Origin of the sequence: Natronomonas marina, from assembly GCF_024298905.1 — an archaeon.
Taxonomy (GTDB): Archaea; Halobacteriota; Halobacteria; order Halobacteriales; family Haloarculaceae; genus Natronomonas; species Natronomonas marina.
This window is the reverse complement of record NZ_CP101154.1, coordinates 1,531,727-1,588,521: the sequence shown is the minus strand read 5'-3', so window position 1 is coordinate 1,588,521 and position 56,795 is coordinate 1,531,727. Positions and strand designations below refer to the sequence as shown.

The window sequence follows — 56,795 nt, the reverse complement described above, 5'->3', positions numbered from 1 at the left end:
GCCGTTACGATCGAGGCGGCGCGGCGCGCGGGTCGGGTCACTGCACTCGAACGAAAAGCAGAACGAATCGAAACTACCAGAAAAAATCTCGCTGCCAATGAGGTGACCGGGGGCGTTGACCTTCGGGAAGCCGAAGCTCCCGAGGGGTTACCCGGCGACGCAGACGTCCTGTTCATCGGCGGCAGTCGGAACTACGAGGCAGTCCTCGACCACGCAGTCGAAACCGAGGTTGACCGTATCGTCATGAACGTTTCGCGGCTCGAAGTCGCTGGATCCGCCACCGAGGCGTTCCGTAATCGGGACCTCCTGGAAGAGGTCGTCCAGTTCCAGGTGAGTCACGGGTACGAACTCGCCGGCGCGACGAGTTTCAATTCCGACAACCCGGTGTACATGCTGGTGGGCGGGACCGATGCGGTTGCGGCAGACGGGGGACAGCGATGACTCTCTACGGTATCGGACTCGGCCCCGGCGACGCCGACCTTGTAACCGTACGCGGACGTCGCGTCCTCGAAGCAGCGGACGTCGTCTACTCGCCGGGACGCCTCTCTCGATCGGTTGCGACCGAACACGTCCCCCAAGACCGAATCGGTGACGTCGACTTTCCGATGACTCGCGACGAGGACGAACTCCGGCGAGCGTGGCGCGAGGCCGCTGAAGAGATCGCACCGCGTGCTCGCGACGGAACTGTGGCGTTCGTCACGCTCGGTGATCCGAACGTCTATTCGACGTTCGGGCACTTGCGGCGGACGCTCTCCGCGTTTCACGCTGATGTCGATATCGTGGTCGTTCCCGGGGTGAGTGCCGTAACGGCCTTTACCACGGCTCTTGGCGTCGAGATTTCCTCCGGGGCGAGTCTCGCGCTTCACGAGGCCGCTCGTGGTGCAGCACCTACCGGACCAGATCGGATGCTTCTGTTCAAGGTCACCGATGTCCCGACGACCCACGAACAGCTCGTTGAGGCGGGCTATGACGTGGTGTACGGCCGCCGACTGTACATGGATCAGGGCGAGACGGTCGTGACGGATGATCCCGGAACGCTGACCGAACGCGACTACTATACGCTGGCTTACGCGGAGAAATGCGATCTCGATTCGGAGCCGGCGACTGCGGCCTTCGAAGAGACCGAATCGGAGAGCGACTCTGGCACCGGAGCGAGGGTGAAGACCGATGGCGGGGCGCAGCCTGCCTCAGAGCCCTGGTCCGTGGATGAATTTCGGAGTGATACCGTGTCGATGGAGCGAGCCGAAGGTGAAGCCTGCGGCGACGAAGTCCCGGAGGTCCCGCCGCGATGACCGACCCGCAAGACGCTATCGACGCGGAGGCGGCCACCCGAGCGGCGGAGCGAGACCCTCGGATCGAGGAGCGAACTGCTGGCGAGAGACAGGAGGGCATCCCGTTCATCGGTGCCGGTCCCGGCGATCCAGGGCTCCTCACTGTCACCGGTAGAGAGCTGGTCGAGGCGGCAGATCTCGTCGTCCACGCCGGCTCGCTGGTCAACAGCGAACTTCTCGACGAATACTGTGCGGACGCCGAGCAGGTGTCGAGCATCGGTAAAGACCTGGAGGAGTTGGTGCCGCTGATGCGGGACGCCTACGAGGCGGGGCGGACGGTCGTCCGTCTCCACAGCGGCGACCCGGCAATCTACGGAGCAGCGCTGGAACAGATGGATGCTCTGGAACACGAGGGGGTCCCGACCTACATTATTCCAGGCGTGACCTCGGCGTTCGCAGCCAGTGCGACGCTCCGGACCCAGCTCACGCTGAACGGCGTGGCCAACCACGTCGCCTTCACCCGGCCTCAGGGGAAGACCCTCGACCCCGAGGACGATCACATCGGCGAGTTCGTCGAGATGGGTGATGTGACGACTTGCATCTACCTCGGCACTCACGCGGTCGGCGAGACGATGGACCGCCTCCTCGAAGACGGCCACGACCCGGAGACGCCGGTTACCGTGGTCTATCACGCCTCGTGGCCGGACGAGGAGATCATCGAGGGGACCATCGGAACGATCGGCGAGCGTCTGGAGGCAGCCGGCTACCGTGCGTCCGCGCTCGTCATCATCGGCGATGCGGCGCGAAAAGCGGGATACGAGCGTTCCTACCTGTACGGTGACTGGGCGAACCGCAGTTCCACCGAGAGCGAAGCAGACGACTGAACCATGAGTACCGACACCAACGACGCGGATTCGGACGAATCGAGCGGTCACTGTTCCACACCGGACTCGGACGGCGAGGTGGCCGAGGAGATCGCGATCATCAGCTTCGAACGAAAACTCGACACCGCTCGCGAGATCGAGGCGGGAATCGGCGACGCCTACGAGCGCGTGGATATCATCGAGTACCACGGCGACGTGTTCGCGGAACACTGGGGCGAGTACGATTGCTTCGTCGGGCTGATGGCCTCGGGGATCGCGATGCGCAAGACCGCGCCGCTCCTCGATGACAAGTGGGACGATCCCGCTATCGTCGTCGTCGACGAAGCGCTCACGTGGGCAATCCCGATCACGGGTGGCCACCACGGTGCAAATCAGGTCGCCCACGATCTCTCACAACTGGGCGCAGTCCCGGCGATGACGACCGCGAGCGAGGCTGCGGGCAAGCAGGGCGTCGAGAGCAAGGCGAAGGCGCTGGACACCCACGTCGTCAACGGCGATTCGACGGTCGCGACGAACCTCGCCGTTTTGAACGATGAACTCGGTCCGGTGGCCCGTCTCGACGGCCCCCGAGCGGTCCTCGTCGGCGACGACGTGACCGTGCTCAAGCGCAACGCGGCCGATGGCGTCGTCCTCGGGACCGGCACCGTCTCGGGGGTGAAGAAAGCGCAGGTACTCGATGCCTGGGAGGCTGTCCTCGACGACCTGAATCTGGAGTTTTCGGACGTGGAGTTCATCGCGACTGGCACCCGAAAGGAGGGTGAAGAAGGACTCTACGAGGCAGCCCAGGAGATCGGTGCGGGGGTCGTCCTCTTCGAGAAGGAAACGCTGGAGGGGTTCGAGGGGCCCTCACCCTCGCGGTCGAAGGAACTCATCGGCTGGCCGGGTATCGCTGAAGCGTCGGCTATTGCCGGCGGACGCGAGCACGACCTCGCCCGGAAGAAAGAGCGGTTCGATGACGCCGTGACCGTCGCGGTGGGGCGGTAACATGGATGGCAGAGATGCCACCGCCGACGCGATGGGGACCCTCTTCGTCGTCGGCATCGGCCCTGGACTGCCCCACGCGATGACGCAGCGGGCCAAGGACGTCATCACCACCGCCGATTGCGTCATCGCGTCGAACCTCTACCAGGAGTTCCTCCGTCGCGACGGAACACTCCCCCCAGAAAACGCCGAGGTGGAAGCCGCACCTGACGGGGGAACGGCGGCGGGAGACGAGTCCGGTACCGTCTTCGAACGGCCAGGGGGTACCCGCCAGACCCTCATCCGCTCGACGATGGGGAAGCAGGTCGAACTGGCCCGTGAGGCGTTCCAGCGCGTCCGGGCGGGCGAAGATGTCGCCCACGTTTCTGGCGGCGATCCGAACGTCTACGGCAAGAGCGACCTCCTGTACACGATGGCCGAGGCGGACGAGGCGTACGACGTTCCCATCGAAGTAGTCCCCGGTGTGACGGCGGCGCTCGGTGGCGCGGCGAACCTCGGCGCACCGCTGTCGAACGACTTCTGTACGGTGTCGCTGTCCGACAAGTGGCGCGGATGGGACGAGATCGAAGAGAAGCTCCGAGCCGCAGCGATCAGCGGCTTCGTCATCGTCCTTTACAACTGCTGGCGGGATTATCAACGCGCCATCGACGTGGTTTGCGAGGAGCGAGCCGACGACGTGCCGGTCGGCATCTTCAATGACGCCGGCCGTGGCGACGCAGGTCGAAATCTGGACGACGAGACACACACCATCACCACCCTCGGCGAGGCGAACGACCACGACGACGAGGTCGGCGGGATGGGAACGTCCATTCTGATCGGCAATCACGAGACGACAGTCTGGGAGAACGACTACGGCAAACACCTCGTCACCCCGCGCGGCGGGCGTGACGTCGACGACTTCTGACAATGAGCACTGACGACATCACCACTGAGACGAGCACAGACACCGAAACCAGCTGTGGAGCGAGTGACGATTCGAACGCGGCTGAAACTGCGACTGACACCGAATCCAGTTCGAAATGCGGCGCTTCGACCCCGGACGCCGAGGCCGACGGTGGCGTCACGAGCGCAGCCGGAACGGCGACAGATGCTGGTGAGAGCGCGTCGACGTGTGGCGGGTCCACGACGTCGTCGAGTTCTGGATGCGGCAGTTCGAAGAAGTCGGCGACCGACGAGAAGGTCGGGTCTACTGTCGACGACTTCGAGGCAGATCCCGGACGACTCATCGCAGTTGGATTGGGTCCCGGACAGCCGGAGGGGATGACCCAGCGTGCCCGCGGGGCGCTGCTCGACGCGGAGCATATCGTCGGGTACACCACGTACGTCGAACTCCTGCCAGAAGAGGTCACGGAGTCGGCAGAGGAACTGTACGATACGCCGATGTGTGGAGAAGTGTCTCGCACGGAGGAAGCGATTGATCGCGCGCTCGCAGGTAACGATGTCGCCATCATCGGAAGCGGCGATCCGAACGTCTACGCGCTGGCTGGTCTGGCGCTGGAGATCCTCGAGTCGAAGGGTGCGACCGCGAGCATGGTCGACTTCGAGGTCGTCCCCGGCGTCCCCGCAGCCCAGTCCTGTGGCGCGCGGTTGGGCGCGCCGCTCGTGAACGACACGGTCAGTATCTCCCTGTCGGACCACCTGACGTCGATGCCAACCATCGAGTCACGGCTCCACGCGGCAGCTAAGGAGGGCTTCACCATCGCGATCTACAACCCTTGGAGCCGCAAGCGCCGGGAGAACTTCCAGAAGTGCTGTGAGATCCTCATGGAACACCGTTCACCGGACACGCCTGTCGGGGTCGTCCACGGGGCGGGCCGCGACGACGAGGAGGTTGAGATCGTTGAACTCGGAGAGCTTGAGGACCTCGGCGAGACGGACCTCGTCGACATGACGACGACGATCCTCGTCGGAAACGAGGAGACGTACGTCTGGGACGATCGGATGGTGACGCCGCGGGGGTACGAGTCCAAGTATGACTACTGAGTATCAGGTTCGGCTCGACCGTAGCGCCTGTGATGGCGTGTTCGCTTGTCTCGTCCGAGACGACCGCTTCGTCGAGGCCTCGGACGGGTTGGCGACCATCGACGAGGACGCCGACGGTAGTCATCAGGAGCACGACATGAACGGAGAACAGCTCGTGACGTTCACCGACGAGCGGCTGACGGCCGCCCAACAGGCGGCCCGCGCCTGCCCGGTCGACGCGATCGAGGTGCTGACGGAGGAAGACGATGAGTGACGCGAACCGACAATCCACGACGCCGGACCCGGTCGAGGATCTGCTCACCTCGACACCGGCCACGGCGTACTTCTGGGGACGCGTAGCCGGTGATGGCGAACTGACTCAGGACTGTGTGACCGTTCGGACGGCAGATGAGACGTCGGCCGACGCGCTTGCGGCGATCGCCGGCGCCGGTCGAACGGACCACGACCACCGAATCGCTGCCCGCGAGTCGTCGCACGATGCCTCGATCGTCCGGTTCGAAGACGAGTACAAGTTACAGGTATTCGGGATGCTGGCCGACCGCGCAAGTGCCGCGCTTGGACTCCCCATCGACGGACAGCCTGGTGGATATCGGTTCGACACGTTCTCAGAGTACCGTCCACAGCTCGTTCGTGGATTACTCGAGGCCTGTGGCACCGTCTGTTTCCGTGAGTCCTCGGGGTCGGTCGGTGTCTCGTTCGTCCACGACGACGAAGCCCTACTTCGGACGGTTCAGTCGCTCCTCGACGCCGCTGATCCCCACGTTCCGGCCGACGACCTCTCCGAGACGTCCTCCGGTGGATACTGGTTCGGTCTGGGCGACGATGCGGACACGGCGGCGTTTGCACGATGGGTGTACGCCGGCAGCGACGGGTCGGGACTGTACTCGACGGAGCGGCGGCAGAAACTCCGCCGGAGCGTCGAACGTGCAACGGGTAGTGAGGTGGGCGAGCTCTCCCGATGACCACGAACGCGAAAGCGACCTCGATCGGGCTCGACGACGAAGCGGTGCTGCTGGTCGGACACGGATCTCGCCGCGAGAAGTCGAACGAACAGGTTCTCACGCTTGCCGCCGACCTGGAAGGACGACTCGGCGTCCCGGTTGACGCGGGGTACCTCGAACTCGCGAAACCGTCGATTCCCGACGCCATCGCAGGGCTCGCCTCGAGTGTTTCGCGAATCACCGTCGTCCAGTTGTCGCTCTTCGCCGCCAGTCACGTCAAGAACGACGTGCCACTGGCAGTCCAGAACGCCCGCTCGGAACACCCTGAGATCACAATCCACAACGGTGCACATCTTGGGGTACATCCCGCACTCGTGGACCTCCTTGACGATCGGGCCGCGGCTGTGGAAGCGGAGCTGGGAATCGACCGCGACGACGATGACGTCGCGGTCGTCCTCTGTGCCCGTGGCTCCAGCGACCCGGACGCGAACAGTGACGCACACAAACTCGCTCGGTTACTATACGAGGGGCGCTCCTTCGATCGTGTCGAAACGTCGTTCATCGGTGTTACCGAGCCGCGCCTCGAGGAGACGCTCCACACGGTGGCGAAAAACCGTCCGGACGCCGTGGTGGTACTCCCGTACATGCTCGGGGACGGCGTACTCACCGGACGTATCCGCGACGGTGCCGCCGAGTTCGACGACGAATATCCGTACGTAAACGCTGGGGCCGGCGACCCGCTCGGGACCGACACTCGGCTCCTGGACGTACTCGGAGATCGCTGGCAGGAAGCCCGGACGGACAGCGTGGACATGTCCTGTGACACCTGCAAATACAAGGTGGAACTCGACGGGTACGAGGAGGACGTCGGCGGCGCGAGAGCGATGCTGCGGGCGCTGACACACCAGGAATCCCACGCAGATCGTGACGACGTGGACGCCCAACCCCACGCGCACGACGCACCGGAGAAACACGTCGCGGTCTGTACGAATCAGACCTGTGCCGCCGACGGCTCACCGGCCGTGCTCGAACGGTTGCGACAGGAGGCCCGTGACTCCGACGCCTGTGACGCCCGGATCACGCGTTCGTCGTGTCTCGGCCGCTGTGGCGACGGTCCCATGGTCGCCGTCTATCCCGACGGTGTCTGGTACGGGGATGTCGACCAGACCGACGCGGAGCGAATCGTTTCGTCCCACCTCGATCGGGACCGTATCGTCTCGGATCTCGTCGATCAAACACTGTAACCACAATCATGAGCTGCTACGAAATCGAAGCCCTACGACTCGGACTGATGAACGTGCTCGGTACCGAAGACCGGAGCGCACGCGAACACGCGGAGACCGAACTAGAGGGTCATCTGGATGGCCCCATCGAGGCTCTGGCAAACGCGGAGACCGTTTCGGAGATCGAGCGCCACCTCGACGCGGCGCTCGTCGACCTCGAGGAGGAAATCGCCGCCACCGATTCAGACGACCCGGAGTACGGCTACATGCGTGGCCGACTAGTGGCCGTCCGCGACGCGGAGCGCGCCGTCCATCGACTGACTGACCAAGGCGAGAGCGTCCTTAGCGGGTTGGGTGAGGCACACGACGTCCTCCACGAGACCTTCCCCGTCGATGAGTAACGCCCTGCAACAGCGAGCGGTCGGACTCGGTGACGTACCGCCCGCTCGATCTCGGCACGCGGGCAAACGGTCGGCAGTCACGTTGCTCGAGGAGCTGGTGGTCACTGGAACGGCCACCGGGGACGTGGTCGCTCACGACCGGACGACCCTTGAAGAGCGATGGCGAGGGGGAACGGAAACTGAGATGACGTCCGTCGTAGCAGCGGAGCCATACGGAGACGGCATCGCGGTCGGCGAGCGCAGCTCCGAGGGAACAATCCGATTCTACGACCAGAAGACCGGCGAACTTCGATGGCAGTACGCCACAGCGACGGACCTCGGGGTCCCACAGAAATCGTCTCGGTTCTTCCTTCCCTTCGTCGCAGATATCGAGACAGATGGAGATCGGTTGTACGTTGCGTCCCGTCGCTACGAGCGCGACGCTGACCGTCGTTCGTTCACCAGTGTCGTCTACGCGTTCGACGAGGCAGGCGATGTCGTCTGGACGCACGATACCGATGCATCTCCGATCAGTCTCGATGTCGAAGGTCGCCGCCTAGCCGTTGCGTACAATCGCTGTCCCGGCACCCACCAGCACGGGTTGGTCGTCCTCGATGCTGAAACGGGTGCCGTGCGATACGAGTGGGATCCCGGTACCGACGGCCAGCGACGCGTCGGTGACGTCTCGCTCGTTGAAGACGGCGTCGTGGTCACCAGCCACGGCGACTACTGTGGCTACCGCCTCCGCGACGGGGGTGCCGAACAGTGGTGTGTCGACCTTGGGACACCAACGGAAGTCGACGGTGAAACGTTGTACGCCTATCCGAACCACGTGCACGCGACAGCGCACGGTGCGGTCTTCGTCACGGGGAACACGTATTCGACGGAGGGTCGGGAGACGGCGTCGCTACACCCCCGCGAACATACTGCCCTCGGGTACACGCCGGACGGCGAATGCGTCTGGACGGCCTCGGTCGGTGGCTTCGCGAGCGAACTCGGTGTCGGAGGCGACCTCGTGGCTGTTCCCGGGGCGCAGCACTTTCGCACGCGCAATGCCGAAGTCCACGGTCTTCGAATATTCAGTTCGGAAACTGGCCCCGAAACGGCCCTCGAAACCGATGGCATCGTTACAGCGGTTGCACTGGACGGTGGATCGTTCGCCGCCGTAGAAGAGCCGGTAGTCTATCACGACGAGGGTGAGAACCGAGGCACCTATCGGTTATTATTGGGTGTGGGCCGCTGGTAGGTCCGGACACAACGGGATCACTTGCTAGCGGAGACGTTACCCTCGGCGCTACTCTCCTAATTGCGACGCGTCGGCACCGAATTCGTCTTCAAGCAGCTCCGGCACGTCTTCCGGGAGCACGTCCGAGTACCACCGATTGCGGGGATGGATGGCGATCGCGGTGCCTTCGGCGCTGCACAGACCGAGACAGCTCGTCTCGACGACGTGGACCCGTGACCAGAAGACGTCTCGTTCACGCAGCCACGACTTCACCGCCTCGTACACCTCATCACCGTACGCCTCCGCACAGCAGGCGTACTCCGAGTCTCGCGCGTTCGTACAGACTAATACATGGTCGGAGAACCCGTTCTCAACGACGTCCTCGGTTCGCGGTCTCATCAATTTGCAGTGAGCGTTCCGTCGGTCGGGGAGGTTGCGATATCCGAGGCCCCCGTGTCCATCGACCGGCGGCGAAGTCGGGCGTGAGTGCCTGCGAGGAGCAGCCAGAGCAACGCCTGTCCGAACACGATCATTCCCGTCAGCCCAATCGCCAGCTCGGATGGAAGGGAACTCTCCACCGCGTTCACCGGCGAGAGAGCGGCTGGAATCGCGAGCAGACAGAGAGAAAGCATCGCGACGATGGCCGCGGTCGTTCGTCCGTGTGTGACTCGGAGTCGACCGTACACAATCGCTGCGAACAAACAAACGAGCGAACCGGCCACCATCATTCCGCCGTAGAGTATGATGCGCATCTCCGTCGGGAGCGCTTGTTCGACTCCCGGCGGCTGTGGCGGGAGCACGAGCCACGGTGCCCCAGAAACGGTGATGAAGCCGGCGACGGCCAAGAGATAGCTCTTCGTTCCACCGGTTCCCGGGATTGCGGGTTCGAGGAAGTAGTAGGCGATGCCGAACACGACTCCGCCCAGGAGAATACCCCAGAGAACACCGGAGACGATACTCACGCCGTTTGTCACCGTCATCGAAACGGCGCCCTCGTGCTGTTCTCCACCACTCCCCTCGTGGTGTTCCCCAGTTGCGTGTTCGTGGTGGTCACCGACAGCGTGGCCACCCTCGTGGCCGAGCTCATCGGCGAACGCGACGAGCGGATTAGCGACGAGCGCCATGAGGAGACCGAATACCAGCCCAGCAACCACTCCTGCTTTCACCCCTCGCTTCAGATAGGCAGCGAGCATGGTCAGTGACAGGTGATTCCCGCCGCGTGCCGGAAGTTGTGCATCGAATCGTGCAGCATCGGCTCCTGAACGAACAGGAGGGCGAATCCGAGTGCCGCGACGAGAGCGAGTCCGACGGCCAGCTGCGTCGGCGTTAGTTCCATGCGTGCCTGTTCGACTCTACCGTGAACGGTGTTGTTGGCAGTCGCCATTCTAAACCACACTTGTACAATATCAAGTAAGATTGTAAATCTTCCGGACGAGCCAAACCTAACTTTCGTGTGCGGCAGCGACGGCCGCCTCGATTCGGTCGGCTGACAGTGCGGAGAGCGGGACACGCTCGCCGTCCGTTTCGTCGACGACCAGGTCCGTTACACCGGATTGGTCACCGTCACTCGCGTCGACGACGACCACGTGGGGGTCGAGCTCGCTCAACCGTCTAGCGGCTTCACGCGTCTCACGGACTGGGCTCTCTTTCGCAACGTTCGCCCGCCCATCAGTGACCAGCACAACGACGCTGGCGCTCGGTTCGGCCCGGTCGAGCACGTCGCCAGCCGTTCGGAGACCTGACGGAAGTGGCGTCCGGTCGCCGGTCGGCAGATCCTTGAGATGTCGAGCGGCGAGGGTGACGCTGTTCGTCGGCGGGAGGAGCACGTTTGCTTCCTCGCCGGCGAACGCGACGAACGCGACTTCGTCGCGTTTTTGATACGCGTCCTTCAGGAGTTCGAGGACGGTTCCCTTCGCCGCACGCATCGCCGGTAACATCGACGCACTCGCGTCCACGACGAACACCACCAGCGCGGAGGACTCGCTCTGGCGGACAGATTGACGTAGGTCACGCGACTCAACGGACGAAGCGCCGCGGGCGGATGCCGCTCGAACCGACGCCGCGACGTCGATGCGTCGGGTCGAATCCGCTTGCCGACTTCGTACCCGTGCTCCCTCGGTGTCGACGTGTGGCTGCGTCCGCGACCGGGATCCGCTACCTGCTCTCCCGCTCTCGACGGCTTCGGGCGCGGTCAGTTCGGGAGCGCGTCCCGCCCCGATGTCAGCACGCGACTCTCCAGGGACGATCGGTGTCCCTTCCGTCACGTCGTCGTTTTCGTCCGCCTTCTTGTTCTCGTCCGTCGCCTCTGCTTCGACATCATCGGTCCCTCCCTCGTCACTCCGTTCCGGGGACGACGTGCCGGACTCGGCCCCGTCGCACGTGCCGTTTTTTTCGGACGACCTGGGATCGGTCGAGTCCGACGCGTCCGTCTCCTCAGCGTCTCCGGTGTCGTCCGTTCCGTCCGGAGGATTCTCGTCGGCGTCGGAGGGCTCCTCGTCGGGGCGGTCGTTTCGGTCCTCTTGCCCGCCGTCGTTACCCTCACCATCGAAGTGGTCGTCGATGAGTTCACTCGGATCGGGCGCGTCTTCGAACGGCTGTGATCGAAGCCGGTGAGGGAGCGCGAGTTCTGCCGCCCGCTGCACGTCGGTTTCGATGACCTTCGAGCGCCCGTCGAGAGCGGCGAACGTCCTGGCTGCCCGCGCTGTCGCGATGTCTCCGCGGTGTCCGTCAACACCCGAGTTCCGACATAGTTCTGCGATGTCCCGGGCGAACTGGGTTGAGAGATCGACTTCGGAGAGCCGTTTGCGGGCTTGCCACAACTGGTCCCGGAAGTCCCTGTCCTCTACACGTTTGTTGGTCGATTGCTCCGTTCCATCTCCATCCATTCGTCCGATCGCTCGGTCGATGATACTGACCCGTTGATCCACGTCTTCACAGGCGGTGACCGTCGCTTGGAGTGCGAAACGGTCGCGAAGCTGCGGTCTGAGATCTCCCTCTTCGGGATTCATCGTCCCCACGAGCGTGAACCTGGCTGGGTGAGAGACACTCATACCGTCACGTTCGATTCTGTTGACCCCACTCGCCGCCGCATCGAGTAACACGTCGACGAGGTGATCGTCGAGGAGATTTACCTCGTCAACATAGAGGATACCGCGGTTCGCGCGGGCGAGCAGTCCGGGGTCGAACTCGTAGTCGCCGCCGAGAGCATCCGCCACGGAGAGCGTCCCGACGACCCGCTCGCGGGTCGCCCCCAGCGGAAGCGTCACGAGAGGAACCGACCGTTCGATCGTCGGGGGGTCGGTCCGCTCACGACAGCTCTCGCACTGATATTTGGGTACGTTCGGCGGGCAGCCGTACGGACAGTCCTCGATAGCATCCTGTGTCGGAAGAAGGTCAGTTAGCGCCCGCACCGCCGTGGACTTCGCCGTTCCTTTCTCACCCTGTATGAGAAGGCCATCCAGGCCGTCGTTCGTTGCGATGGCCAGTAAAGCTCTCTTGAGTTCCTCCTGACCGACGATCTCCGAAAAGGACAGCGACGTCCCCCGACCGTGCGAAGCTTTTTTGCCTCCGCCGTAATCAACCATACTTGTATTAGCGCAATGGAGGTTTAACAACGTTATGCCAACAATCGGCCTATACACCGCGACCGAGAACGAACTCGGAGCCGTCCAGCAGGCGGCGGCGCGAACTGACGTCGACTTGGCCGTTCGCTCGGAGAGCGATCTCGACGATCAGACAGACGTCGACGCGTTCCTCGACGAGCTCGAAGATGCGGCGGCGGCGATCTTCTGGCTGCACGGCGCCGAGGAGAGTATGCCAGGGTACGACCACGCCGTCGGTCGTCTGGCGGAGGCTGGCGTCCCGCTGGTCGTCAAATCGACCGGTGACGCCTACGCACTCGAGGACACGTCCGTCATTGCGACAGACCGCGATCGAGTCTACGAGTACCTGGAGAAGGGTGGAACCAGCAACGTCGCGAACTGCGTTCGGTTCCTCGTCGACGAGTACGGGGCCGTCGAGTGTGACTACGATGAACCGGTGACGCTTCCAACGGAGGGAGTCTACCATCCGGACCATCCGGGGGCATCGTACGAGGAGCTGATAGGAACGTTAAATCCAGACACACCGACTGTCGCCATCTGGTTCTACGAATCTCATTGGACCCACGAGAACACGCGGTACGTCGACGGCCAGGTACGTGCCGTCGAGGCCCAGGGTGCGGATGCACTCCCTATTTTCTGTAATCCCGCGACGGACAGCGACGAACAGTGGGACGCTGAACGCGTAACGGAGGAGTGGCTTCTGGACGATGGAAAGCCTATCGTCGACGCCGTGCTCTCGTCGTTCATGTTCTCGCTGTCGATGGACGAGCGAGGGCGGGCGGCCGATGATGAGGGGAATGCTGCGGAGGATGTCTTCCTCGACCGGCTCGGCGTGCCCGTCATCCAGACCGTGACGACGATGCGGTCTCGCTCGCGGTACGAGAAAAGCGACACGGGCGTCATGGGCTTCGAACTCGCGCTGTCGGTCGCACTCCCGGAGTTCGACGGCAACGTCATCACTCATCCGATTAGCGGCAAGGAACGGACCGACGACGAGGCGGGCATCGGAAGCGCGCCGAAACAGCACTTCCCCATCGACGACCGGGTGGATCACGCCGCACGGCTCGCGGTTAACTGGGCGACGCTTCGGCATACTTCGAACGAAGAAAAGAACGTCGCGGTCGTCCTACACAACTACCCGCCGAGCGACGATGGCATCGGCACTGCCTTCGGACTCGACAGTCCCGAGAGCACCGTCAATCTTCTCCAGGAACTTCGGGAGCGCGGCTACGACCTCGGCGGACGGACACCGACGAACGGTCAGGCCTTGATAGACCAGTTGACCGCGCAGCTGACGCTCGACGACCGCTGGGTCGCCCCAGCGGACGTGCGCGACCTGAGCGTCGACATCGTCCCCACCGAGCAGTATCGCGAGTGGTTCGCGGCCACGGACGAACGCTTCCAGTCGAACATCGTGGACGAGTGGGGCGAAGTCCCCGACCGTCCGTTCGCTATCCCTGGCGTCGAGTTCGGGAACGTCCTCGTCACCGTCCAACCACCGCGTGGATTCGGGATGGACCCATCGAAGGTCTATCACGACTCCGACCTCCAGCCTCCTCACGACTACGTGGCGTTCTACGGCTGGCTCCGGACCACGTTCGATGCCGACGCCGTCGTTCACCTCGGCACGCACGGGAGTCTGGAGTGGCTTCCTGGCAAGACGGTCGGGCTGAACGGCGAGAGCGCTCCGGACCAGCTCGTCGACGATATCCCGAACGTCTACCCGTACATCATTAACAATCCGGGCGAGGGGACCCAGGCGAAACGGCGCTCGTACGCGGCCATCGTCGACTACCTGACGCCGGTGATGCGCAACGCCGGCACGTACGACGAACTGGCCGAACTCGAGGAACTCGCAGACCAGTATCGCGAAGCCGGGATGGAAGACGCCCGCACCGACGACGGCGAACATCTCGAACGGCTCCTTCGCGAGAAAGTCGACGAACTCGACCTTGCGGTCGAACTCGGCATCGCAGGCGATATAGACGAACGCGTCGACGTTCGCGGTCCAGAGGAAGCCGGTACGACGCTCGCGGAGGGGAGAGTCGACGGTGACGAGGTCGACGTCGATGAACTCGTCGAACGTATCCACGGATACCTCACGGACGTGAAGACGACGCAGATTCGGATGGGGCTCCACACGATGAGCGAGCCTCCAGAGGCGGACCGTCTCGTCGAGTACCTCGTCGCACTCACGCGCCTGGAGAACCCAGGCGGGCCCAGTCTCCGGGAGAGTGTGGCCGGCGTGCTCGGCGTCGACTACCAGCGGATGCTCGACGAACCGGGGGTATACGACGACGAACTGGGCATGACACTCTCGGAGGCTGCCGACGAAGTGTACGAGACGAGTATCGAGCTCGTGGAGACGCTGGCCGACCACGGCTTCGACATTCCGGCTTCGGAGGGAGAAGCGAGACCGGAGGACGAGGTTAACATGAACCTTCTCGTAGTGGACATCGACCCGCTCGGGGACGCACGTGCGAAATCCGGCGCACACAACGACCTCCGGGACGCGCTGGCGTTCATCTGTGAAGAGGTTGCTCCTCGCGTCCGAGGTGCGGAGGACGAGATTCCGAGAACGGCAGACGCCCTGGCCGGCGAATACGTCCCGCCTGGCGGGAGCGGTGCGCCGACGCGGGGCGGGGTCGACCTACTGCCGACGGCACGAAACTTCTACACGCTGGACCCGCGGAAGGTGCCGGCCAAGAGCGCGTGGCGCGTCGGGAAGGAGGTCGCGGACGGCATCGCAGCGCGTCACCACGAAGCGGAAGGCGCGTATCCCGAAGAGATCGGCGTCGTCGCGTGGGGGACGCCGACCGTTCGAACCCGAGGCGAGACCATCGCCCAGGTGCTTGCGCTGATGGGCGTCGAACCCGAGTGGACCGACGCCGGACGTATCGACGGCGTCACTCCCATTCCCCTGGACGAACTCGATCGCCCCCGGATCGACGTCACCACTCGCGTTTCGGGGCTGTTCCGCGACGCTTTCCCGCAGGTCGCAGGCGTTGTTCACGACGCCGTCGACGCGGTCGTGGACCTCGACGAACCACACGAAATGAACTACGTCAAAAAGCACGTCGAGGAGGAAGCCGAGCAGCTCGACGAGCAGGGTGTCGACGACCCCGAAAAGGCCGCCAGACATCGGGTGTTCACGACCCGACCCGGTGGGTACGGTGCGGGCACGAACAAAGCAGTCGACGAGGGGAACTGGGACGACCGGTCCGACCTCGCCGACGTGTACGTCCAGTGGGGCGGATACGCCCTCGGGAAGCGGGGGCGCGTCGCGGAGGCGCACGAGTCCTTCGAGCGACGCCTCGGAGGCGTCGACGCCACGGTCAAGATCGAGGATACTGCCGAACAGGACGAGTTCGACAGCTCCGACTGGTACGCGTTCCACGGCGGATTCATCACCGCCGTTTCGGAGATCGCGGGCGAGGAGCCAGCCTCCTACGTCGGCGACTCCAGCGATCCCGACAACGTCTCGGTGTACACCAACGAGGAGAAAGTCCGCAAGGCGATGCGCGCCCGCGTGCTCAATCCCGACTGGCTCGACAGCATGGAGGAACACGACTACAAGGGTGCTGGCGACCTGTCGAGTACTGTGGACGTCGTCCTCGGCTGGGACGCGACCACCGGCGTCGTGAGTGACGCGCTCTGGGCCGACGTCGCCGAAAAGTACGCGTTCGACGAGGACCGACAGGAGTGGATGCGCGACGTGAACCCGTGGGCCCTGGAGAGCATTAGTGACACGCTCCTCGAGGCGATCGACCGCGGTCTGTGGGACGCCGACGACGAGACCGCCGATCAGCTCCGGGACATCAATCTCCGAGTGGACGGTGACATCGAAGCGCGTGCCGGGAACGCGAACGCAACGGAGGTGTCCAGCGATGACGACTGACGCCGTCGAAGAAATCGATTGGACCCTCGGTAGCGGCGCTACCCCTCTGCTAGAACAGCCCGAGTGCCAGCACGCCGAGGACGTCGCCACTGCGATATACGAAGACGCGGAGCGCATCAAGCGAGGTGAAGTCGAGGAAGCTCTCGGCAAACTCGACGCACGCGGTGAACTCGGCGATGCTCAGCGCGATGTCGTCGAAGGGTTGGCCGACGCCATCGTCGATCAGCTCCTAGCAGCACCGATAACGCGTATTCAGAGAGGAGGCGACGGGTCTACTCTCGACACCGTAGTTCGACTATTCGATCTCGATATCGAGGTCGAGGCGGATGACGATGAAATGCACGAGTATGGTTCGTATCAACCGGAGGCGACGAGCGTTGACAGCTGACGACAGCCGAACGGACGGCGGTAGCGAGACCGAGAACGCTAGTGAGGTCGAAGAGTACGCCGATCTCGGTGCGACTACTGAGAACGCGATGGAGATCGCCGAGACGAGCATGGATCGCGTGCGCGAACTCGTCCCGGACGAGAGGTTAGCCGACCGCATCCGACAGAAGAGTGTCCATGCCACGGGCGATCCCGAGTTCCAGCACCTCGTGCGGTTCACCGGTGAGACCGAGGATGAACCGGTCGCCGCTGGCTCTCGGGCGGTCCTCGACGAACATCCGATCGTTACCGACATCACGATGGTCAAGGCCGGTATCACTGGTCGCGGTCACGACTGCCCTGTTCAGAAGGCCATCGGGAACGGTGCCGAACTCGCGAAACGGACTGGCATGACGCGGACGGCTGCGTCTGTACTCGAACTCGACAAACAGGGGGTTTACGACGGCGCCATCGCCGTCATCGGGAACGCCCCGACCGCAGCACTCGCCCTCGCAGACTGTATCGAAGACGGCACGCGCCCGGCAGTCGTGGTTGCCACTCCGGTCGGCTTCGTCAAAGCTGCGGAGAGTCGGACACGGCTGCGCGAGGTCGCGGGCTCGTACGGCATCCCTGCAATCACGAACGTTGGCCGGCGTGGCGGAAGCGGGTTGGCAGCCGGCCTGACGAACGAACTCGTCCACGTAGCAAGCGACGTCCGGAGTGGAGAGGTCGACCTCCCGTGAGCGACACGTACGACTTAGACTCCGGCCCCGATCCAGCGGCACTGGCGGCATCGGTCCCTGAACCTGAGTCCGTATCTGCGGAGAACCCGGTGTACGCAGTCGGTATCGGTCCGGGGAACCTGGAGTATCTGACCCCTCGCAGCGAGCGCGCAATCCGCGATGCCGATGTCGTCGTGGGTTTCGAAACCGTCGTCGAGTTCGTCCGCGAGAAGACGAACGCCGACCTACTCAGGTGTGGGTATCGTGATGAGGCCGAGACGCTTGCGACGTTCGCTGACCGCGTGGCTAACGGGGAGTCCGGAACGGCCGTCCTGATGGGTGATCCGAACCACTCGGGCTATCAGTTCGTCGGGAAAGTTCAGTCAGCTGTCAAACGGCCCGTTCGGGTCATCCCTGGAATCTCGTCCCTGCAGGTGGCCGCCAGCAGAGCACGAACACCAATGGAGGAGACGGTCTTCGTGACCCTCCACAAGAGTGGAGATATCACACCTGACCTCCGTCGACTTTGCGACGAGGTCGGTGACCGACACCTCCTCGTGCTCCCGCGTCCCTACGACTGGATGCCGGAGGACATCGCCGCCGAGTTACTCGATGCAGGTGCATCCCCCTCGCTCGAGGCTCTCGTCCTAGAACGGCTGACACACGATGACGAAGAAGTGAAGACGACGACGCTAGGAGGACTCCAGGCACTCACGAACGAATCAGATGACGAAACGTCACCGTTCTCCGATCTTTCGATATTAGCTGTTCGGTCCAACTAGCTTAGACCGATTCAGTCTGCTTCTGAATCTTCGTTTTTTATCGCTGTTAAGGCGGTGGCGCAGAACTGTTCTCATAGCGTGATGGTTGGGCTGGCGACATCGTTTCCTCGATGGTGATTAGCGAGTGCAACGGCCAATCGAAGGCAAAGAGCGATGAAGACGTGTGCTTTGACGCGTACTCGGCCTCGGACCCGCGGGGTCCCGAGGCCGAGATCCTTGCAGACGCCAATCGCTGTTTCAACCCGTGAGCGTTCTGCATACGTCTCGTCGAGTTGGCGCTGCCAGAGACGAACTGTGTCGCTGTGTGCTTTGATTCGTTCTTCGACGCGGTATTCTATGTCTGGAGGATCGTCTGTATTCCGTGGGTTGTACGGTGATATCGGCACGACTGACTGCTCCAGCAGCCAGTCGTGCCACCCCAGCATATCGAACTCAGAATCACCGAGGAACCAGCGTGGCGTGTCGACGGCGAGCGCGTCACGCGTGACGCGCATCGCCGTCTCCTCATCGACCTTCTTCCCAGGAGTGAACGCCGCTGCAACCGGAATATTGTCTGCTGCAGTGACGACACAGCAACCGTAGCCGTAGTAGTAGGCGTCTTCTGCGTGATCGTAGTTCCAGTCAGCGTCCTCGTCACGGTGATCGACGGGGATGTCTGTGCCGTCGATGCGGAAGAGCTTGCCGAGCGGGACTTGCTCGGCAAGCTCGTGGACTAACTCGATGAATACGTCCTCGGCGACCAGTTCGAAGTCGGTGATGAATCTTGAGAGTGTCCGCCGGGACGGCGGACGCTCGAAGCCACACTGTCGCCAGACGTCCTCGTTGTGGAGTTCCCGTGCCATCGGACGAGGACCGTAGATATCGTGGTAGAAGCAGTGGAGGACACCTTTCAGGAGTTCTGGTGGGTCGTGCACCCGTGTTCGCCCCCTCGGATCGGGGGCGAACACGGGATAGTCGGTGAGAAACGAGACATCGAGGTGTTCGAACAGTGCCGTTGTCTCCGTCTCCAGTGCTTTGAAAACCTGTTCGACCGTATCGTTACTCGGTAGGACGGACTTGCTGCTGGACACATCAATTTCGTCCTACCGCTTCCTTGTGAGGACTTCTGCACCACCGCCCGCTGTTAATGCTATCTACGGGCTACTGAGTGTCCACTATGTGTCACTATCGCCGCTCTCTCGCTGCACGGAATCTGGCTCACCAAAACTTATTTGACAGTCCGTCTCAACCAGTAAGACAACCCAAATTGGGTTAACACAAATAAACTTGTGTGAGTGGATGACCCATGACAACCGAATCAATCCTGCTCATCGGCCGTAATACGAGAAACGCCCACGAAGTGCTCGAAGCACACGCCGGTCGTCTCAGCCGGCGTTCCGTCGTCGATGACGTCGAGATAGCGACGTACGAGAGTGAACCGATCCGTGGGCTCAAAAAAAAGTTCGAGCGGATTTCTGCGGATACAGTGTATGCAGTCCCAATGTGTGCCGCACATAGCCACGACACGATCGATGGCGTCCCCGCCGCGCTCTCCTATGTCCCAGGGGACATCCACTACTGCGAACCACCCGGTCAGAGCCCGGCCGTCACCGAGGTGATAGAAGAGAAAGGAGCAAGTCTGATTCCGGCATCTGACGACGTCTCTCTCATCCTCGTTGGATTCGGGAGTAGTTCGAAACCGTACCACCGGCAAACAACCGACTATCACGCAGCACGACTTCGAGAACAATCGGGATACGGAGAAGTGCTGACCTGTTATCTCCTCCAGAATCCCACAGTCGAATGTGTCCGGTACAATACTAGCAAGAACCAGTCGGTAGCTGTCCCGCTCTTTCTGACACGAACCGAAGCGACCGAGAGCAGGATTCCCGACGAGCTCGAACTCGCACGCGGTGGCATCGAGTATGCTGACCCGTTTGGAGCGCATCCACGAATAACAGACGCCGTTCACGCGGAGGTCGAAAAGCAGCGCGCGCTCGCTGGCGACGACGGTGCGTCGGCAGCCTCGTTCGAAGCGCAATTGACCCGGACACGACGCCCGGTTGCAACCGACGGAGAAGAGGTCCAGCGGTAATGATTCGGGTCACACAATGAGAGTCGTTCTCGTCGCAGGAAACACCGATACGGCCCGTATCGATGGGATCAGCGCAGCAGGGGCCAACCCTGACGCGATGGTTCACACGCCCAGTGCAGATCTCGAAATCGTCGAATACGGTCATCCAGTCCAAGCTCCGGTCGTTCCGGTTAGCCCGACCGGCTGCCCAACGCCAGCGGTCATCACTCGCGCTGTCCGCGAACTCCTCGGATTCGACCTGCTTGCCGTCGACGCTGGGCTCGCCAGATCGACGGCGGCACCGACGGTCACGATCGGAGACGAGGTCGGAAACGATATTCGAACCCCGGACCCGGTCGCGTCGGCATCGGACACGTTCGAAGCCGCTCGTCGACTGGGTCGCTCCCTGCCCGATAAGGAACTCGTGATCGGCGAGACGATTCCCGGTGGCACGACGACTGCTCTCGGTGTTCTGACCGCACTCGGGGAGCAGCCGACCGTCTCCTCGTCGCTGCCGGAGAACCCACTCTCGCTCAAGCGCGACGTCGTCGGCGAAGCACTGGACACGAGTAGCATGTCGAGCGGGAGCGCTGCCGGTAACCCGCTAGAGGCGGTTCGGTACGTCGGCGATCCGGTACTCGCTGTCGTGGCCGGATTGACTGCCGGAGCGACTGACGCGGGGAAGAGCGTAACGCTCGCCGGCGGTACCCAGATGGCCGCCGCCGCGCTCGTTCGGCATGCAGGCACGGATGCTTCGATCTCGCTCGAGACCACTTCTTTCATTGCTGTAGACGAAACGGCGGGAATCCGCGAACTTGCGGACGATCTCGACGTAGCGCTGACGGTCACCGATCCCGGTTTCGATAGTGTGAGTCATCCGGCGATGGATGCCTACGTGGCTGGCGAGGCCAAGGAGGGCGTGGGAATGGGCGGGGCGTTGTCGCTGGCTGCCGCTGCCGACGTATCGATGGCAGCCGTACGCGAGAAAATCGCCACCGTCTACGACAGGCTCGTCGGTGAGGAGGTCACTGCTAACGCATGAAGGGCATCGTTATCGGTGGAACCCGTTCGGGCGTCGGGAAGACCGTGGCCACGCTCGCCATCATTCGGGCTCTCCAAGAGCGGGAATACACGGTCCAACCCGCCAAAGCCGGTCCCGATTTCATCGATCCCAGTCATCACGAGCGCGTGGCCGGTCGGCCCTCGCGAACGCTCGACCGCTGGCTCCAGGGTGAGGACGGGCTTCGGCGGAACTACTACCGAGGCGACGGCGACGTCTGTGTCGTGGAGGGCGTGATGGGGTTGTACGACGGCGACGGCTCCAGTACCGCCATGGTCGCCGAGTCACTCGACCTTCCCGTCGTTCTCGCCGTCGATGCAAAAGCTGGGATGGAAAGCGTCGCCGCGACTGCACTCGGATTTCAGCGATACAGCGAACATGCCGACACCGACGTCGATGTCGCAGGTGTCATTGCACAACGCGCTCACGGCGGACGCCACGAACGTGGCATTCGCGATGCACTGCCGGACGATTTGACGTACCTGGGTCGAATCCCCCCTCGCGACGATTTCGAGATTCCCGACCGCCATCTTGGGCTGCACATGGGGGACGAATCCCCGCTCTCAACGGAGGTCCTAGACGATGCGGCCGAACACATCCGTACTGAACGACTCGTTGATATCGCGCGGACACCTCCACAGCTCGATCGAGAACCAGTCCAGCCGGAGGCGGACAAGCGAGTTGCGGTCGCTCGGGACGACGCATTCCGCTTCTATTATCCCGCGACTATCGAGCGCCTTCGTGAGCGTGCAAGCGTGGTCACGTTCGCGCCGACGGCGGGAGACGAACTCCCCGACTGCGACGGGGTCTATCTTCCGGGAGGATACCCCGAACTTCACGCTGCCACGCTGGAGAACAGTCCTTCGATACGACAACTCGGCGCTGGGGCGGCCGATGGGCTTCCTATCGTCGGCGAGTGTGGCGGGCTGATGACGCTCGCCGAGACGCTGACTACCGACGAAGGCGACACCCACCGAATGGCGGGGGTCCTCCCTGCGGATGTGCAGATGCACGACCGGTATCAGGCACTCGATCACGTCGAACTCCGCGCCCGAGAAAGTACACTTACTGCCGGCTCGGGGCAGTCCCTGCGAGGCCACGAGTTCCACTATTCCAGTGCTGATGTCGCCAGAGACGGTCAGTTCGCGTTCGATGTCAAGCGGGGTGACGGCATCGAAGACGGTCGGGACGGGCTTTACGAGTACGAGACGCTCGGGACGTACTGTCACGTCCACCCCGCTAGCGGGGCCTTCGACGCGTTCCTCGAGGCGATGTAAGATGCGACACGGAAACGAAACCGTCGCCGCGGTCTCGTTCGATCTCTTCGGAACCCTCGTAACGGTAAACGAGGTCCGGATCACGGAGCGTTCGCCGGAGGAAAACGACCATCTGTTGGGGGTGTTTCATGATGTTTGAAGTCGAGTCGTCGATTGGGTGCTCCGGGTTCGTCGAGGGTCAGCTCGCTGACTCTCGACGGCTTGGGGCCGAGGGGTCAAACGGAAAAACACGTCGGAAAAAACAGGAGGTAGAAGCTGATGTCCGGTGACATCGGAAAAGTATATCTCGTCGGAGCGGGTCCCGGCGATGCCGAACTCCTCACCGTGAAGGCGAAACGCCTCCTCGAAAACTCAGACGTCATTTTCCACGACTCGCTCGTCGGTGACGGTGTCCTCGACTGGATCCCCGAAAACGCTGAGATCCACAACGTCGGAAAGAAGCCCGGAGGCGAGCGCACACCCCAGGACAAAATAAACCGTATGATGGCTACGCAAGCCACGAACGGTAAACAGGTCGTCCGTCTCAAGGGAGGGGATCCGAACGTTTTCGGGAGAGGTGGGGAAGAGGCAGAGTACCTCGCCTCCGAGGGAGTGGTGTTCGAGGTCGTTCCAGGCGTCTCAAGCGCCGTGGCGGCTCCGGGGGTTGCCGGCATTCCGGTGACACACCGTGAGTACTCGTCGTCGTTCACCGTCGTCACGGGGCACGAGGATCCGACCAAGGACAAGAGCGCCCTCGACTGGGACTCCCTCGCCTCAAACGTCGAAACCGGTGGAACGCTCGTCATCCTCATGGGTGTCCGACGACTCCCCGACAACCTCGACGCCCTCCTCAAAAACGGCGTTGAGGACGACACATCCACGGCGATAGTCCAGAAGTCAACCTGGAACGACGAGTTCACCGTCACCGGGACGCTCAACAACATAACCGAAAAAGTCCGGAACGCGGGTGTCGATTCTCCTGCCGTCACCGTCGTCGGTGACGTCGTCGACGTCCACAGAAATGTCGCCGACTGGCTCGGAGGCACGGCCTCAGCGGCGGCGGAGGAAAAGATCGAACCGAGGCGGAACGAGACGCTTCGGGAACATTGCAGAGGGGAACACACAGATTCTAGAGAGGGATCTGTAGTCGATACCGAACACAGTGATACCGACTATGGTGTCGTTACCGATCGACATGCCGAGGTGTTCGACTCATGACAGAGGATCCCATTCACAGCGCAGACGAGAGCGAAGCATCGTCTCGAACGCCTGGCGGTGGCGTGACTCCGAAAGCTGAAGACATCGAACTGGCGACACCCGAAGAGTTCGGTCTCGTTCAGGTCTGGTGGGGTGAAGGGAAAGGAAAGACCACCGCAGCACTGGGAATGGGGTTTCGCGCAGCGGGCCACGGTTATCGCGTCCATGTGCTTCAGTTCATGAAGGGAGGTGCGTCGAGTGTTGAGGACGTCCGCGGGGAGTACAACGCGATAGGAGCGATGCCCGGGATCTCCTACGAGAACTCGGGACACTACGGCTGGCACGGACTACGAGACGGAACGGATGAGGACGATCACGCTGCGAGAGCCCGCGGAGGTCTCGAACGCGCCCGCGAGTTGCTCGCTTCCTGGGATGACCCGGACTTGGAATCGGTCCTTCCGCTCAATGGGCCTCCAGAGGATGGCGTGCATATGCTGATGCTTGACGAGATACTGTATGCTGCAAACCGCGACCTCATCAGCCCCGACGCCGTGGTGAATCTCATTGAGGCGAAACCCGAGCGTCTCGAGCTCGTACTCACGGGAGGACACGAGAAACCAACGTACGTCTACGATCACGCCGACCTCGTCACGAACGTCCGAAAAGAGAAACACCCGTTCGAGGCGGGACATCGGGCGCGGAAGGGGACGGAGTACTGATGACACGAACGGTACTCGTCGCGGGAACGGCGAGTCACGTGGGCAAGAGCACGGTCGTTGCCGGGCTGTGTCGACGACTTTCTCGCGAGGGAGTGGCGGTCGCTCCATTCAAGGCCCAGAACATGAGCAACAACGCCCGGGCAGTCGTGACCCCAGACGGTAATTGGGGAGAGATCGGCGTCTCGCAGTTCGTACAGGCGCGTGCCGCGAACGTGGCGCCGACGACCGATATGAACCCGGTGCTGTTGAAACCTCGCGGCGAGGGCGAGAGTCAGCTCGTCATTCAGGGAGAGGCTGTCGGCCACTACGAACCGGGGGAGTACTACGACGAACACTGGGCGCAGGCGCGTCAGGCAGCTATCGAATCCTACGAACGGCTGGCGGCGGAGTACGATCTCATCGTCGCCGAGGGCGCGGGAAGCATCGCAGAGATTAATCTCCACGACTGCGACCTGGCAAACGTCGAAACTGCCCGGTTCGCCGATGCATCCATCGTCCTCCTGGGGGACATCGAACGTGGTGGCGTGTTCGCCAGTCTCTACGGCACGCTCGAACTCATGCCGGAGGACCTCCGCGACCGGGTTCGAGGCGTCGTAATCACCAAATTCCGTGGTGATGCGTCGCTCCTAGACCCCGGTATCGAAGAACTCGAAGCCAAGATGGGTACTCCCGTTCTCGGAGTTCTCCCCTACGACGACCCAGGGTTGCCCGAGGAGGACAGCGTCTCGTTACCGTCCGAGGGACAGCGCGCTGTATTTGGTGACGACGATGGACATCCCCCTGAGCAGACCGTCACCATCGGTGTTCCTCGGCTTCCACGTATCTCGAATTTCACTGACCTCGCACCGTTGGCTGCTGTCCCGGGGGTTCGCGTCGAATACGTTCCAATCGACTCGCAGCTCGCAGACCTGGACGCTGTCATCCTTCCGGGAACAAAGAACACTGTCGACGATCTGCTCGCACTCAAAGAAGCAGGGTTAGATGACGCGTTGTCTTCCTTTTCGGGGCCGATCGTCGGCATCTGTGGCGGCTATCAGATGCTCGGTGAGCGAATAACGAACGCCTCCATCGAGGGCACGGGGACAGCGGACGTTATCGATGGGATCGGACTCCTTCCTGTCGAGACGTGCTTCTCACACCAGAAACGAGTCCAACAAGTGAGTCTAGAAGCCACAGGAACGGGACCGATCGACGGCGTAGCAGGCACTATTTCAGGATACGAGATTCACATGGGGCGAGCGACCTATACAGGAGCCGTCAAACAACCCTTGGAAGAGCAGAGTGCTGCCACCCAGTCCGTACTCGGGACCTATCTGCATGGATTATTCGAGAACGAGGACGTACGCGATGCGTTTCTAGACTCGGTATTCCGACACGCAAACAAACAGCGTGACGTCACTGACATGGAACAGCGTTCCTCGTACGATAGTGCTGCAGAGTTGGTTGATGAATTTGATTATTCAGTATTTACTAGATGTTTATAGTAAATCGGACTCCGTGACCTCTTTCTTCGACAGCGGGTGACTGGGAAGCTGAAATCGTGGAACTTTTAGGTTTGATGAGTGGCTCGCAATTCGACGAGGAAATTGCCGAGACGATGCACGTCGAACTAGAAGCAGAACGCCAGCATAAATCGATACAAGCAACCGTAACAGCCCTAAGATTTCCGCAGATGTGGGGAGTTCTTTAGCGCTTGATGCTCAGTGTCTCGAAGTGGTTTCGACTCCTGAGTCATATCGAGCTGTCTTTCGACGAATCACCCAACGCCCATACGTCGAGTGGCCGGCATACGATTCAACACCGCTGTACGATCGAACGTCGCTTGCCGGACTAGAATCAGATGTCCGAGTGGTCGCAGAGACGTGGTTCGACCACGATAGCCACAACTCGGTTGAGGAGTTCGTCTGGTCACTCCCGCTGGCCTACTTCCGGTTCAACACCTACGATTGCTATGGAGGTCTGACACGCTACGAGATGGACACCCTCTTTCGGATGTTCGTTCTGAAGGAACTCCACGGATGGGAGCACGAGACAGCACTCTGCGAGTACCTCGACAGCCATCCCGAACTGTGTGAGCACCTTGAGTTGGAAACAGTCCCCGACCAATCGACACTCTGGCGCAGTTGGCACACGCGCTTCACCGATGAGCTTCGCGAAACGGCCCAGAAAGCCGCTCGGACGATTCTCATCAAAGCGCTGAACGCGGATGTCGCTGTCCCCCGCGAACCGGAACAGACCCTTCCGCCTCGGGGCAATGACGCAGACGAATCACATCCCGACAACCGAGCCATTCTGGACAACGCTGAGACAATTACCGAGCACATCAGCCGTGTCGTCTTTCCCGCGTTCTCGCTTAATCGGGGCAGGGGCTGTGAGATCCACGAGAACGCCTACTGGAGCTTACAGACGTATCTCGGCCTTCGTGAAAACTTGGCCGCCAACGAGGGCGCTCGTAGCTTCATCCACGAGTCAACGCGGGAGCGGACACCACTCGGGCACGCTCATTGCGATCACATTCGCGCCCTCTCTATCGAGCAGATTCGAGAGATGTATCGACAGGCTCTCCGACAGCTCATAGACGAGGTCGCAGAGACTGAGGAGTTCTTCCGCGCAGGCATCGTCGCCATCGATATCACTGAAGCCGACCCCTTTACGGGCGACCGCACCGGCCACGAAGAGGAGATCATCGGGACGAAGGAGAAGACCGACGAGTACGCCTATCAGTGGGCGACAGTCCAGCTGGTCGGCAACGCTGTCCCACTCGTCCTCGATGCCTGCCCGGTACGGAAAGGCGAGTCACGCAAGGAGATCGTTGAGGACTTGTTGAATTCGGCGGAAGAACTCGTCCACGTCGATAACGTCCTGATGGACCGAGAGTTCGATAGCCAGCACGTTCTGGAAATGATAAGCCAGCGCGGGCTCTCCTACGTCGTTCCGAAGCGGATGCAGACGAGTGAGAAAGCCCAGGCCAAGCGGTTGCTCCAGCGAGACCAAGACCGATACGAGACCGACCGGAAGCTCCATCTTGGGAAGAACGAGTGGCACGAGACGACACTCATCTATCGTCGAAAGGAGAACTCCGAACACGACGACCACCGGCAGTACTCGGTGTTCATGACGAATTGCGGGAGTGGTCACCTCATAGAGTACGGGTATCGGTGGGAGATTGAGAGCGGCTACCGATCGATCAAGCGGTTCATGGCGGCGACGACATCGAAGGATTTCGGGCTTCGGTTCTTCTACTTCGCATTTGCCTGCCTATTGTACTCGATCTGGCGAGCTGTCGACTTGCTCGTCCAGGTTGAGTTGACTGGTGAGTACGAACACTCGCCGATGGTGACAGCAGATAATACACTGACGCTGCTGAAGAAGGAGACTGGAATCGGATAGCAGGGCCCTCGCTCTGGGTCAGCGCAGATTTCCGAGTGACAACGCTATCGTGAATCTCGGGAAAACGGCTATTTGGTTGCTAGTGCGACACGAAGAAGCGAACGAAGGGTGATCTGAAGGAGTTTCTGTTCACTGATTCGGCTGAAACCACGCATTACAGCTCTGCCAAATCCGGTATAGTCTCAACTTCCATCCCCTTCGGACGTCGAGCTAGTTCCGGTCGGTATCCGGGAGTGCTTTTGGACTGCCGACATCCCGCCACTCGGAACAGTCGATGGCCGCTGGCGGGGATCGATCACCGAGATACGTCTGTGGCAACCTGAAAGAGAGCCGGTCTGACTTCATTCCTCGCAGAGTACGAAACCCGCCCCGACGTAGAAATCGAGAACATTCAGCAGGTGCGTGCCGTCTGGAACGGCGACGAATGGGAGCTACACCTCGTCTGCAAGAAAGAGATTCCCGTCGAAGATGTACCGGGCGACAACACGGCGGGCATCGATCTCGGAATCAGCAACGTTCTCGCCATCGACTACAAAGATGGGACGAATGACGGCTGCCGCGTTCGTCGGTGCCTTCTTGTTCTATTACGTGGTACTCGGTCAGGGCTACTTCGCTCCCGTGATCGTACTGTCCGCTACGGTTGCCGTGGCCACGTTCGTCGCTGCTTGGTTCGCTTGGGGAGTCGTCCCGGAGATGCGGTACTGAGGGGCCGTCGCCGGGCTGTGTACGATTCTCCTGGCATACCCGCTCGTTGCGTTCGCCGCCCCTGTGTACGTCCTCCTCGCGAATCTGACCTCTATCGGGGGTGATACCTTCTTTGGACTCGCCGACGTTGGCTTTTTTCTACTTCTCCAGCAGAATTAACCATCAACGACGTGCTAACCGTGTCGGCATGGATAATCCTACCATTGACTGCGGCGCTCATCGTACTCCTCCCGCTCGGTGTGGTATTCGGGGCGACGCTTGACCGCGTCCGGACCTAACTCCCGAGGTCGTCGACCTGCTCTTCCCGGAGGCCTTTTGACCCCCACCGGAGCGTGTTATGGAACGAATCTCACGGGAGGGTGTGGCCGGTATCAAATTAGGCAGTGAGGAGTGCCTTGAGTGGGTCCCCGCCGGATGGCGCCCGGGGACGCCCGTCGACGACCGGTGTTGCGAGATTCAACAGCACGTTGGTATCGACGACCGCGACGGCCTGCTCCGCCTGTAGAGTCCACACATATTCGGGTTCGTCGTCGGTGACCCGACGCGGTTCACCATCCCGTCCCGGTAACGCCCCCGCCGTCGAGATACCGTTTCGCCGCACGCCGGAACGAGGGATAGACGGCGTAGCGGGTGCCATCGAATCGGACCGTGCCGGGATACCGACCGTCGCCGTCGGGCGCGGGGTCGAGTACGCGCCAGTCCGTCTCCTTGGTCGTGTTGAACCACCCGGCCAGACGGACGTCCCAGTCGTCGAAGAGGTCGAACGCGTCGGTGATCCACGTCGACTTCCCGCTCGGGTCGTGGGTCCCCGCCCGCATCGGCGAACACCCGAATTCGGGGACAGAGAGCGGCGCGTCGGTCAGGGTACGAAGCCGCTCGAAGGCCGATTCGAAGACGGTTCCGGGGTCGATCCAGGTGCTCCACGCCTGGCTGTCGCCGAAATTGTAGCCGTCGACGCCGACCCAGTCGACGTAGTCGTCGCCGGGATAACAGGAGAGCGGGTCGACGTCGGCCGTCGTCTCGGCGTTGATGCACCACAGCCACCGGACGCGTTCGCCCACGAGGCCGGCCTCGCGGAAGGTATCGTACATCGTCCGCCACGCCCGCCGGTAGTCCGCCGGGTCGAGTCCGGCGCCGACGCTCCAGGGGTACCACGACCCGTTCATCTCGTGGGCGGGCCTGAGAAACAGCGTCCGCTCGGGCGACTCCTCGACCCAGTCGGCGAGGCGGGTCGCCCACCCTCGGATCGTGTCGCCGTCCTCGAACAGCCCCGCCGACGACACGCCGTCGATGTTCCACGGCTCCAGCGTCACGACGGGCACGTAGCCCGCGTCCCATATCGCCGTCAGGTACTTCTCGACGAATCGGTCACGCGCCGCCGGCGAGACATCCGTGCCGACGAACGTGACGACGACCGACAGCCCACCGTCGAGCCACCGGTCGACCGCCGTCGCCTCCGAGAGGTCGTCGGCGGGGAAGACACCGAGCGCCCGCCCTCGGTCAGGGTCGTCGGGGTTTCTCACGGCTGTTCAGTGGGGGCTTCGCCCTGCGGCGTCGTATACGCTTCGTCGAACTGTGACTCGTCGTCGACCTTCGCGGTCACCTCGAAGGTGTCGGGCGTCGAGACGAGTCCCCACAGGGCGCCCAGCGAGTGCAGGACCGTCGTGAGCGGCGCGAGGACGACGACCGCGACCGCGATTTTGGCCGGCGGCCGGTAGCGCAGGAGGCCGATCACGATCCAGACGTACATGAACCCGAGGAGGACGACCGACGCGACCGCATACAGGCGGCCGAAGAAGACGTCGATGCCCGGGAGGAACGCCAACAGCGCCAGTATCGGGATGACTCCCGTGACCGACCACGAGAGGTCCCGGATGCCGTACATCAGGATTCGGTCGAGAGAGAGGAGGTCGTTGTCCTCGCGGCTGCCGGCGATCCAGCGGCGCCGTTGCCGGAACATCGCCGGGATTGACGGGGGTGACTGGTTGGAGATCCGGTCCGGGACGAACGTCAGCGTTGCCGAACGACCCAGACTCGAGAACACCCGCCAGACGAAGACCGTATCCTCGATGACGGTCGGGTAGTCCCAGGTGATCTCGTCCTCGACTGACTTCCTGATGGCGATGCCGCCGCCCCAGGCGTACAGCGGGATTTTCAGCGACGGGAACGCCCGCTGTTCGATCTGGAAGCCGATGCGATTGATCTCACAGAGGTACGCCAGAAGGCTCGTCGTGCGGCGCGGGTGTTCGTTGAACTGGACGATGTCGGCGTCCGGAAACCCCCCGAATTCGAGCAGGTGACTGTCCTCGTCGAGGTACAACACGAACTCGCGGTCACAGGAGAGCGTTTGCCGGGCCCACTCGAGCGCCCGCCCCTTGTTCGTCGCGTTGCATTCGAAGTCGTCCGGCACGACCCTGACATCCGCCCCAGGGACGTCCATCGGTTCCTCGGCGATGACGTACCGCTCGTCGAAGGAGTCCGGCAGCCGTCGAACGGTTTCGCGGACGACGGATTCGTTGTTCACGGTCAGAATCCTGACCTGTGCGTCCCGGGCGCCGTACTGTCGGGCGGGCGGCCGATACCGGATTCCGTACCAGAGCATCTCGTAAATCCAGTACAGGTCTCCCGCGAGGTAGAGACCCAGCACCGTCCAGAGAACCACGCTGGCACCGATGTCGACGAGGGGCGCACTGTTCGTCTGGAGGGCCAGCGTGTACACGGGTATTTATTGGCTTTTATGTTGTTAATCCTTCTGGAACAGTCAATATACACGATAGATCGAGTTGATATTCTAAAATCCATTATGATCGACTGTTCGTTCGAGTGAATTTACGAGAAACAGGGGAAACCTTCGCGCTTCAGGGCGGAGCGGATGGCGATACAGTCAGACCGCTTCCAAGACGGTGCGAACGAACCGAAATCAGCCAGTCCCCCGGAAAACGGCTCTACTCCCGCTTTTGCTCTCTGAGTGCCGCCAGGACGCCACCGATACCGTCGTCGTCGAAGGCGACGTCGGCCGGCGGGTACGCCTCGAGAGTGGCGAGGTACAGCAGGACCTGCTCCCAGACGTGTGGCTGGCCGGTGATCGACCGGACGTCGCGGTCGCCGTTCTCGTCGGGGAACACCTTCCAGGCCTCGCCCATGACCCGGGTGTCGTCGGTCGCGTGTTCGGTCGCCAGCCAGCGGACGCCGTCGCTGACGAACTCGAAGTCACCCGGCGGGGTCTCCCGGCGGGCCTTCGCCAGCGGGATCAGGACCTTCGCCTCGTAGGCGCCGGTGTCCACCTCGCCGCCCTCCGGTTCCTCGAAGATAGCCTCGACGCTGCGGGCGTCGGCGTCCAGGTGCCGCTGGATGCGGGGGTGTTCGAGCGGGTCCTCGACCTGCGGGCGGTCGCGGATCTCGCCCGTCTCCGGGTCGACGTAGGGGGTGTACTCCAGCGGCCAGACCGTCTCGGAGTACGTCGAACCGGGGTCGGACACGTAGCCGCCGAGCGATTCGTCGTACAGTTCGCGCTCGATGGCCTGGCCCAGTTCGTGCTGTCGCTGGCTGTACCGGACGGCGTCGTCCTCGCGGCCGAGCACCCGCGCGGCGTCCGTCGCCGCCCGCAGGGCCCGCCACACCGGCGCCGCGCCGTTCATCGTCTGTCGGGTCGGTTCGGTGAAGCGGTCGTCCTCGAAGGCCGGACACTGGAGGTCGTTGCGGGGGTCCTTGCACTGGACGAGGAAGTCCGCTGCCCGGCGGATGGCCGGGTACACCGCCCGGAGGTACTCCTCGTCGCCGGTCATCTCGTAGTGGTCGTACATCGTCCAGACGACGTAGCTCGTGGTGTCGATCTGGTAGGGGATGGGACCGCCGGCGACCCCGTCGGCGTAGTAGCACATGTTCCAGTTCGCCGGCAGCGTCGTCAGGGAGGTGAGTTGCGACGGCTGCAGGCTTCCCAGCAGATCGCCGTCCAGTGCGGAATCGGCGGCCTGCTGTTGGATGCTGGCGTACCAGCGGTTTCGCTTTTCCACCCAGTCGTGGCGACCGATCAGTTCGAGGACGTAGTTGAAGTAGGCGCCGTCGCGGGGCCAGTCCTCGCCGTAGGGCGGCTGCGTCGATATGGAGGCGACGACGGCGCCGGACTCGCGGTCGTAGTTGGTCACCAGCACCACGAGCGCCCGCCGGACCGCCTGCATCACCGCCGTCGCCACCTCTTCTCCCTCCGCGGCCTCGATAGCGTCTCGGTCCGGCAGCGGGGCGTCGGCGAGGACCTCCGCGAGCCAAGTCTCCTTCCGTTCCCGGAGCGTCTCGTGGGACTCCTCCCGGACCGCCCCGAGCGTCGTCGCCACCGAGGTTTCGTCCTCGGCGGCCGCGACGACGACCGTCTCCTCGGCGACGTTCCCGCCCGATTCGAAGGAGAGGTCGGTCGTCAGCGCGCTCGTCGCCTGACCGACGTACTCGTCGTTGCCCGACAGCGACCCCGTGGCGGCGTCGTCGTAGGCGTCGACGGTCGGGCCGGCGCGACCGGTCGGCTCGGCCGCCGGGTCGTAGGCGTCACCGCCGACCTGGTGGCCGACGGTGTCGCCGCCGAAACCCATCGCCACCGCGACCGACCGACGGGTGCCGGTCGAGACGTCGACGCCGGTCGCGTCGTAGACGACGGCGTCCAGCCGGTCGAGATAGCGTGCGCGGCTGACGTTGTCCTCCTCGAGACACCAGTCCTGTACCGGGAACTGCGGGAGCTTCTCGGTGACGAGGTTGAAGTTGCCGAAGGCGACCAGCCGGGCCCGCTCGACCGGCGAGGTCCCACGGCGATGGACCCGGACACGGCGAACGAACGCGTCCCGGTCGTTTGTCGTCAGGTCCCGGACCCGGACGTCCAGCCCGAGGTCGTCGTCGACGAATCGCGTGACGATCTCGTCCGAGTACTCGCCCGCCGTCTCGTCGCGGTCGTTCGCGTAGTACTGTTCGACCTCGTCGAAGTCACGGAGCCACGTCGTCCGGAAGCCGTCCCCGGTGTCGGCCGCGATTCCCAGGAACGCACCCATGTTCGGCGCGACCTGGATGTCCGCGTCGTCGTCGCGCCCTTCGGTGAAGTACTTGACCTGGTCGTAGAAGGACGGCCGGGGCCACCGGAACACCGTCATCGTCCCGGCGCCGTTGACGCCGACCGCCAGGCGGCCGTTGGCCGACTGGGCGTTGAGGTCCGTCGGACCGTACAGTTCGCGGGCGTTCGGCTTGAAACAGCCGGGCTTGGCGGCCAGCCGCCCGAGCCCGAACTGCTCGATGCGTGCGCGGGCGAGTTCGGCGTTGGTCCATCGCCCCTCTGCGGCCGCTTCGCCGTCGGCCTGACCTGCCAGCGCGGCTCGCGGTGCGGCCGCCAGGCCGGCACCGGCGCCGATGGCACCGAGCAGTGTCCGCCGCGATACTGGTTCGCCCTGCCCGCCGGATGAGTATTCCTCGTTGCCGCTCATCACCCGCTAGTGTGGAAAATAAAAGATAGCAGTTCTGCACTACATTTCTGGTGATTTAAGCGAACCGCCGAGCCGGGTGGTTGCTACAGCGGTCCGTCCCGACCGCCCCTCTCGCCGGCCTGCCGCCGATGACCGACGATATCTCGTACTCGGCCGCGGAGTTCTGGTTAGCAGCGGGATGTTGAACGTGAACGGTGAGTATGAATCACCTGCCGGCGATGTGTCGGCCAGAGCGGGAGTCCACGCTGAATCCCACGACTTCAGTCGTGGGTAAACTCAATCGTCTGCTCGGACGGAGTGGTTGACGCCGCTGCCGGCTCCCGTGGTCGATGGCCGTACGTATCGGGTCCACAGCAGGAGCAGGCTCGGGAGCACGAACACCGCCACGATGAAGGACGTGACCATGGCCAGGATGACCAACGTCCCGAAGTGCTCGAACTGCGGATTGGGGTGCAGGAGGAGCGCGCTGAACGCGCCGGCGGAGGTGAGCGTACTCCCCAGGAGGGCGCCCCCGGTGCCGGTGGTCGCCGCGACGAGCGCGTCGTGGACCGTACGGCCGCGCTCTCGCTCCTGGAGGAACCGGTCGCTGACGTGGATGTTGTAGTCGACGCCGACCCCGATAACCAGGCTCAGTAGCAGTGCCGTAAGCAGCGTCAGTGGGACATCGAACACCCACATCCCGCCGATGACCAGGGCCGCCACCAGCGATATCGGTAGCGCCGTGACAGCGCCCAGCGAGGCACTGCCCGCGATTAGTCGATACACGACGATCAGCAGGACGCTCACCGCCACGAGTGCGACGACCAGCGTCTCCAGGATGCTATCGGCGGTCTCCGATAGCTGGACCTGCTGGAGGATGCCGCTTCCGACGGCGGTCGTCGAGACGGCCTCGTCGCCTCCGCCGGCAGCGGCGATGGAACGCATGCCCGCGGCACGCTCGGAGGTAGTGGCGTCGGACTGCACCGGCACGATGACGCGGAGCGAGCGGTACTCGCCGTCCTCGCGGTCCAGGACCCGACTGGCCCGATCGGGGGCGGTTGCGTACAGCGCGTCGTAGACCGCCTCGAGGTTCCGGTCCGGGAGACCGTCACCGTCGGTATCGGCCTCGCGGAGTCGCTTCCGGAACGTCTCGTCGGAGGCGGCAACGTCTTCCATAACGGTGAGCGGCGAGGTCACGGCAACGGCGTCGCCGCGCTGGAAGACGATGTCACTCTCACGGGCGGCGCCGTGGACGGCCTGCACGCTCTCGAGTGCGGCCGGGTCGGTCACGGTGCCTTCGACGAGCACGCTCGATCGGCTCCGTCGGTCTTCATCGGCGGCCCGGTAGTGGTCGGCGACGTAGCTCCTGTGTTCCGATGCCTCGGAGACGTCCCAGCCGATCGGCCCGGGGAGGTCCTGTTTCCAGTCGTCGATTTCCCCCTGTTGCTGCTGTATCGACTGCCTGTCGAGGTCGGTCCAGGCGACCGCACCGGCCGACCCCGCAACGAGTGCGACGACGAGGACGACCGGCGCGCCGCGTCGGGCGAGCGAGGCGCCGCCTTTCAGCATCGGCTGGAGCAGCCCGGTCTTGCCCAGCGGTCGCGTGTGCCGGTCGAGACCGGCGCGCTCGAGCAGGCGGTCGACGGTCACCTTCAGCGAGGGAACTATGGTCAACGAGACCACGAGCGTCGAGAGGACGCCGAGCGTGATGGCGATAGCCAGTTGCCTGATAGTCGTGAGTTCGCTGGTCGCGTTGGACATGAATCCGAGCATCGCGGTCAGCGTCACCAGCCCGAGCGCGACCGATACCGACGACAGCCCGCGGGCCATCGGCTCCCGGACGTTCTCGGCTTCGCCACGCTGTTCGCGGTAACGCATGAAGACGTGGAGACCGTAGTCGACGCTGAGGCCGACGATGAGTACCGGGCCGATGATGATCGAGACGCCGGCGGGGATCCGGAGCCATCCGAGGATGCCGAACATCCACAGCACCGAGAGGACGACGCCGGCGAACCCGACCGCGACGTCGACGAAGTCGCGATAGGAGAACCCCAGCACAGCGAGGATGACGAGGAGCGCGGCGGGCACGACGAGTTCCATCGTGTTCAGAAGGTACGTCGACTGCCGCTCGTCGCGTGCGTGTTCGCCCCGGGTGAAGTACTCGGGACTCTCCCGTTCCGATGCGGTCTCGTAGAGGGCGGCCGTCGCTGCCGTCCGGCCGTCGGTGTCGGCAAACGGGAACACCATCCGGTGGCTCTCGGCGGTCGTCGTTCCCGGTTCGTAGGTCTCGGGCAGCAATCGCAGGGCGGGCGAACCTGGGGTGAGCGTCCGACCGACGAGTTGCTCGACCTCGGACTCGCTGGCGCGTTCGAGCGCGGCTATCTGCTGTTCCAGCGTCGGGTCGGGCGTGCCAGCGGCGCGCGTGGCAACGAGGTTGGCGACGCCGAGCACGCGCCGGTCGCCGAGTGCAGCCGCGACGGACTCGTTGTCACGAACCGCACGCTGGTACCGCAACGAATCCAGCAGTGCGCTCTTCGATAGTGCGTTCCCCTCCGAGCGCACGTAAACGGCGGCTGGTTTCCTCGCCGATTCGGTGGCGCCGGTCCGGTTCCCAAAGTTGTGCTGGACGTACTCCATCTTCTGGGCCACCTCGGAGTCGCTGCCGCTGGGAGACTCGCCCTCGCCCAGTTGCAGCTGGGCCGTCCCCGCAGCGACGCCCGCGGTCACGAGGAGCATGAGGACCAACACGAGCACGTTGTGTCTGGTGACGGCGTCGAACGCCGTCCGGATCGCACCGGTCATCGGTCAGCTCTCCGGTTGATTCCGCCAGGGCAGGACTCGGTCGCTCGATACGTGCGGTCCGGCCGTCGTGTGGGGACCATCTGAGTCGATCACCTGTCCGATGAGTCGTCCGGCTGGCACATAAGTATTATAGAATATTTGATATATTATCGGAATCGTTTCAAAATTAGTGTTGAGCGATTCAGTCGTTTTCGAACGATTTCTACGAAGATATGAGCCGATTCGACGGACAAACGGGCGTGATACTCAACGCCATTTTTGAACGAATTCTTACACTACTCTCGTCCCTGGCCGTTGCGTGTCGGGCGCGGCGCGTCCGACCGGAGGCGACCGCGCCGGATATCGGGCCGTGAGCGACCGCGCGCCCGCGTCCAGGTACCTTCTCGACGGAAATTTCAATATCGTGGTGGCGGATCGACGCCCATGGGTTCCGAACAGACCGCGGACGAGGTGTTCCGGCTCCTCTCCGACGAGACCCGGCTCGACGTGCTCCGGACGGTCGCGGTCGCCCAACACGAGAACAAAAAGACTGGCGTCGCCGCGCTGTCCTTCTCGGAGATATACGACCGTGTCGACGTTGACGACACGTCGAAGCTATCGTACCACCTCGGCGAGCTCACCGGGACGTTTCTCAGGAAGCACGAGGACGGCTACGGGTTCACTCACGCCGGCGAACAGATGGTACGGTTCGTCCTCGCGGAGAACTACCGCCGGCCGACGGAAGTCGGCCCTATCGAGACGGAGGGCGGATGCCAGTTCTGTGGCGAAACGACCGTTCGGGCGGTGCTCGAAGACCAGTACTTCATGGTGTACTGTACGGCCTGCGACCGGGGTGCGAACGCCTACCGCGTTCGGCCGGCACAGGTGCGCGACCGGCGTGGAGCGGACCTGATCGACGCCGTGGCTCGGGAACAGGCCGGCGACCTCCTCAAGACCCGTCGCGGGGTCTGTCCGGACTGTGCGGGCCGCATCGAAACCGAGGTCTGGGACGCCACGGACATCCGGTTTCCCGACGAAATACCGGTCTCCTTTATCACCGGCAGCGAGTGTCGGGAATGTCTCCGGTTCCTGAGTCTTCCGCTTCCCATCGCTGCCGCGTACCACCCCGCATCTATATCGTTCCACTGGGAGCGGGGCATCGACATCCTGGAGTCCGGGGTGTGGGAGTTCAATCGCTTCCTCCACGACGGGCGGTGGACGTCCGAGCGCGTCGATACCGACCCCGAGCGGTACCGCGTCGAGTTTCGTCGGGATACCGCCTCGCTCCGCCTTCTTCTCGACGGAAGTGCAACCGTTACGCGAACCGAGCGCGTCCAGCGCAGAGACCACAACGACCGCCGTTCGTGACCGTCGCAGGATACCCTCGGGGACAAGACGTCACGGACGGCCGAGAAGTTCTCGCCTCACGCCGGGTCGGGTTCGATTCATAATGCGGCGAAGAACATTGGATTGCGGTATCTCCGCCAGAACCAAACTGGATCCGGTGGAGGCGCACCCGTAGGCGTGCGCTTGAACAGCGGGACGCTGAACGCGAACGGAGAGTATGAGCCTCCTGCCGAAGATTCGGCCAGAGCGGGAGTCCACGCTGAAAGCCCACGGCTTTAGCCGTGGGTTAGCTTACTGGACGATTTCGCCAAATACACGCTGCTCGACTTTCCGAAGGTGTTCACCGACAGTCGCAGGCGAGATTCCGACGACCCCACTGATGTCCTCGAGCGACGCCTGGCGGGGCTCGCGATAATACCCCAGCTCTACGGCCGCCTCGAGCACTTCCTCTTGCCGAGCGGTGATCAGCCTCCTGAACGAGGACCTGTCGACATCGTAATCACCCATGTCGAGAATGTCGAAGGTAATCGCGTCCATCCCGTCGACGTACTCGGACAGTTTCCTGAACGTCTCGTCGGTCCCGACGTACGTGAGTCGAAGATTATCATCGGACGTGAAGCGGATCGGCGTCTCGATCACCAGGAGTGTTTCCCGCTGTAGTTCCAGTGCTCGCCGGACCGCTTCCGTCGGTTCGAATTGACTCACAGCCATCCAGCGGTTCTCGCCCGCGACGAGATAATCGACGACGTGCGGAGAATCGTCCATGATTCGCTCGTACCGTTCTTTGCTGCCGCTCGCCTCGGCAAACAGCAGCACTGTGTCGTCGGCGAGAAGTTCGACACGATGAATCGCTCGCCGCTCGATCGAGGGTTCCGCCGTCAGCTCTTCGCCAAGTGGATGGAACGCGCTCCCTCCCTCGGGTTCGACCAACACCGTGAGATATCGCATACATCAACTTCGAACGCATGCGATTAAGCACCACGAATCCCCGCGACTTCGAAATCAAGGCCTTCGAATACAACCGAACGCTCCAGGGGGTGTGTTGATACCGCAGGCGGGAACCGTCGTCCAGCCGCCGGTATTCGTGGTCGCGTTCGGCTGTTCGTCGGTCTCGATGCGGAGTGGTCGTGAGAATTCCCCGTCGACACTTATATTCCACCACAGGTGAGGCAGTGCGCCTACTGCACTACGCCGAGAACTGACGCCCACTAGACGATGCAACAGCAACGAGTCCCGACCGCCGGCCGACCCGTGGACAGGGCGGTCACAGCCCTCCCCGAGGACGCTCTCGTCGGCCGTCGGTCACACGAGAACGCCCCGGCAATCGTAATCCGGGCCGACCGAGTCCGTGACGTCCTCTCGACGCTCCGCTCGAAGGCGGGCTTCGACCACTGTTCGTGCGTGACCGCCCAGGAGTACGAAGACCGCTTCGAGACTGTCTACCACCTCACCAGCTACGACGACCGGACGCGCGAACTGTCGGTCGTCGTCCCGACGACGCGGGGCGACCCTGTCGGCGAGTCCGCGGCAGCGGTCTACCCGACGGCCGAGTGGCACGAACGGGAGGCCTACGACCTCCTCGGTATCGAGTACGAGGGCCATCCGGACCTGCGTCGTATCCTGCTGCCGGAGACCTGGCAGGGACATCCGCTCCGCGAGGACTACGACCAGGAACAACCACAGGTCGTCACACTCCACGAGCACGCCAACCCGCTGGAGGAGGATCATCGGGGTGAACAGGGTGGCACGGACACGATGTTCATCAACATCGGTCCGCACCACCCGTCGACCCACGGCGTCCTTCACGTCGAGACCGTACTGGACGGCGAGCAGGTGGTCGACGTCGAGCCGGACATCGGCTACATCCACCGCTGTGAGGAACAGATGTGCCAGCAGGGGACGTATCGCCACCAGATCATGCCGTACCCCGACCGCTGGGACTGGGGCGGGGCCGGCCTGCTCAACGAGTGGGCCTACGCCCGCGTCGTCGAGGACCTGGCCGACATCGAGGTCCCCGAGTACGCACAGGTCGTCCGGACGATGAGCGCCGAGCTCTCCCGTATCCTGTCGCACTTGCTCGCCACCGCCATGTACGCGCTGGACGTCAACGGTGAATTCACCGCGACCTTCATGTACGGGTTCCGGGACCGGGAGGTCGTTCAGGACCTTCTGGAGGATCTGACCGGGCAACGTCTCATGTTCAACTACTTCCGAGTCGGCGGCGTCGCCTGGGATATCCCCTCCCCCAGGGAAGCGTTCTTCGAGGAGGTGCGCGCCTTCACCGACGACCTGCCGCGGAAACTCGGCGAGTACCACGACCTGCTGACGAGCAACGAGGTCTTCCAGGCCCGGTGTGTCGATACCGGTGAACTACCACCGGAGGTCGCAAAGCAGTACGGCGTCACTGGGCCGGTCGCCCGCGGCTCCGGCATCGACTATGACCTTCGGCGTGACGACCCGTACGGCTACTACGACCGCCTCGAATGGGACGTCGTCACCGAGGACGGCTGTGACAACTTCTCCCGGGTGCTCGTCCGGTTGAAGGAAATCGAGGAGTCGGCGGCCATCGTCGACCAGTGCGTCGATCTTCTCGCGGACTGGCCGAGCGGAGAGCGCACCGTCCAAGCCAACGTGCCGCGGACGCTGAAGCCGTCCGGGGAGTGCTACCGGGCCGTCGAGGGGGCAAAGGGCGAACTCGGCATCTACATTCGTGCCGACGGCACCGAGACCCCCGCTCGGTTCAAGATACGCGGTCCGTCGTTCTCGAACCTGTCGGCACTCCCGGCGATGGCGGAGGGCGAGTACGTTGCCGACCTCATCGCGACGATAGGGAGCCTGGACGCTATCATGGGGGAGGTGGACAGATGACGACACCCGCCTCGACACTGTGGGGCGGCGACGCTGACGAGCAGGTGACGTGCATCGCCTGCGGTGAGACCCTCGACCGCGAGGATGCCCGTGAGTACGACAAACACGGCGACCGCTGGAGTCGCGAGGGCAAGACCTTCGAGTACCTGTGCAAGCCCTGCTATCGTAATTGTTGCCACCAGACCCGGGACGGACTCGAGGAGACGCTCGTGGCGGCCGACGCCGGCCGAACCGACCGCACGACGTTCCTCAGACAGTACCACCGGCTGGTGAACACGGACGCGGAACAGAGCGGGAAACGGACGTAGCAACTCTCTGCTGACCGATTTGATGGTACTCCGCGGTTCACAGTAGTGCAAGGCGAAATCCCACGGCTTCAGCCGTGGGGGAGGTCAAGGCTAGGTATGGTTATTCCGTGCTGAGGGCCTGGCAGGCGACCGGTGGTGTGCCCGAGGGATCAAGGAGCGTCTCGTTGCTAGTGAGTGGCAAAGAAAATCGAACCGATGCAAGCGGCATCGCTCGTTAATCGTCCGCAGCAGCCGTAGATGGGCCGCTATGCGGCTCGATAGGCGCCTCCCCACATTCGACGCATTTGTATTCCGAATCGACCGTCTCCACGACCGGGGCGTTGCACGCGATACATTTCAGGGTCGCAGCCCGGACCCCCCTGGGGTAACGGCTCATCGCTACATTGTGACTGTGTCTTATCCTACTTACATGTTTTCAATCATGATAATATAACAAGGGTTCTCTGGAGAAGTGTGACGAATGAGAGAAGAAAGCTGAGCCATACAACCAGATAAAGCGGTCAAACCTCTACTCCCGATTCGAAGCCAACGACTGCTACGGGAGTTCGACATAGAACGGGACGGACACCTTCGACGACACTGACGAGTACCACGAAGTCAGCGTCCTCGACGCTAACCGCTCGACCGACATCACCGTTGATTTTTGAAGCAGGCGGCTTGGCCCATCTGGATACCGTCGCTCCGAGCCCCCCTCACGTCGCGATGTCGAAATCCTCGACCGACCGATCGGTTCGGACGACCCGCTCACTGACCAACAGCCGCTCGGTGCGAGACAGTTGGTCCCACTCCAGCGACGCCGGCGGGGCAGCCTCGAAGGACCTGAACTGCTCGTAGACGGCCTCGTTGACGAACCGTTCCATTGAGCCACAGTCCGGACACCGTCGCGATAGATGCGACGTGTCGAACGACCGGGTAACCGTCTCCTCCAGACAGTTCAGACAGCGGTAGGTACGAGAGCGGCCCATCAGTTACTCTATGGGCTTGAGAACCCTAATACCTGCGGATTTTCGGCCATCGAGTACGTACCTGTCGGGTCCGTGCGAGTCGCTAACCGATATCGGTTCGGCCGTAGGGTTTGCTTATCGTTCCGGCACAGTGGTCTCGCGATATTTGCCCCCTCGGGATGGTAGCCGAAATACCAGTGGAGGTCGTCGAACAATTGGAACGTACACCCACCAAGGAGTCGCGTTCGATACACGGCTCGACTGCGGTCGGCGATACCTATCGAGTACAATCACCACAGCCGCCGCAAGCGTGTCCAGGAGCCACGCTGTGACTCCGTCTCGGCGCGGCCGACTAGAAGCGGGCGGTGCCGCGAGCAGAGGAGAACCTGACCGAGTATTGTGGTCGCTCTATGTACGATGTAGAGTCCACTGGAGTCTCGTTGACGCTCGAAGGTGGTCGGTTGAACGACATCTCGGGTCTGGAAAACGGGCGATACACCCCCATATCTTCAGGGGTGTATCGGGGTTTCAGATATACATGCGGCCGGCATTGGGAGTGGTAACTCTCCAGTCTACACCCCTGTTGAATATCGACCGCCGTGTGTCGCGGGACTGCCGGACAGGTACTCTCGACTCGAAACTGCGAGACAGGCAGATTCCCGTACCCATCGAACAGTTGCGAAATAGACCCGTTGTCTCGGCCGCCGCCTACACAGCACGAACGAACCCACATTGCGGCCGTCAAGCCAACCGTACACCCGGCAAAGCAAGCGCTACACAGGGTGTACACCACTATGTTGCCCACCATCTGGGATGTGAGAATCGCAACGCACGCCGCAGTCCCGAACATTTTAGATATGGATAATCAATATGTAAATAATCCGGGCGCGTTGAAACCTTCAAACGTTGATGGGATTCGACGGCTGTGCTGATGACAGCGACTCTATACAGCAACAACTTCCACGCCAGTGATCTCGAAACGTGCGCCGCCCTCGTCACTGTCCGTCACGTGGATTCGCCAGTCGTGGGCATCGACTATCTGTTTGATAATGTGTAATCCGAAGCCGGTCCCGTCTTCACCTGTGGAGTAGCCGGCTTCGAATATCGGTTCACGCTCGTCGACTGGGATACCGGAGCCGTCATCTTCGACGTAAAACCCATCGGCCAACGAACCGACCCGCACCGTTACGTTCTCGCCACCGTGTTCGACCGCATTCCGCATCAGGTTCTCGAACAGCTGCTTCAGTCGACTCCGGTCGGCCTCTATCGTTTGGTCGGGAATCGAGCCCAGTCTGGCCTCGCCGGTCTCGACTGTCTCCCAGCAGCCCTCTACCAGTTGCCCGAGAGCGATCGGTTCGAGATCGTCGACAGTCTCACCGTCACGGGAGAGTGCGAGCAGATCCTCGATCAAGGTCCGCATCCGCTCGTGGGCTTGCTCGACGTGGTCCAAATGCTCGCTGTCGCACTCTCCGGCAGCCAGTTCCAGGCGCCCGGTGGCGACACTAAGCGGATTCCGCAAATCGTGACTGACGATGCTGGCAAACCGCTCGAGACGGTCGTTTTGCCTCGTGAGTTCCCGCTCACGGGTACGGAGTTGCTCGGTTCGTTCGACCTGCTCCAGGGCTGCCGTCAGCACACCGGCCAGAATCTCCCCGATAAGGACGTCCTGTTCGTCGAAGGTCTCGGGGGACGGTGATCCGGCGAGCATAACCCCATACTCACCGAGGGGCAGGAAGAGTTCGCTCCGCATCGGGCTCTCCTGGTTATATCGGTCCGGATCCTCGTGGACATCGTCTACTGCGAGTGTTTCTCCCTGTTGGTAGACGCGCCAGGCGATACTGTCCGCTCCGGTAAACGTCGGTGGCTCGCCAACGAGATCGTAGATGGCGTCGGTGACTTCCACCGGAACGAGGGCGTCGGCGGCCTCGTCGTACAGATGAATCGAATTCGCATGCATTCCCAGGAGATCCCGCGTCATCTCGACACCGATCTCGACGACTTCCTCTCGCGTGTCTGCACTCATCAACTCCTGGGCAATCTGATTCAGGGCTTCGAGTTGCTGAACGTGGGCTGTCCGCTCGGTGATGTCCGTCGCGATCCCGAAGAGAGCAACAGGGACATCCGGATCGGATCGTGACCCCGTGTCGTAGATGGGGACTTTCGTCGACAGGAAGGTCCGTTCCACACCGTTGCTGCTGATTCGTTCCTCGATCTCGAGCGGCTCGCCTCGTTCGAGGACGGATCGGTCGTTCTGCTGGACTTCGGCCGCTATCTCCGGTGAGTGGATCGTATGGTCGGTTCGCCCGATGATATCCTCGTCTCGAAGGTCGAAGAGGTCCCGGTACGCCTGGTTGACAAAAATATACCTGCCATCGTCGTCCTTCATAAACATCGGCGTCGTCGTGTTCTCGAGGACGGCTTCGAATCGTCGCTGGACCGTTTCGAGTTCCTGTTGGCGGGTGTTGCGGGCGGTTACGTCCCGATACATCCACAGATGGCCATCAGTATCGGGGAGTTCGATCGGCCGATAGGTTCGCTCGAACGTTCGGCCGTCCGCAAGCGCAAGCGCTTCACCATCGACAGGCTCGCGGTCACCGAGCCGTTCGTTGATTTGCTCGATGAACTGCTCGGAGTGGTCGAACATGCCAGCGATCGATTCAGCCATGTCGGCACAGTCTGCGCCGATGACGTCCTCGGGCGAGTCCGGCAACTCGAAGAGATCGAACATCTGTTGATTCACAGTCAATATTTGTCGCGACTCGTCTTCGACGAGCACGCCCTCTGGAAGCGCCATAATCAGTGTCGAAAGGAGTGCGTTGGTCTGTTCGAGTTCGCGTTCCCGCTGTTTCGACTCGGTTATGTCTCGATCGGAAATGAGCAGCGAGACGACCTCACCATCGGCGTTCGTGACTGGTCTGAACACCCCGGACACTGTATACGGGTCCCCGCCGGGCCGTACAAGCTCGACTTCGAACTCGACGTACTCGCCAGTGGCGGCGCGGGCTATCCAGTCTTTGACGTCGTCCTGGACGGCTTCCGAATGGTCGAACCACGGGGCCTCCCAGAGCGGGTCGCCAATCACCTCCTGGAGGTCGGCATCGATGTACTCCAGCGCTGTCTGGTTGACGTCCCGGACCGTGCCGTCTGTATCGGTCAATCCGACGAGGATGTTCGGGTCGTTGAACACGGCCTGATACCGGCGTTCTTTTCGCCCGAGTTCCCGTTCACGCTTTTTCCGGTCGGTGATATCGCGGACGTAGCCGACAATTCGGGAGACAGATCCATTTGCGTCGACGATCGGCTTGGTCTTGCCGTGGATCCACCGTTGGTCACCGTCAGGGCGTTGCACCCGATATTCGATTTCGTCCGACTGGCCACTGGAGATCCGATCCATCATCTCGATGGCTTTGTCGCGGTCGGCAGGGTGGATGTATTCCAAAAACGATGCCGGGTCGTCGTAGAGTTCATCGATCGAGCCGCCCCAAATCTCTTCGTATGCTGAATTGATGAACAGGAGTTCGCTCCAGTCTCCGGTAAACATGAAGAGAATATCGTCGGTATGTTCGGCAAGCTGGGTGAGCTTTTGTTGGGTTTCCGTGATGGCCCGTCGTGATCGGAACTGTTCGACGACGTTGGTGACCCGATTGGCGAGTACTGTGTACTGACTGGTCCCTGTTCCCTTCTGCAGATAGTCAGTGACGCCAGCAGAGATGGCCTCACTGGCGATTTCTTCGGAGCCTTTGCCAGTAAAGAGAATGAACGGTAGATCGGGGTGGGTCTCACGGACGGTTTTCAGAAAGTCGATCCCGTTCTGTTCGGGCATATCGTAGTCGGAGACGACACAATCGAACCGTCCATCGTCGAGCCGGTCGAGTCCCTCGCTGGGGCTTGTCGCAGTGTCGATACTGAACCGGTGGTCCTCTCCCGTTATGAACCTCGCAGCCATCTCAGCGAAGTTCGGCTCGTCATCGACGTGGAGCACCCTGATTTCCTCGAGGTGATCGTGAGATTGTGTAGACGTAGTGCTCATTCGGAACCCCCTGTGTCCCCGTCCCTGTCGGGAGCGATGATGAGACGATCGCCATCGATGGAGACTCTAATAGCGTCGTCAGGCTCGAAGGGGAACTGAGAATCGGTCACGAGCTGTGCGGGGATGGTGGCATAGAGTGTGTTTGCGGTGCCACTCTCGAACAGTCGGCTCGAATGTGAAGTCGTCATAGTGGATTCGTGGCCCCAGAAGTAGGCGGCGTGAAACAGCGTGGGTTCTCAGTCGTGGGACCGACTCGGGTAGTGTCCTCGAGTCACGAGGTGAGATATTGTCTGCTGGCCGCTTCGTTCGGGTTACTCGGTACTATACCGAGTAGACACTGACTTAAAAGACTGCTGAAAAGATGGGTACCACGCCGTCTGAACGAGCGTTCTGTGCTAAATATCGGCCCACTCCGACCGAATCTACTCCCCTGTATCCCGGAGGTACTGGAACGTAAACACGTCCGTCAGCCCCGGCTCGTCGATATGGAACTGCTGGCGATAGACACGCTGGCCATTCGTGATGGCCGTATCCGTATATTCGTCGAGAGGGTGGCCATTCAGGGGTATCTGGGCTACCAACCCTCCCCGAATCGGACACCCTGAGCGCACCCGAGAGGTTATTACTCTCTCCAATATCGTTATACCCATCCGTGAGGGGGAGACTGAATTACAGCGGCATCATCGTCGCCGGAATCGGGTTCTTTCTCACCCGATTCACCGTGACCATCGCGATCGACGACCCGGTTCGATTTTACGCGGCCGGGGTGCTCCCGCTCCTGCTCGGACTGGGGGTGGCTGCGTTCGGTGTGGCGCTGATGGTTGCTGATGTGGAGGCGTCGCTCGTCCGGACGACCGCCCTGTGGTGTGTTATCGGCGCTGGAACGATGGCGGTGCTCGTGCTGCTTACGCTGATCGGTTCGACCGGTGGAACGCTCCCGAGGCCCGCGGCACTACGGTCGCAGCTCTACCTTTCGAATTTCCTAATCGGTGGGAGCCTCGGTGGGACGTTGACGGGCCTGTATGCTGCCCGCACGCAGCGACAGCGGCGTGAATTGCGCGAGCAGACGAACCGCCTCGAGGTCCTCAATCGCCTCCTCCGCCACGAGGTCCTCAATGCAGTAACCGTGATCCAGGGGTACGCAGCGTGGGCCGGTGAGCATGACACCGACGACGCCGAGATCATCGAACAACACTCGACTGACATCGCGACGACCATCGAAGAAGTTCGATATTTAACCCGGACTACAAGCCAGGACGCCGGAGGAGAGTCCGTCGACGTATCGGACTGCCTCGACCGGAGTATCGAGACTGTGTCCGACCGCCACCCCGCCGCGACGATCTCGGTTGGCGACCGCCCCGGTTCGGTTCAGGTCCAGGCGACCGAGAGGGTGGAACAGGTTTTCGAGAACCTCCTTGATAACGCCATCGTCCACGCGACATCCGACGAGCCCACGGTATGCGTTTCGGTCGACGAGACGGCCACCCATGTGTCAATCAGCGTCGCCGACGAGGGACCCGGGCTACCCGACCCACAGCAGGTCCTCCTGGAATCCGGCGAAATCACCGATTTCGACGATCCGCGCGACGGCTACGACCTGAACATCGTCAGGCTGCTCGTCGAGAGCTTCGGGGGCACCATCGACACCGAGGTGACCGACACTGGGTCGACGATCACGGTCACCCTCGCACGCCCGACGGGGACCGAGATCGGGTTTGAACCGAGTCGGTCGGGAATCACGGGAATCCGGCTGGATGTTCCTCACTTGGCGGTCACCCTCGGGGCAGCCATCCTCGCGGGAGTCGCCTACGGTATCGTGTCGGAGCAACTCGGCGGGTCGGTGGCGGCGATCGGCGTCTTCTATGGCATCTCCGACCCCGTCATTGGCTGGGTAACCCACGAATTCCACAGTGCCGTCTTCGCATTCATTTACGCCGGTCTGGTCTCGGTTGCGCCGACGGCGTACCGCGACCACCTCCCGGCTTTCGTGGCCATCGGGATCGTGTGGGCACTGGTTCTCTGGGCCGCCGCTGCCGGCGTCATTGCCCCGCTCTGGTTACGGTTACTCGGGTTCCAGGTCCCGATTCCAAACCTCACGGGGGTGTTGCTTGCGGCTCATGTGGTGTGGGGAATCACGCTAGGGCTGTTCACCGGGCTTGGCTACCGGTATGTCTCGCCACGGCTGCGTCGGTTGGGGAGAACGTTCGAGTAAACTACCCTACCCTACTTCGCTCGGGGGCAATCGCCCCGCTCGCTCGTTGAGGGTGGGGCTTTCGCGTGGACTCCCGTTCTACGCCACATCAACTGTGCCTCCGCTCACCTCCTGTTGGTGGCTGTGGTCGTACAGGTAGTCGAACGACCACTGTGCCTCCGTCTGGCGACACCCGAGTCCATTTACCAGGAGATCGAAGCCGATCGGCTGTTGCGGCGTGAGCCTCTTTTCGTGCTCGATCACTTCGGTGTCGTAGAACCACTCCTTGGCGTGGCTGTCCGTTTCCTCGAAACCCCGTTGTTCGAGGAATTCGCCGACCCCGGCCTTGGAGTCTGGTGCGACGACGATATCGAGTTCCGTAGAGAAGCGTGCATTGAACGCTGAGACTGCGTAGCCACCGACGAGAACGAACTCGTGGCCTTCTTGTGAGCTCCTTGAGCAGTTCGATGAGCGAGTCACTTCGGTTGTTGAAGCTCATGGCTGTGCCCGTTCGGTCTCTCGATACGTGACACCGAGGTCGAGGTCCTCGTACATCCGGTCGACCATCGCCAGCGCCGACTGGAACTGGGCGTAGTTCTCGCGCATGTACTCGATCGTCTCGTCTCTCGGGATCACCGGGTACCCCTCGACGTGTTCGATGTTGAGTGACGGGCGGGGCTCGAGGACAATCTGCAGCGGTCCGTCCAGTTCGCTTCGGGGCTGTCGCTCGAATGCGGTGGGAAGGCTGAACGACTCGAAAAACGCCTCCCAGGCGTCGACATCCTGCTCACGAACAGCGAGGAATAGCGGATAGTCATCCGGATTCCGCCCAACTTGGTAGCCGCCTTGGGTCCACACGTAGACGGCGTCGATCCGCGTAAACGCGAACGGCCAGTCACCGAACTGTGGGATGACGTAGGCCTCCTCGATGGAGGGGGGACTGACGCCGGTGCTGGCAGCGATAAGCTCGCGCGCTGCGTCGCGTACGCGCTCGTCGACGACTGAGAGGCCGCCGTCATAGCTGACGTAGCCCGCGTCTTCGAGGCGATTGACGGCCTGTCTCACCGTCTCGTACGGCGTGTGGAGGTGTTGGGCGACACGACGGATGGAGTCACCACTCTCGATAGCGAGGATAACCTGCGCCGCGGTGTCGTCGATAACCTCGTACATCTGGTAGTTACCAATAATTCGGTAACAGTTAAAAGGCTTACTAGCGCGTGTGATTTCGGGGTACTCTTATGGTGGTTATGGTGGAACTCCATTAGCCAGGGTTTTTCGAGTCACCCCGATCCCGTGAAAACACCGGCAACTCAAGGCCCTCCTCGACAAGGACGGTATCGTACAGCCCCAGCACCGAGTCGGCAGAACTACCACAGACTAGTAAAGAATCTCACGCCTGCAGAGTAGCGGAACACTCGATCAGGCACCGAACCTGCGGAATCGTTCGCGCCGGTACCACCTCCGATTCGACCCATCGAGCTTCGAGGATGCCTTCAGTACGATTGGCATCGATTGAAGACGCGACACAACAATCGTAGATATCGTAGGTGGAGACCACCCCGTCCCGTGAGTGGTGGGCGTAGCAGATACGGCCGGTCCAATCGTGAACGACGATTTCGCAGTCGAGTTCCTCGCGGAGTTCCCGACGGAGGCCCGCGTGTGCCGACTCGGCGGCCTGGAGACCGCCGCCCGGTAGTGTCCAAAACACTGAACCATCTACTCGTCGCTCCTTGACCAGCAGCACCGACTCGTCAGTCCGTATCAGCGCCTTCACGCCACGTCTGCACCACCCACCTCGGTTCGCTGGCGAGTCAGCCCCCTCAGAGGTACGCAACTCACCCCGCATGGAATACGGGGTGAGGTAGGAGCACACATAATATTTTTGGCAGTACTCTTTTGTATAGCTGTATTATTGAACTGTTAGAACCGCTTTTGCAGAAGTTGCGGGTCGACATGGCCAGGCTATTCGAAAATGGCAATTTCGCTGAGTCCTCCCCCTAAACGCGGCGGAGGTCAATGTTTTCCTGTTGTCCGGGGCATTCCACGCCTACAATCGTGGGCTTTCGCCTTGCGGCAGTGTAGCAAAGAGCATCGCTGTCGGATGAGTTTCGTAGCAGATTTGGCGACGAGGTCTTCTGGAGCCGGCGACGGACACCCCTCAGTCGAGACGGTCAAGCGAGCCATAGAGTTCCTTGTTCTGAATGTGGGTGCAGAACTGGCCGCAGAGCCGACAGCAGTCCGCCGCATCGGTGAAGGTGCGGACACTAGCGTCCAAGCGTGTGTGGACTGCGCCAAGCATCGCACTACGAACCGATAGTTCTGCCGCGACCATGCTTCGATATACAAATACCGAGTTTCCCAGTAATATTCTAGTCGAGAATCCCTAAGTATACGGCGTCTCACCGTCTAGTTTGAGGCCCCCCACAGATGTCCGAAACTGACCGCCATGCAACGGAGGTGGTTCGCCAGCTGGACCCGCCGCTCCCCGAGGATAGTGGGCTCACGCTTGAAGAGTATCTCGCGATGCAACAGGTGATCGGTCACCCGACGCGGTTCCGGATCCTCCGCACGCTCGTCGCCAACGACGAGTTGAGTGCTGCAAATCTCAAAGCTGCGGTCGATGTCGAATCCCACAATTTCCACTACCATCTCGACGAGCTGGTCGATGTCGGCCTCGTCGACAAGCGCCAGCGACGGACCGCCGACAGCCAGGGGCTCTACACGTACTATCGGCCGACGGCAATGGGACACGGGATTCTCGAATATGGTGTCGAGGAACTGATGCGCCGTGAACGGGAGTTCAACGACGCCTATTCGTGAGCTGTCAGAGGACATCCTCGTCGTCGGTACGTGTTTCAGATTTAACCAACAGATGTAGGCTGTCAATTCGGTACGTTGGTTAACGTATTCCAGGAAAAGCCACCCGACGGTGCTCCAGATCCGGTCAGTTACAGTGGTAGCGAGGCGAATTCCACTGATTTGGTCGTGTGGACGATGTCAGACTAGTAACCAGGTTCGTGATCTCGCTCGAATAGACTGAAAACGAGAACACATCCGCGCTATGGCGCGTACCCTCTGTGCCGCAGCGGGTGACACATCAGTCCGCAAGTGACTCGAGTTTCTGAATGATTTTCGCATAGACGTCGGGGGCGCAGTACCACCCCTCGTCGATCATCGCATCAATCACGGCTCGGGCATCGTCGACACTGATCGTCCCCTCGCTCGCGAGTTTTAGCACGAGATATGCCGTCCCCCGGGTGGTGATTCCCTCGGCCGCTGCAACGTCACGACCGTACGTCTCATCCATCACGGCCACACCATCGTGGGCGTCGGCGCAGGCGAGGACAGCGACATCGGCGTCGCTGAGGTTGCTATTATCCTGGAGGCGGGTCAACAATGCGGTGGTCTCGACCGACACAATATCAAACCTGTCGGCATCGACGCTGCGCTCAATGCGCCGGGCGTCCGGATATCCCTGCTCGAGACCAGTTTCGACGACCTCCTCGTAGACACGCTCCGGGAGTACGCACGACGCTTCAAGATGCTGGACGAGCGCGAGACGGTCGACCTTCGCGAGGTAGATGAGCGGCGTGGCGTCGAAGCCCCACATTCACAGTGCCTCGAGATCCGCGTCGAGATGATCCTCCGCCACCCAGGTGATATCACGTTCTTTGGCGAGCTGTGCAAAGTCCCAACCGGACATCCCTGCCAGCTCAGCCGCCTTGCTAAACGTGACGGTGCCTGCCGCAAGCTGGTCGAGGGCCTGTTCGCGACGCCACTCCTCGAGCCCCTCGGAGAGGAGTTTCCGCACGGCCGTGCTCCGGTCAAGCGTCTCGGCTTCGAGATACGCCTCGAGTTCGGCCTCCAACTCGTCGGGCACGCGTGTCGAGATCGTTCCCATACTGTTTACTTCGTGTGCAATGTATACAAACGCTTCGGTGCTTCCGATGGAGTGGATACGTTCGGGAACGACACAGGACGTGTTGAGCTGCCGGACGAGGGCGAGATGGTCGATATTCGCGAGGTAAATGAAGGGCGTGGCGTCGAAGCCCCACATTCACAGTGCCTCGAGATCAGCGTCGAGGTGATCGACCGCCACCCAGGTGACTCGGGGCCTGCCCCGCAGCGCAGTTGACTAATTCGGCACCACCGGTCAGCTTCAGGGCACGTCTTCGACGACGGTCCGTAACTCCGCGACATCAGTCCACTCCAGACACCGCCCGTCGCTCAACAGTTCCAGGTGGGAGGCGGCCATCGAATTATCGTAGTGGGCCCGCTCCGCTGTTGGGTCCGAGTAGCGACGTTTGAGCACCCAGGCTTTCGCCCGGTAACTCGGACTGAACAACAGCCCGAGCTCCCATACGTACCCCCCGTCAGAGTCCTCGAGAACGGCAACGATATGGGTTGCCTGCCCACAGAGAATATCGAACACTCGGACCCACAACCTGATCTGGCTGCTGGAAAGGCCGAAATCCTCCAACTGCATTGCAACCGCTTGAGGGCGTTCGTCAAGCAATTCAACAACCGTTCCGCGACGGTCAGCCGCCGGACCTGAACCAGCACCAGCAACCAGATACCGCCGGTCGTGGCCCGAAATCCGTTTCAGGCGCTCGCCGTGAACGATGTCTTTGATTTGCTGGTGCTCTCGAGGAGTGAGCTCAACACCCTCAATGGCTGCCATGTAATCCGAGTCATCGGGCGTCGCATCATCGACGGGATCGCCAACGTCCATTGCGGCACTTTTGAACTGCTTGCGGTATTAATTGTGTCTCCGTAGTCAAACTAATAGCAAATCATTTTCTGATTAGTTGTGAACCAGTTATATTTCAGTGCAAATGTTTATCCCACTTAGAAGCGTACATACACCCATGCAGCCCGCCAGCGGGACGGAGAACGCCACCGCGGAGACCGCTATCTCCAACGATTACGCCTGGCATGCCCTCCAGAAAGCGACCGACAAGAAGCGGTCCGACCTGATTGCTGACATCGTCGGCCATCCCAAGGGTGCCCCTACCGTCGAGGAACTCGACTACATGAACCCCAATCTCAGCGACGATGCCATCCGCCGGCACCTTCGCGTCCTTGAGGATGTCGATGTGGTCACCGTCGACGAGCTCGAACCGGGAGAGCGGCTTCGAGACTTCCCCTACCAGTTCTTCTCGCTCACGAATCAGGCCCGGGAGTTGTTCGACCGCAACGGCCTATTCCCGAAAGAGGCCTGGCAGCGACAGTATCAATCAGTCAATAAGACGGACCGAATCAAGGAGCTCGAGCGGATGCCACGCCCCGACTGACGCCGTCTCGGGGGGACGGACGCCGACGGAGGCGACGAACTGAGCGCTCATACAAATTGTTCTATGACGCCCTCTCCCTGTCGTGTATTTCGAGGGCGACAACCAGCAAGTTCAGTCTATTAGATCAAAATCGGGCACGATACTTCGCCCAGACCTCGTGGAGTGCGACAACCCCGATAACGACACTGGCGGCGTTAATAGCAACCGCCGGGCCTGTAGAGAGGCCGTCGGCTAGACGGCCAGCCACAAACATCGCCGCGACGACGAGTGCGGTCAACCAGACGGGCCACTCGAACGGAAGCACCCCAGGGCCATGGTTCCGAGTTGCTGATGGCATCCGTACGGACTCATTGGTCAGATAATCATAAAGAAGTTCTGTCCGTTCAGCGGCTTTGGCTGCTAGCTCGACAGCTACGTCTCAAGAACGCCCACTCCTCGCGAGTTGGACAAACAATCAATCTTCCAAGTTTTCCATTCCGACGGTCTCATTGCATAGCAGTAGTTGGTAATACGACTTCTTCATTCAACGGAAAGTGTGAAATAAGGCAGGGGGTCAAAACGATTATATTTATTCCCACCTAATGTGGGAACATGGCAAAGGTGGATTCGAAAGGCCGCATCGTTCTTCCGCAGGCGGTGCGAGACCGCCTCGATATTACACCAGGGACAGAGGTAGAAATCCGCGAAGAGGATGGGAAGGCTGTTGTAGAGCCTGAGAAAGAGCCTGACGAAATCATTGCACGCATGGATGAGCTTATCGGCGAAAAGAGGGACGTAGAAGACGGGCCGCCTTCCCCAACAGAGCACAGCGAGACACGGCCGCGCTCGGAACATCCAGATTCAATCGCCCAAGAGTTCAGAGAGAACGTCCGAAACGGCGCGGAGCAAGCCACCGATGAGTGACGCTGGCGGTCCGTATCTGCTCGATGTCGGAGTGATCGCCCTCGCGCACTCGACCGCACCAGTGCGTGACCCTGCGCTCACACTCATCCGAGAGGCGATCGCTGGTGAGATCGACGCCGTCGTGCCGTACCCTGCGCTGTTCGGAGCGCACCACGTTCTCACAGGCCCGTTCGGCTGCTCGAGTTCAGGTGCCTCTCGTCGTCTCCAGAATCTCATGGATGCGAAGCGAATACGTTGGTATGACCGTATGCCAGAAGATGTTGTTCGGGGTGGGCTTTCTCAATCGAGTGACGCAAACGTTGATGGCTGGGACGGGTATTACGCCCAGGTCGCCATCGACGAAGGGGTGAATACTGTGCTGACAATCGATGACGACTTCGAACGATTTGATGCGTTTGATACCGAAGCGGTCCTCTCTCCCGATGAATTTGCTGAGTTAAACAGATTTCTCGGTAGTTGATTTCACACATAGATATAAATAAAGAAATCGTTGCCAAGAACTGACAGTGCGAGTAGAGGATGTCATAGAACGACTCACACACCCGTCCGGCAAGCCGCGGATCGGCCGGTGTAGTGGATTGCTATATCAGACTGACCCGGTAGCTACCTAATATCTGTCAGGTCCCGGCTGCTGAATAGAGAGGACGGATGGAGCATGGGCCGCTGTCCAGTAGGAGGGTCCCTGCCGAATCAGATGCTCAGTGTGCGTTCGTCTTGCTCGATGACCACACCTGTTTCTGGTGGCTCCCGAAGCGTTTTGCATCTTGGCGAAGTACCATGGGTATGTCGCGAGTCGACGCGGGCGATGTCGACACTCCTGATCGAGAAATCCGGTTAGTGAAGAACCCGGATGGACAGTGGACGGCTCGTGACCTCCGTGCGGAGGTGACCGCCCAGGGGCAGAGTCGGGCGGCAGCACTCGACGATCTCGACGCCGTCGTCGAGGCCATCGACGGTGACGGAGGGCGTGCGCCGACCGACGAGGAGATTCGTGACCTGGGTGTTGATCCCCAGACAGCAGGCGAACAGAGTGACGACCTGCCCGACGTGTTGCAGTAGCGTCGCGATGGTGACGCGGGACTTTTCCGGTGAGGATGTGTACAAGGTACTGGTGAATGTCGGGGGGTTCAGGCACGTCCGGACGACGGGTGATCATCTCATTCTGCGCTGGAACCCACCAGAATCCCACGAGAATACGGATGCACGCGTGGTGACCGTTCCGGCCCACGATTCGATTCGATCAGTATCGGGACACTCCACGATATCGCCGACGATGCCGGCGCAGCGGATTTCGAGGCGTTCTGTGAATGGATCGACGACCATCGGTGAGGGCCACTGTCAACCAGCCCGATCCCAATGAGAGACGAGGTACTTTACGCAGCGTCAACGAGAGGGGGAGTCAGCGCTCGGCCTGCAGCGCTGGCTTGAGATCGACGACGAGTGAGCCGTCGACGTCGAGCGCGTGAACGAACGCGATACCTCGAAGTCGTGTGCGTCGTGCGGAACCACCGACGACAGCCAGCGCGGGGAGGAGGTCAAGAACGCCCGTGAGACTGAATCCATCTGATCGCGAGGACTGAACAGCGTATACAGAAACATCGGGCCGACGACAGCTTTGTGTCGAACGTGACCAAGCCGGAAGTGTTCGGGCGTGATTCTTCCGATCGGTGTCTCGACTGGCTCTGCACTCCGTGACCTTGGGAGAGTGGATAATATTAATAGAATATATATTTAATCACAGTTAAAGAATAAAATAAAACTCTATAAACTGCGAAGCACCCCACAACCAGCAAAATTGCCCGAATCCTTGAAAAAATTCTCGGCAATCAAAAATTTCACGCCCTATAGAATATATTATTGTAGAACTAATGGTATCGGGCGGTGTGAATATAAAGCCCAAGATATTCTAGGATAAATCTTCAATAGCAGTATGGGCATTTAGCGGTTACACCATCCAATCGGCGATCGGCCGACTCTGGTTGGTTCGCGTAAAAAAATGGGGAATTTGCAATGACGAACGATGATGAAAGAGGCCGCAGCCTCCACATCGATCGAC

Annotated in this window: 52 protein-coding genes and 4 pseudogenes (2 of these 56 running past the window's edge); 37 read left to right on the top strand and 19 right to left on the bottom strand. The window is 61.7% G+C overall.

The window, feature by feature from the left end:
* The 11 genes in view from cbiT to NLF94_RS08455 are tightly spaced (at most 8 nt apart) and all read left to right on the top strand, a layout consistent with a single transcriptional unit that may run on beyond the window.
* Positions 1-441 carry the 3' portion of a precorrin-6Y C5,15-methyltransferase (decarboxylating) subunit CbiT gene (cbiT, locus tag NLF94_RS08505; RefSeq protein ID WP_254841034.1) on the top strand. Its footprint begins 129 nt before the window's first position, so only the last 441 of its 570 coding nucleotides appear in the window; its start codon lies beyond the left edge, outside the window; the stop codon is at positions 439-441.
* The gene (locus NLF94_RS08500) at positions 438-1,292 is read left to right on the top strand and encodes a cobalt-factor II C(20)-methyltransferase (protein WP_254841033.1); all 855 of its coding nucleotides are present in this window, start codon (positions 438-440) and stop codon (positions 1,290-1,292) included. The genes cbiT and NLF94_RS08500 overlap by 4 nt, the downstream gene beginning before the upstream one ends.
* Positions 1,289-2,155: a cobalt-precorrin-4/precorrin-4 C(11)-methyltransferase gene (locus tag NLF94_RS08495; RefSeq protein WP_254841032.1), complete on the top strand. Its 867-nt coding sequence runs from the start codon at positions 1,289-1,291 to the stop codon at positions 2,153-2,155. The genes NLF94_RS08500 and NLF94_RS08495 overlap by 4 nt, the downstream gene beginning before the upstream one ends.
* Positions 2,156-2,158: 3 nt before the next feature.
* Positions 2,159-3,139, top strand: a complete 981-nt coding sequence (gene cbiG / locus NLF94_RS08490; RefSeq protein WP_254841031.1) for a cobalt-precorrin 5A hydrolase — start codon at positions 2,159-2,161, stop codon at positions 3,137-3,139.
* A 1-nt stretch (position 3,140) separates the two neighbouring features.
* Positions 3,141-4,040, top strand: a complete 900-nt coding sequence (locus tag NLF94_RS08485; protein ID WP_254841030.1) for a precorrin-3B C(17)-methyltransferase — start codon at positions 3,141-3,143, stop codon at positions 4,038-4,040.
* A gap of 2 nt (positions 4,041-4,042) precedes the next feature.
* The gene (gene cobJ / locus NLF94_RS08480) at positions 4,043-5,119 is read left to right on the top strand and encodes a precorrin-3B C(17)-methyltransferase (protein WP_254841029.1); all 1,077 of its coding nucleotides are present in this window, start codon (positions 4,043-4,045) and stop codon (positions 5,117-5,119) included.
* Positions 5,109-5,372 (top strand): ferredoxin, encoded by a 264-nt coding sequence (locus NLF94_RS08475; protein ID WP_254841028.1) that lies wholly within the window; start codon positions 5,109-5,111, stop codon positions 5,370-5,372. The genes cobJ and NLF94_RS08475 overlap by 11 nt, the downstream gene beginning before the upstream one ends.
* Positions 5,365-6,081, top strand: coding sequence for a cobalamin biosynthesis protein (locus NLF94_RS08470; RefSeq protein WP_254841027.1), 717 nt, complete (start codon positions 5,365-5,367; stop codon positions 6,079-6,081). Before NLF94_RS08475 ends, NLF94_RS08470 begins: the two co-directional genes overlap by 8 nt.
* A complete protein-coding gene (locus NLF94_RS08465; protein ID WP_254841026.1) occupies positions 6,078-7,304 on the top strand; it encodes a CbiX/SirB N-terminal domain-containing protein in 1,227 nt (408 codons plus the stop codon). Before NLF94_RS08470 ends, NLF94_RS08465 begins: the two co-directional genes overlap by 4 nt.
* Positions 7,305-7,312: 8 nt before the next feature.
* The gene (locus NLF94_RS08460; RefSeq protein ID WP_254841025.1) at positions 7,313-7,684 is read left to right on the top strand and encodes a DUF3209 family protein; all 372 of its coding nucleotides are present in this window, start codon (positions 7,313-7,315) and stop codon (positions 7,682-7,684) included.
* Positions 7,677-8,909, top strand: coding sequence for an outer membrane protein assembly factor BamB family protein (locus tag NLF94_RS08455; protein ID WP_254841024.1), 1,233 nt, complete (start codon positions 7,677-7,679; stop codon positions 8,907-8,909). The genes NLF94_RS08460 and NLF94_RS08455 overlap by 8 nt, the downstream gene beginning before the upstream one ends.
* A 48-nt stretch (positions 8,910-8,957) precedes the next feature.
* Here the strand turns inward: NLF94_RS08455 and NLF94_RS08450 are convergent, their stop codons facing one another.
* From NLF94_RS08450 to NLF94_RS08435, 4 genes are read right to left on the bottom strand one after another with little or no spacing between them, the layout of a single operon-like run.
* Complete coding sequence (locus NLF94_RS08450) at positions 8,958-9,287, bottom strand: (2Fe-2S) ferredoxin domain-containing protein (protein WP_254841023.1); 330 nt, start codon at positions 9,285-9,287, stop codon at positions 8,958-8,960.
* Positions 9,287-10,081 (bottom strand): CbtA family protein, encoded by a 795-nt coding sequence (locus NLF94_RS08445; RefSeq protein ID WP_256558724.1) that lies wholly within the window; start codon positions 10,079-10,081, stop codon positions 9,287-9,289. Before NLF94_RS08445 ends, NLF94_RS08450 begins: the two co-directional genes overlap by 1 nt.
* A gap of 2 nt (positions 10,082-10,083) precedes the next feature.
* Complete coding sequence (locus NLF94_RS08440; protein ID WP_350355856.1) at positions 10,084-10,272, bottom strand: CbtB domain-containing protein; 189 nt, start codon at positions 10,270-10,272, stop codon at positions 10,084-10,086.
* Between the two features lie 58 nt (positions 10,273-10,330).
* Entirely contained in the window at positions 10,331-12,472 is a 2,142-nt protein-coding gene (locus tag NLF94_RS08435) for an ATP-binding protein (protein ID WP_254841020.1), read from the bottom strand.
* Positions 12,473-12,506: 34 nt separating this feature from the next.
* Here NLF94_RS08435 and cobN point away from each other — a divergent pair, with 34 nt between their 5' ends.
* From cobN to NLF94_RS08415, 4 genes are read left to right on the top strand one after another with little or no spacing between them, the layout of a single operon-like run.
* Positions 12,507-16,388: a cobaltochelatase subunit CobN gene (cobN, locus tag NLF94_RS08430; protein WP_254841019.1), complete on the top strand. Its 3,882-nt coding sequence runs from the start codon at positions 12,507-12,509 to the stop codon at positions 16,386-16,388.
* Positions 16,378-16,776 carry a hypothetical protein gene (locus NLF94_RS08425; RefSeq protein ID WP_254841018.1) on the top strand — a complete coding sequence of 133 codons (399 nt, stop codon included), beginning with the start codon at positions 16,378-16,380 and terminating at the stop codon, positions 16,774-16,776. The genes cobN and NLF94_RS08425 overlap by 11 nt, the downstream gene beginning before the upstream one ends.
* Complete coding sequence (locus NLF94_RS08420) at positions 16,766-17,497, top strand: precorrin-8X methylmutase (RefSeq protein ID WP_254841017.1); 732 nt, start codon at positions 16,766-16,768, stop codon at positions 17,495-17,497. The genes NLF94_RS08425 and NLF94_RS08420 overlap by 11 nt, the downstream gene beginning before the upstream one ends.
* On the top strand, positions 17,494-18,258 hold the full coding sequence (locus NLF94_RS08415) for a cobalt-precorrin-7 (C(5))-methyltransferase (RefSeq protein WP_254841016.1): 765 nt from the start codon (positions 17,494-17,496) through the stop codon (positions 18,256-18,258). Before NLF94_RS08420 ends, NLF94_RS08415 begins: the two co-directional genes overlap by 4 nt.
* Positions 18,259-18,329: 71 nt before the next feature.
* Here the strand turns inward: NLF94_RS08415 and NLF94_RS08410 are convergent, their stop codons facing one another.
* Entirely contained in the window at positions 18,330-19,328 is a 999-nt protein-coding gene (locus tag NLF94_RS08410; RefSeq protein WP_254837543.1) for a transposase, read from the bottom strand.
* A gap of 215 nt (positions 19,329-19,543) precedes the next feature.
* On the opposite strand from NLF94_RS08410, the gene NLF94_RS08405 reads away from it, so the two are divergent.
* The 11 genes and pseudogenes from NLF94_RS08405 (at position 19,544) to NLF94_RS08355 (ending at position 29,143) form a co-directional block, all read left to right on the top strand.
* Positions 19,544-20,332 carry a CbiX/SirB N-terminal domain-containing protein gene (locus tag NLF94_RS08405; RefSeq protein WP_254841015.1) on the top strand — a complete coding sequence of 263 codons (789 nt, stop codon included), beginning with the start codon at positions 19,544-19,546 and terminating at the stop codon, positions 20,330-20,332.
* 16 nt (positions 20,333-20,348) lie between these two features.
* Positions 20,349-21,353, top strand: a complete 1,005-nt coding sequence (gene cobT, locus NLF94_RS08400) for a nicotinate mononucleotide-dependent phosphoribosyltransferase CobT (RefSeq protein WP_254841014.1) — start codon at positions 20,349-20,351, stop codon at positions 21,351-21,353.
* Positions 21,350-22,648 (top strand): cobyrinic acid a,c-diamide synthase, encoded by a 1,299-nt coding sequence (locus NLF94_RS08395; RefSeq protein WP_254841013.1) that lies wholly within the window; start codon positions 21,350-21,352, stop codon positions 22,646-22,648. The genes cobT and NLF94_RS08395 overlap by 4 nt, the downstream gene beginning before the upstream one ends.
* Before the next feature lies 1 nt (position 22,649).
* Positions 22,650-22,787 (top strand): hypothetical protein, encoded by a 138-nt coding sequence (locus NLF94_RS08390; protein WP_254841012.1) that lies wholly within the window; start codon positions 22,650-22,652, stop codon positions 22,785-22,787.
* A 119-nt stretch (positions 22,788-22,906) separates the two neighbouring features.
* Complete coding sequence (gene cobA, locus NLF94_RS08385; RefSeq protein ID WP_350355855.1) at positions 22,907-23,845, top strand: uroporphyrinogen-III C-methyltransferase; 939 nt, start codon at positions 22,907-22,909, stop codon at positions 23,843-23,845.
* The gene (locus NLF94_RS08380) at positions 23,842-24,543 is read left to right on the top strand and encodes a cob(I)yrinic acid a,c-diamide adenosyltransferase (RefSeq protein WP_254841011.1); all 702 of its coding nucleotides are present in this window, start codon (positions 23,842-23,844) and stop codon (positions 24,541-24,543) included. The genes cobA and NLF94_RS08380 overlap by 4 nt, the downstream gene beginning before the upstream one ends.
* Entirely contained in the window at positions 24,543-26,027 is a 1,485-nt protein-coding gene (locus tag NLF94_RS08375) for a cobyric acid synthase (RefSeq protein WP_254841010.1), read from the top strand. Before NLF94_RS08380 ends, NLF94_RS08375 begins: the two co-directional genes overlap by 1 nt.
* Before the next feature lie 229 nt (positions 26,028-26,256).
* Entirely contained in the window at positions 26,257-27,933 is a 1,677-nt protein-coding gene (locus NLF94_RS08370; RefSeq protein WP_254841009.1) for a transposase, read from the top strand.
* A 316-nt stretch (positions 27,934-28,249) separates the two neighbouring features.
* Positions 28,250-28,484 (top strand): annotated as a pseudogene (locus tag NLF94_RS08365) (RNA-guided endonuclease TnpB family protein); the annotation flags it as partial.
* Complete coding sequence (locus NLF94_RS08360) at positions 28,480-28,638, top strand: hypothetical protein (protein ID WP_254841008.1); 159 nt, start codon at positions 28,480-28,482, stop codon at positions 28,636-28,638. The pseudogene NLF94_RS08365 and the gene NLF94_RS08360, both read left to right, overlap by 5 nt.
* Positions 28,639-28,975: 337 nt before the next feature.
* A complete protein-coding gene (locus NLF94_RS08355; RefSeq protein ID WP_254841007.1) occupies positions 28,976-29,143 on the top strand; it encodes a hypothetical protein in 168 nt (55 codons plus the stop codon).
* Between the two features lie 43 nt (positions 29,144-29,186).
* Here the strand turns inward: NLF94_RS08355 and NLF94_RS08350 are convergent, their stop codons facing one another.
* From NLF94_RS08350 to NLF94_RS08335, 4 genes are all read right to left on the bottom strand, one after another.
* Complete coding sequence (locus NLF94_RS08350; RefSeq protein WP_254841006.1) at positions 29,187-30,161, bottom strand: glycoside hydrolase family 26 protein; 975 nt, start codon at positions 30,159-30,161, stop codon at positions 29,187-29,189.
* Positions 30,158-31,357 (bottom strand): glycosyltransferase family 2 protein, encoded by a 1,200-nt coding sequence (locus tag NLF94_RS08345; RefSeq protein ID WP_254841005.1) that lies wholly within the window; start codon positions 31,355-31,357, stop codon positions 30,158-30,160. Before NLF94_RS08345 ends, NLF94_RS08350 begins: the two co-directional genes overlap by 4 nt.
* Positions 31,358-31,583: 226 nt before the next feature.
* Complete coding sequence (locus NLF94_RS08340) at positions 31,584-34,094, bottom strand: alpha-L-rhamnosidase-related protein (protein ID WP_254841004.1); 2,511 nt, start codon at positions 34,092-34,094, stop codon at positions 31,584-31,586.
* Between the two features lie 276 nt (positions 34,095-34,370).
* A complete protein-coding gene (locus NLF94_RS08335) occupies positions 34,371-36,875 on the bottom strand; it encodes an efflux RND transporter permease subunit (protein WP_254841003.1) in 2,505 nt (834 codons plus the stop codon).
* A 423-nt stretch (positions 36,876-37,298) separates the two neighbouring features.
* On the opposite strand from NLF94_RS08335, the gene NLF94_RS08330 reads away from it, so the two are divergent.
* Entirely contained in the window at positions 37,299-38,222 is a 924-nt protein-coding gene (locus NLF94_RS08330) for a winged helix-turn-helix domain-containing protein (RefSeq protein ID WP_254841002.1), read from the top strand.
* Between the two features lie 78 nt (positions 38,223-38,300).
* Positions 38,301-38,480 (top strand): annotated as a pseudogene (locus NLF94_RS08325) (RNA-guided endonuclease TnpB family protein); the annotation flags it as partial.
* 12 nt (positions 38,481-38,492) lie between these two features.
* Here the strand turns inward: NLF94_RS08325 and NLF94_RS08320 are convergent.
* Complete coding sequence (locus NLF94_RS08320; RefSeq protein ID WP_254841001.1) at positions 38,493-39,149, bottom strand: helix-turn-helix domain-containing protein; 657 nt, start codon at positions 39,147-39,149, stop codon at positions 38,493-38,495.
* 267 nt (positions 39,150-39,416) lie between these two features.
* On the opposite strand from NLF94_RS08320, the gene NLF94_RS08315 reads away from it, so the two are divergent.
* Together NLF94_RS08315 and NLF94_RS08310 are read left to right on the top strand one after the other, a co-directional pair.
* Positions 39,417-41,069 (top strand): NADH-quinone oxidoreductase subunit D-related protein, encoded by a 1,653-nt coding sequence (locus NLF94_RS08315; protein WP_254841000.1) that lies wholly within the window; start codon positions 39,417-39,419, stop codon positions 41,067-41,069.
* A complete protein-coding gene (locus NLF94_RS08310) occupies positions 41,066-41,377 on the top strand; it encodes a DUF7562 family protein (protein WP_254840999.1) in 312 nt (103 codons plus the stop codon). The genes NLF94_RS08315 and NLF94_RS08310 overlap by 4 nt, the downstream gene beginning before the upstream one ends.
* A 692-nt stretch (positions 41,378-42,069) precedes the next feature.
* On the opposite strand, the gene NLF94_RS08305 is transcribed toward NLF94_RS08310, so the two are convergent.
* Both NLF94_RS08305 and NLF94_RS08300 read right to left on the bottom strand, forming a co-directional pair.
* On the bottom strand, positions 42,070-42,237 hold the full coding sequence (locus NLF94_RS08305) for a hypothetical protein (protein WP_254840998.1): 168 nt from the start codon (positions 42,235-42,237) through the stop codon (positions 42,070-42,072).
* 1,027 nt (positions 42,238-43,264) lie between these two features.
* Positions 43,265-46,303 carry a PAS domain-containing protein gene (locus NLF94_RS08300; RefSeq protein WP_254840997.1) on the bottom strand — a complete coding sequence of 1,013 codons (3,039 nt, stop codon included), beginning with the start codon at positions 46,301-46,303 and terminating at the stop codon, positions 43,265-43,267.
* Between the two features lie 700 nt (positions 46,304-47,003).
* Between NLF94_RS08300 and NLF94_RS08295 the strand changes: the two genes are divergently transcribed.
* On the top strand, positions 47,004-48,563 hold the full coding sequence (locus tag NLF94_RS08295; protein ID WP_254840996.1) for a sensor histidine kinase: 1,560 nt from the start codon (positions 47,004-47,006) through the stop codon (positions 48,561-48,563).
* A gap of 90 nt (positions 48,564-48,653) precedes the next feature.
* On the opposite strand, the pseudogene NLF94_RS08290 reads toward NLF94_RS08295, so the two are convergent.
* The 4 genes and pseudogenes from NLF94_RS08290 to NLF94_RS20945 form a co-directional block, all read right to left on the bottom strand.
* Positions 48,654-49,041 (bottom strand): annotated as a pseudogene (locus tag NLF94_RS08290) (hypothetical protein); the annotation flags it as partial.
* Positions 49,038-49,712 (bottom strand): helix-turn-helix domain-containing protein, encoded by a 675-nt coding sequence (locus NLF94_RS08285; RefSeq protein WP_254840994.1) that lies wholly within the window; start codon positions 49,710-49,712, stop codon positions 49,038-49,040. The pseudogene NLF94_RS08290 and the gene NLF94_RS08285, both read right to left, overlap by 4 nt.
* Before the next feature lie 220 nt (positions 49,713-49,932).
* Complete coding sequence (locus NLF94_RS20950) at positions 49,933-50,388, bottom strand: NUDIX hydrolase (protein ID WP_350355854.1); 456 nt, start codon at positions 50,386-50,388, stop codon at positions 49,933-49,935.
* A gap of 312 nt (positions 50,389-50,700) precedes the next feature.
* A pseudogene (locus NLF94_RS20945) lies at positions 50,701-50,880 on the bottom strand (DUF7509 family protein); the annotation flags it as partial.
* Positions 50,881-50,969: 89 nt separating this feature from the next.
* Between NLF94_RS20945 and NLF94_RS08280 the strand changes: the two are divergent.
* On the top strand, positions 50,970-51,362 hold the full coding sequence (locus NLF94_RS08280; RefSeq protein WP_254840993.1) for a winged helix-turn-helix domain-containing protein: 393 nt from the start codon (positions 50,970-50,972) through the stop codon (positions 51,360-51,362).
* 277 nt (positions 51,363-51,639) lie between these two features.
* On the opposite strand, the gene NLF94_RS08275 is transcribed toward NLF94_RS08280, so the two are convergent.
* The 3 genes from NLF94_RS08275 to NLF94_RS08265 all read right to left on the bottom strand — a co-directional run bounded on the left by NLF94_RS08275 (position 51,640) and on the right by NLF94_RS08265 (position 53,274).
* Entirely contained in the window at positions 51,640-52,152 is a 513-nt protein-coding gene (locus NLF94_RS08275; protein WP_254840992.1) for a PIN domain-containing protein, read from the bottom strand.
* Complete coding sequence (locus NLF94_RS08270) at positions 52,153-52,443, bottom strand: UPF0175 family protein (protein ID WP_350355871.1); 291 nt, start codon at positions 52,441-52,443, stop codon at positions 52,153-52,155.
* Between the two features lie 258 nt (positions 52,444-52,701).
* Positions 52,702-53,274: a DUF8170 family protein gene (locus tag NLF94_RS08265; protein WP_254840990.1), complete on the bottom strand. Its 573-nt coding sequence runs from the start codon at positions 53,272-53,274 to the stop codon at positions 52,702-52,704.
* 136 nt (positions 53,275-53,410) lie between these two features.
* On the opposite strand from NLF94_RS08265, the gene NLF94_RS08260 reads away from it, so the two are divergent.
* From NLF94_RS08260 to NLF94_RS08235, 5 genes are all read left to right on the top strand, one after another.
* Positions 53,411-53,836: a helix-turn-helix domain-containing protein gene (locus tag NLF94_RS08260; RefSeq protein WP_254840989.1), complete on the top strand. Its 426-nt coding sequence runs from the start codon at positions 53,411-53,413 to the stop codon at positions 53,834-53,836.
* A gap of 591 nt (positions 53,837-54,427) precedes the next feature.
* Positions 54,428-54,739, top strand: coding sequence for an AbrB/MazE/SpoVT family DNA-binding domain-containing protein (locus NLF94_RS08255; protein WP_254840988.1), 312 nt, complete (start codon positions 54,428-54,430; stop codon positions 54,737-54,739).
* Entirely contained in the window at positions 54,732-55,199 is a 468-nt protein-coding gene (locus NLF94_RS08250) for a type II toxin-antitoxin system VapC family toxin (RefSeq protein WP_254840987.1), read from the top strand. The genes NLF94_RS08255 and NLF94_RS08250 overlap by 8 nt, the downstream gene beginning before the upstream one ends.
* Before the next feature lie 323 nt (positions 55,200-55,522).
* Positions 55,523-55,798, top strand: coding sequence for a type II toxin-antitoxin system HicB family antitoxin (locus NLF94_RS08245; RefSeq protein WP_254840986.1), 276 nt, complete (start codon positions 55,523-55,525; stop codon positions 55,796-55,798).
* Positions 55,799-56,749: 951 nt separating this feature from the next.
* Positions 56,750-56,795: the beginning of a hypothetical protein gene (locus tag NLF94_RS08235; RefSeq protein WP_254840985.1), read on the top strand. The gene runs 1,148 nt beyond the window's last position; the window shows 46 of its 1,194 coding nt (coding positions 1-46); it begins with the start codon at positions 56,750-56,752; its stop codon lies off the right edge, out of view.

What these genes read in the sequence shown, in the direction of transcription:
- NLF94_RS08500 (WP_254841033.1), top strand. Translation starts at nt 438, where the DNA reads ATGACTCTCTACGGTATCGGACTCGGCCCCGGCGACGCCGACCTTGTA.
- NLF94_RS08495 (WP_254841032.1), top strand. Translation starts at nt 1,289, where the DNA reads ATGACCGACCCGCAAGACGCTATCGACGCGGAGGCGGCCACCCGAGCG.
- cbiG (WP_254841031.1), top strand. Translation starts at nt 2,159, where the DNA reads ATGAGTACCGACACCAACGACGCGGATTCGGACGAATCGAGCGGTCAC.
- NLF94_RS08485 (WP_254841030.1), top strand. Translation starts at nt 3,141, where the DNA reads ATGGATGGCAGAGATGCCACCGCCGACGCGATGGGGACCCTCTTCGTC.
- cobJ (WP_254841029.1), top strand. Translation starts at nt 4,043, where the DNA reads ATGAGCACTGACGACATCACCACTGAGACGAGCACAGACACCGAAACC.
- NLF94_RS08475 (WP_254841028.1), top strand. Translation starts at nt 5,109, where the DNA reads ATGACTACTGAGTATCAGGTTCGGCTCGACCGTAGCGCCTGTGATGGC.
- NLF94_RS08470 (WP_254841027.1), top strand. Translation starts at nt 5,365, where the DNA reads ATGAGTGACGCGAACCGACAATCCACGACGCCGGACCCGGTCGAGGAT.
- NLF94_RS08465 (WP_254841026.1), top strand. Translation starts at nt 6,078, where the DNA reads ATGACCACGAACGCGAAAGCGACCTCGATCGGGCTCGACGACGAAGCG.
- NLF94_RS08460 (WP_254841025.1), top strand. Translation starts at nt 7,313, where the DNA reads ATGAGCTGCTACGAAATCGAAGCCCTACGACTCGGACTGATGAACGTG.
- NLF94_RS08455 (WP_254841024.1), top strand. Translation starts at nt 7,677, where the DNA reads ATGAGTAACGCCCTGCAACAGCGAGCGGTCGGACTCGGTGACGTACCG.
- NLF94_RS08450 (WP_254841023.1), bottom strand. Translation starts at nt 9,287, where the DNA reads ATGAGACCGCGAACCGAGGACGTCGTTGAGAACGGGTTCTCCGACCAT.
- NLF94_RS08445 (WP_256558724.1), bottom strand. Translation starts at nt 10,081, where the DNA reads ATGCTCGCTGCCTATCTGAAGCGAGGGGTGAAAGCAGGAGTGGTTGCT.
- NLF94_RS08440 (WP_350355856.1), bottom strand. Translation starts at nt 10,272, where the DNA reads ATGGCGACTGCCAACAACACCGTTCACGGTAGAGTCGAACAGGCACGC.
- NLF94_RS08435 (WP_254841020.1), bottom strand. Translation starts at nt 12,472, where the DNA reads ATGGTTGATTACGGCGGAGGCAAAAAAGCTTCGCACGGTCGGGGGACG.
- cobN (WP_254841019.1), top strand. Translation starts at nt 12,507, where the DNA reads ATGCCAACAATCGGCCTATACACCGCGACCGAGAACGAACTCGGAGCC.
- NLF94_RS08425 (WP_254841018.1), top strand. Translation starts at nt 16,378, where the DNA reads ATGACGACTGACGCCGTCGAAGAAATCGATTGGACCCTCGGTAGCGGC.
- NLF94_RS08405 (WP_254841015.1), top strand. Translation starts at nt 19,544, where the DNA reads ATGACAACCGAATCAATCCTGCTCATCGGCCGTAATACGAGAAACGCC.
- cobT (WP_254841014.1), top strand. Translation starts at nt 20,349, where the DNA reads ATGAGAGTCGTTCTCGTCGCAGGAAACACCGATACGGCCCGTATCGAT.
- NLF94_RS08395 (WP_254841013.1), top strand. Translation starts at nt 21,350, where the DNA reads ATGAAGGGCATCGTTATCGGTGGAACCCGTTCGGGCGTCGGGAAGACC.
- NLF94_RS08390 (WP_254841012.1), top strand. Translation starts at nt 22,650, where the DNA reads ATGCGACACGGAAACGAAACCGTCGCCGCGGTCTCGTTCGATCTCTTC.
- cobA (WP_350355855.1), top strand. Translation starts at nt 22,907, where the DNA reads ATGTCCGGTGACATCGGAAAAGTATATCTCGTCGGAGCGGGTCCCGGC.
- NLF94_RS08380 (WP_254841011.1), top strand. Translation starts at nt 23,842, where the DNA reads ATGACAGAGGATCCCATTCACAGCGCAGACGAGAGCGAAGCATCGTCT.
- NLF94_RS08375 (WP_254841010.1), top strand. Translation starts at nt 24,543, where the DNA reads ATGACACGAACGGTACTCGTCGCGGGAACGGCGAGTCACGTGGGCAAG.
- NLF94_RS08360 (WP_254841008.1), top strand. Translation starts at nt 28,480, where the DNA reads ATGACGGCTGCCGCGTTCGTCGGTGCCTTCTTGTTCTATTACGTGGTA.
- NLF94_RS08355 (WP_254841007.1), top strand. Translation starts at nt 28,976, where the DNA reads ATGGAACGAATCTCACGGGAGGGTGTGGCCGGTATCAAATTAGGCAGT.
- NLF94_RS08340 (WP_254841004.1), bottom strand. Translation starts at nt 34,094, where the DNA reads ATGAGCGGCAACGAGGAATACTCATCCGGCGGGCAGGGCGAACCAGTA.
- NLF94_RS08335 (WP_254841003.1), bottom strand. Translation starts at nt 36,875, where the DNA reads ATGACCGGTGCGATCCGGACGGCGTTCGACGCCGTCACCAGACACAAC.
- NLF94_RS08330 (WP_254841002.1), top strand. Translation starts at nt 37,299, where the DNA reads ATGGGTTCCGAACAGACCGCGGACGAGGTGTTCCGGCTCCTCTCCGAC.
- NLF94_RS08320 (WP_254841001.1), bottom strand. Translation starts at nt 39,149, where the DNA reads ATGCGATATCTCACGGTGTTGGTCGAACCCGAGGGAGGGAGCGCGTTC.
- NLF94_RS08315 (WP_254841000.1), top strand. Translation starts at nt 39,417, where the DNA reads ATGCAACAGCAACGAGTCCCGACCGCCGGCCGACCCGTGGACAGGGCG.
- NLF94_RS08310 (WP_254840999.1), top strand. Translation starts at nt 41,066, where the DNA reads ATGACGACACCCGCCTCGACACTGTGGGGCGGCGACGCTGACGAGCAG.
- NLF94_RS08305 (WP_254840998.1), bottom strand. Translation starts at nt 42,237, where the DNA reads ATGGAACGGTTCGTCAACGAGGCCGTCTACGAGCAGTTCAGGTCCTTC.
- NLF94_RS08285 (WP_254840994.1), bottom strand. Translation starts at nt 49,712, where the DNA reads ATGTACGAGGTTATCGACGACACCGCGGCGCAGGTTATCCTCGCTATC.
- NLF94_RS20950 (WP_350355854.1), bottom strand. Translation starts at nt 50,388, where the DNA reads ATGCGGGGTGAGTTGCGTACCTCTGAGGGGGCTGACTCGCCAGCGAAC.
- NLF94_RS08280 (WP_254840993.1), top strand. Translation starts at nt 50,970, where the DNA reads ATGTCCGAAACTGACCGCCATGCAACGGAGGTGGTTCGCCAGCTGGAC.
- NLF94_RS08275 (WP_254840992.1), bottom strand. Translation starts at nt 52,152, where the DNA reads ATGTGGGGCTTCGACGCCACGCCGCTCATCTACCTCGCGAAGGTCGAC.
- NLF94_RS08270 (WP_350355871.1), bottom strand. Translation starts at nt 52,443, where the DNA reads ATGGGAACGATCTCGACACGCGTGCCCGACGAGTTGGAGGCCGAACTC.
- NLF94_RS08265 (WP_254840990.1), bottom strand. Translation starts at nt 53,274, where the DNA reads ATGGACGTTGGCGATCCCGTCGATGATGCGACGCCCGATGACTCGGAT.
- NLF94_RS08260 (WP_254840989.1), top strand. Translation starts at nt 53,411, where the DNA reads ATGCAGCCCGCCAGCGGGACGGAGAACGCCACCGCGGAGACCGCTATC.
- NLF94_RS08255 (WP_254840988.1), top strand. Translation starts at nt 54,428, where the DNA reads ATGGCAAAGGTGGATTCGAAAGGCCGCATCGTTCTTCCGCAGGCGGTG.
- NLF94_RS08250 (WP_254840987.1), top strand. Translation starts at nt 54,732, where the DNA reads ATGAGTGACGCTGGCGGTCCGTATCTGCTCGATGTCGGAGTGATCGCC.
- NLF94_RS08245 (WP_254840986.1), top strand. Translation starts at nt 55,523, where the DNA reads ATGTCGCGAGTCGACGCGGGCGATGTCGACACTCCTGATCGAGAAATC.